Annotated in this window: 54 protein-coding genes (1 of these 54 running past the window's edge); 32 read left to right on the top strand and 22 right to left on the bottom strand. The window is 32.4% G+C overall.

The features are described 5' to 3' along the window. The 5 genes from N5D90_RS12460 to N5D90_RS12440 all read left to right on the top strand — a co-directional run. Positions 1–1,065 carry the 3' portion of a M1 family metallopeptidase gene (locus tag N5D90_RS12460; RefSeq protein ID WP_280062650.1) on the top strand. It extends 786 nt beyond the left edge of the window, so the window shows 1,065 of its 1,851 coding nt (coding positions 787–1,851); its start codon lies beyond the left edge, outside the window; the stop codon is at positions 1,063–1,065. Positions 1,066–1,068: 3 nt separating this feature from the next. Beyond that, positions 1,069–1,542 carry a ribonuclease HI gene (rnhA, locus tag N5D90_RS12455; RefSeq protein WP_038336544.1) on the top strand — a complete coding sequence of 158 codons (474 nt, stop codon included), beginning with the start codon at positions 1,069–1,071 and terminating at the stop codon, positions 1,540–1,542. 29 nt (positions 1,543–1,571) lie between these two features. Then, the gene (locus N5D90_RS12450; protein WP_280062649.1) at positions 1,572–2,486 is read left to right on the top strand and encodes a hypothetical protein; all 915 of its coding nucleotides are present in this window, start codon (positions 1,572–1,574) and stop codon (positions 2,484–2,486) included. A gap of 452 nt (positions 2,487–2,938) precedes the next feature. After that, positions 2,939–3,886 (top strand): radical SAM protein, encoded by a 948-nt coding sequence (locus N5D90_RS12445; protein WP_280062647.1) that lies wholly within the window; start codon positions 2,939–2,941, stop codon positions 3,884–3,886. A gap of 30 nt (positions 3,887–3,916) precedes the next feature. After that, positions 3,917–4,474, top strand: a complete 558-nt coding sequence (locus N5D90_RS12440) for a 5-formyltetrahydrofolate cyclo-ligase (RefSeq protein WP_114998413.1) — start codon at positions 3,917–3,919, stop codon at positions 4,472–4,474. On the opposite strand, the gene N5D90_RS12435 is transcribed toward N5D90_RS12440, so the two are convergent. Then, positions 4,414–5,043, bottom strand: coding sequence for a hypothetical protein (locus tag N5D90_RS12435; protein ID WP_125349181.1), 630 nt, complete (start codon positions 5,041–5,043; stop codon positions 4,414–4,416). The genes N5D90_RS12440 and N5D90_RS12435 overlap by 61 nt on opposite strands. Beyond that, a complete protein-coding gene (locus N5D90_RS12430; RefSeq protein ID WP_114998409.1) occupies positions 5,027–6,109 on the bottom strand; it encodes a hypothetical protein in 1,083 nt (360 codons plus the stop codon). The genes N5D90_RS12435 and N5D90_RS12430 overlap by 17 nt, the downstream gene beginning before the upstream one ends. 306 nt (positions 6,110–6,415) lie before the next feature. Here N5D90_RS12430 and N5D90_RS12425 point away from each other — a divergent pair, with 306 nt between their 5' ends. Both N5D90_RS12425 and N5D90_RS12420 read left to right on the top strand, forming a co-directional pair. Continuing rightward, positions 6,416–6,673 (top strand): hypothetical protein, encoded by a 258-nt coding sequence (locus tag N5D90_RS12425; RefSeq protein WP_280062646.1) that lies wholly within the window; start codon positions 6,416–6,418, stop codon positions 6,671–6,673. Between the two features lie 30 nt (positions 6,674–6,703). Continuing rightward, on the top strand, positions 6,704–6,922 hold the full coding sequence (locus N5D90_RS12420) for a hypothetical protein (protein ID WP_280062644.1): 219 nt from the start codon (positions 6,704–6,706) through the stop codon (positions 6,920–6,922). A gap of 63 nt (positions 6,923–6,985) precedes the next feature. Here N5D90_RS12420 and N5D90_RS12415 read toward each other — a convergent pair whose 3' ends face one another. The 6 genes from N5D90_RS12415 to N5D90_RS12390 form a co-directional block, all read right to left on the bottom strand. Then, positions 6,986–8,035, bottom strand: coding sequence for an NAD(P)-dependent alcohol dehydrogenase (locus N5D90_RS12415; RefSeq protein WP_280062643.1), 1,050 nt, complete (start codon positions 8,033–8,035; stop codon positions 6,986–6,988). Between the two features lie 10 nt (positions 8,036–8,045). Next, a complete protein-coding gene (locus tag N5D90_RS12410) occupies positions 8,046–8,966 on the bottom strand; it encodes a hypothetical protein (RefSeq protein ID WP_280062642.1) in 921 nt (306 codons plus the stop codon). Positions 8,967–9,046: 80 nt separating this feature from the next. Further along, positions 9,047–9,538 carry a hypothetical protein gene (locus N5D90_RS12405; RefSeq protein WP_280062641.1) on the bottom strand — a complete coding sequence of 164 codons (492 nt, stop codon included), beginning with the start codon at positions 9,536–9,538 and terminating at the stop codon, positions 9,047–9,049. A 35-nt stretch (positions 9,539–9,573) separates the two neighbouring features. Beyond that, positions 9,574–10,518, bottom strand: a complete 945-nt coding sequence (locus N5D90_RS12400; protein ID WP_280062640.1) for an alpha/beta hydrolase — start codon at positions 10,516–10,518, stop codon at positions 9,574–9,576. Positions 10,519–10,627: 109 nt separating this feature from the next. After that, positions 10,628–11,041, bottom strand: coding sequence for a hypothetical protein (locus N5D90_RS12395; RefSeq protein ID WP_280062639.1), 414 nt, complete (start codon positions 11,039–11,041; stop codon positions 10,628–10,630). A 1-nt stretch (position 11,042) separates the two neighbouring features. Beyond that, positions 11,043–12,044, bottom strand: a complete 1,002-nt coding sequence (locus N5D90_RS12390; protein WP_280062638.1) for an NAD(P)H-dependent glycerol-3-phosphate dehydrogenase — start codon at positions 12,042–12,044, stop codon at positions 11,043–11,045. A 96-nt stretch (positions 12,045–12,140) separates the two neighbouring features. Between N5D90_RS12390 and N5D90_RS12385 the strand changes: the two genes are divergently transcribed. The 10 genes from N5D90_RS12385 (at position 12,141) to N5D90_RS12340 (ending at position 21,720) form a co-directional block, all read left to right on the top strand. Beyond that, a complete protein-coding gene (locus tag N5D90_RS12385; protein ID WP_280062637.1) occupies positions 12,141–13,559 on the top strand; it encodes a lipopolysaccharide biosynthesis protein in 1,419 nt (472 codons plus the stop codon). A gap of 2 nt (positions 13,560–13,561) precedes the next feature. Beyond that, the gene (gene dut / locus N5D90_RS12380) at positions 13,562–13,996 is read left to right on the top strand and encodes a dUTP diphosphatase (RefSeq protein ID WP_280062636.1); all 435 of its coding nucleotides are present in this window, start codon (positions 13,562–13,564) and stop codon (positions 13,994–13,996) included. A 97-nt stretch (positions 13,997–14,093) separates the two neighbouring features. After that, positions 14,094–15,116 (top strand): sugar phosphate nucleotidyltransferase, encoded by a 1,023-nt coding sequence (locus N5D90_RS12375; RefSeq protein WP_280045870.1) that lies wholly within the window; start codon positions 14,094–14,096, stop codon positions 15,114–15,116. A gap of 6 nt (positions 15,117–15,122) precedes the next feature. Continuing rightward, positions 15,123–15,923, top strand: a complete 801-nt coding sequence (locus tag N5D90_RS12370) for a DUF4292 domain-containing protein (protein ID WP_280062635.1) — start codon at positions 15,123–15,125, stop codon at positions 15,921–15,923. Further along, on the top strand, positions 15,923–17,590 hold the full coding sequence (locus N5D90_RS12365) for a murein hydrolase activator EnvC (protein ID WP_052217921.1): 1,668 nt from the start codon (positions 15,923–15,925) through the stop codon (positions 17,588–17,590). Before N5D90_RS12370 ends, N5D90_RS12365 begins: the two co-directional genes overlap by 1 nt. Before the next feature lie 37 nt (positions 17,591–17,627). After that, complete coding sequence (gene tatA, locus N5D90_RS12360) at positions 17,628–17,810, top strand: twin-arginine translocase TatA/TatE family subunit (RefSeq protein WP_038336575.1); 183 nt, start codon at positions 17,628–17,630, stop codon at positions 17,808–17,810. 81 nt (positions 17,811–17,891) lie between these two features. Continuing rightward, positions 17,892–18,503: a DUF4254 domain-containing protein gene (locus tag N5D90_RS12355; protein WP_038336576.1), complete on the top strand. Its 612-nt coding sequence runs from the start codon at positions 17,892–17,894 to the stop codon at positions 18,501–18,503. A 99-nt stretch (positions 18,504–18,602) separates the two neighbouring features. Continuing rightward, the gene (locus N5D90_RS12350) at positions 18,603–18,983 is read left to right on the top strand and encodes an alpha-N-acetylglucosaminidase N-terminal domain-containing protein (RefSeq protein ID WP_280062634.1); all 381 of its coding nucleotides are present in this window, start codon (positions 18,603–18,605) and stop codon (positions 18,981–18,983) included. 69 nt (positions 18,984–19,052) lie between these two features. Next, the gene (locus N5D90_RS12345; protein WP_280062633.1) at positions 19,053–21,254 is read left to right on the top strand and encodes a M1 family metallopeptidase; all 2,202 of its coding nucleotides are present in this window, start codon (positions 19,053–19,055) and stop codon (positions 21,252–21,254) included. Between the two features lie 7 nt (positions 21,255–21,261). Further along, the gene (locus tag N5D90_RS12340; RefSeq protein WP_280050880.1) at positions 21,262–21,720 is read left to right on the top strand and encodes a hypothetical protein; all 459 of its coding nucleotides are present in this window, start codon (positions 21,262–21,264) and stop codon (positions 21,718–21,720) included. A gap of 42 nt (positions 21,721–21,762) precedes the next feature. On the opposite strand, the gene N5D90_RS12335 is transcribed toward N5D90_RS12340, so the two are convergent. Further along, a complete protein-coding gene (locus N5D90_RS12335; protein ID WP_280062632.1) occupies positions 21,763–23,901 on the bottom strand; it encodes a DPP IV N-terminal domain-containing protein in 2,139 nt (712 codons plus the stop codon). A 9-nt stretch (positions 23,902–23,910) separates the two neighbouring features. Further along, positions 23,911–24,258 (bottom strand): arsenate reductase family protein, encoded by a 348-nt coding sequence (locus N5D90_RS12330; RefSeq protein ID WP_280062631.1) that lies wholly within the window; start codon positions 24,256–24,258, stop codon positions 23,911–23,913. Between the two features lie 110 nt (positions 24,259–24,368). Here N5D90_RS12330 and rluF point away from each other — a divergent pair, with 110 nt between their 5' ends. After that, positions 24,369–25,283 (top strand): 23S rRNA pseudouridine(2604) synthase RluF, encoded by a 915-nt coding sequence (gene rluF / locus N5D90_RS12325; protein WP_280062630.1) that lies wholly within the window; start codon positions 24,369–24,371, stop codon positions 25,281–25,283. A 114-nt stretch (positions 25,284–25,397) separates the two neighbouring features. Continuing rightward, positions 25,398–27,842, top strand: coding sequence for a S9 family peptidase (locus tag N5D90_RS12320; protein WP_280062629.1), 2,445 nt, complete (start codon positions 25,398–25,400; stop codon positions 27,840–27,842). A 59-nt stretch (positions 27,843–27,901) separates the two neighbouring features. Here the strand turns inward: N5D90_RS12320 and N5D90_RS12315 are convergent, their stop codons facing one another. The 3 genes from N5D90_RS12315 to N5D90_RS12305 are packed head-to-tail and all read right to left on the bottom strand — an operon-like array spanning position 27,902 to position 30,724. Then, complete coding sequence (locus tag N5D90_RS12315) at positions 27,902–28,846, bottom strand: pseudouridine synthase (protein ID WP_038334708.1); 945 nt, start codon at positions 28,844–28,846, stop codon at positions 27,902–27,904. Between the two features lie 10 nt (positions 28,847–28,856). Further along, the gene (locus N5D90_RS12310; protein WP_280062628.1) at positions 28,857–29,780 is read right to left on the bottom strand and encodes a UbiA family prenyltransferase; all 924 of its coding nucleotides are present in this window, start codon (positions 29,778–29,780) and stop codon (positions 28,857–28,859) included. Between the two features lie 26 nt (positions 29,781–29,806). Continuing rightward, positions 29,807–30,724 carry a mevalonate kinase gene (locus N5D90_RS12305; RefSeq protein WP_038334712.1) on the bottom strand — a complete coding sequence of 306 codons (918 nt, stop codon included), beginning with the start codon at positions 30,722–30,724 and terminating at the stop codon, positions 29,807–29,809. 243 nt (positions 30,725–30,967) lie between these two features. Here N5D90_RS12305 and N5D90_RS12300 point away from each other — a divergent pair, with 243 nt between their 5' ends. From N5D90_RS12300 to rfbD, 8 genes are all read left to right on the top strand, one after another. Next, a complete protein-coding gene (locus N5D90_RS12300) occupies positions 30,968–31,624 on the top strand; it encodes an HPP family protein (RefSeq protein WP_280062627.1) in 657 nt (218 codons plus the stop codon). Further along, positions 31,624–32,508, top strand: coding sequence for an NAD kinase (locus N5D90_RS12295; protein ID WP_280062626.1), 885 nt, complete (start codon positions 31,624–31,626; stop codon positions 32,506–32,508). The genes N5D90_RS12300 and N5D90_RS12295 overlap by 1 nt, the downstream gene beginning before the upstream one ends. A 118-nt stretch (positions 32,509–32,626) precedes the next feature. Further along, a complete protein-coding gene (locus N5D90_RS12290) occupies positions 32,627–33,400 on the top strand; it encodes a DUF6089 family protein (RefSeq protein ID WP_280062625.1) in 774 nt (257 codons plus the stop codon). A gap of 11 nt (positions 33,401–33,411) precedes the next feature. Then, the gene (locus N5D90_RS12285; RefSeq protein ID WP_115001930.1) at positions 33,412–34,155 is read left to right on the top strand and encodes an isoprenyl transferase; all 744 of its coding nucleotides are present in this window, start codon (positions 33,412–33,414) and stop codon (positions 34,153–34,155) included. A gap of 20 nt (positions 34,156–34,175) precedes the next feature. Next, positions 34,176–36,698, top strand: a complete 2,523-nt coding sequence (gene bamA / locus N5D90_RS12280; protein ID WP_280062624.1) for an outer membrane protein assembly factor BamA — start codon at positions 34,176–34,178, stop codon at positions 36,696–36,698. 61 nt (positions 36,699–36,759) lie between these two features. Then, a complete protein-coding gene (locus N5D90_RS12275) occupies positions 36,760–37,347 on the top strand; it encodes an OmpH family outer membrane protein (protein WP_180905650.1) in 588 nt (195 codons plus the stop codon). Positions 37,348–37,373: 26 nt separating this feature from the next. Then, the gene (locus tag N5D90_RS12270; protein WP_180905651.1) at positions 37,374–37,889 is read left to right on the top strand and encodes an OmpH family outer membrane protein; all 516 of its coding nucleotides are present in this window, start codon (positions 37,374–37,376) and stop codon (positions 37,887–37,889) included. 53 nt (positions 37,890–37,942) lie between these two features. Next, the gene (rfbD, locus tag N5D90_RS12265; RefSeq protein ID WP_280062622.1) at positions 37,943–38,797 is read left to right on the top strand and encodes a dTDP-4-dehydrorhamnose reductase; all 855 of its coding nucleotides are present in this window, start codon (positions 37,943–37,945) and stop codon (positions 38,795–38,797) included. 69 nt (positions 38,798–38,866) lie between these two features. On the opposite strand, the gene serS is transcribed toward rfbD, so the two are convergent. The 5 genes from serS to N5D90_RS12240 form a co-directional block, all read right to left on the bottom strand. Next, entirely contained in the window at positions 38,867–40,135 is a 1,269-nt protein-coding gene (serS, locus tag N5D90_RS12260) for a serine--tRNA ligase (protein ID WP_038334750.1), read from the bottom strand. A gap of 315 nt (positions 40,136–40,450) precedes the next feature. Then, complete coding sequence (locus N5D90_RS12255; RefSeq protein ID WP_180905654.1) at positions 40,451–40,753, bottom strand: hypothetical protein; 303 nt, start codon at positions 40,751–40,753, stop codon at positions 40,451–40,453. Positions 40,754–40,774: 21 nt separating this feature from the next. Beyond that, positions 40,775–41,899 (bottom strand): DNA polymerase III subunit delta', encoded by a 1,125-nt coding sequence (locus N5D90_RS12250; RefSeq protein ID WP_280062621.1) that lies wholly within the window; start codon positions 41,897–41,899, stop codon positions 40,775–40,777. An 18-nt stretch (positions 41,900–41,917) separates the two neighbouring features. Beyond that, positions 41,918–42,595, bottom strand: coding sequence for a copper homeostasis protein CutC (locus N5D90_RS12245; protein WP_114998366.1), 678 nt, complete (start codon positions 42,593–42,595; stop codon positions 41,918–41,920). After that, complete coding sequence (locus tag N5D90_RS12240; protein ID WP_038334778.1) at positions 42,592–43,593, bottom strand: isoaspartyl peptidase/L-asparaginase family protein; 1,002 nt, start codon at positions 43,591–43,593, stop codon at positions 42,592–42,594. The genes N5D90_RS12245 and N5D90_RS12240 overlap by 4 nt, the downstream gene beginning before the upstream one ends. Positions 43,594–43,682: 89 nt before the next feature. Between N5D90_RS12240 and N5D90_RS12235 the strand changes: the two genes are divergently transcribed. The 3 genes from N5D90_RS12235 to N5D90_RS12225 all read left to right on the top strand — a co-directional run bounded on the left by N5D90_RS12235 (position 43,683) and on the right by N5D90_RS12225 (position 48,979). Then, entirely contained in the window at positions 43,683–46,481 is a 2,799-nt protein-coding gene (locus N5D90_RS12235; RefSeq protein WP_280062620.1) for a GH92 family glycosyl hydrolase, read from the top strand. Positions 46,482–46,564: 83 nt separating this feature from the next. After that, a complete protein-coding gene (locus N5D90_RS12230) occupies positions 46,565–46,981 on the top strand; it encodes a Fur family transcriptional regulator (RefSeq protein ID WP_280062619.1) in 417 nt (138 codons plus the stop codon). A 60-nt stretch (positions 46,982–47,041) separates the two neighbouring features. Then, the gene (locus N5D90_RS12225; protein ID WP_280062618.1) at positions 47,042–48,979 is read left to right on the top strand and encodes a heavy metal translocating P-type ATPase; all 1,938 of its coding nucleotides are present in this window, start codon (positions 47,042–47,044) and stop codon (positions 48,977–48,979) included. Between the two features lie 28 nt (positions 48,980–49,007). Here the strand turns inward: N5D90_RS12225 and N5D90_RS12220 are convergent, their stop codons facing one another. Continuing rightward, the gene (locus N5D90_RS12220) at positions 49,008–49,763 is read right to left on the bottom strand and encodes a tyrosine-protein phosphatase (protein ID WP_280062617.1); all 756 of its coding nucleotides are present in this window, start codon (positions 49,761–49,763) and stop codon (positions 49,008–49,010) included. Positions 49,764–49,940: 177 nt separating this feature from the next. Here N5D90_RS12220 and N5D90_RS12215 point away from each other — a divergent pair, with 177 nt between their 5' ends. Beyond that, positions 49,941–50,783: a siderophore-interacting protein gene (locus N5D90_RS12215; protein WP_038334795.1), complete on the top strand. Its 843-nt coding sequence runs from the start codon at positions 49,941–49,943 to the stop codon at positions 50,781–50,783. Positions 50,784–50,896: 113 nt separating this feature from the next. On the opposite strand, the gene N5D90_RS12210 is transcribed toward N5D90_RS12215, so the two are convergent. The 3 genes from N5D90_RS12210 to scpA all read right to left on the bottom strand — a co-directional run bounded on the left by N5D90_RS12210 (position 50,897) and on the right by scpA (position 56,425). Then, on the bottom strand, positions 50,897–53,647 hold the full coding sequence (locus N5D90_RS12210) for an outer membrane beta-barrel protein (RefSeq protein WP_280062616.1): 2,751 nt from the start codon (positions 53,645–53,647) through the stop codon (positions 50,897–50,899). 59 nt (positions 53,648–53,706) lie between these two features. Continuing rightward, entirely contained in the window at positions 53,707–54,216 is a 510-nt protein-coding gene (locus N5D90_RS12205; RefSeq protein WP_038334805.1) for a hypothetical protein, read from the bottom strand. A gap of 76 nt (positions 54,217–54,292) precedes the next feature. Next, entirely contained in the window at positions 54,293–56,425 is a 2,133-nt protein-coding gene (scpA, locus tag N5D90_RS12200) for a methylmalonyl-CoA mutase (protein WP_114998354.1), read from the bottom strand. A gap of 174 nt (positions 56,426–56,599) precedes the next feature. Here scpA and N5D90_RS12195 point away from each other — a divergent pair, with 174 nt between their 5' ends. Continuing rightward, the gene (locus tag N5D90_RS12195) at positions 56,600–57,643 is read left to right on the top strand and encodes a hypothetical protein (protein ID WP_114998352.1); all 1,044 of its coding nucleotides are present in this window, start codon (positions 56,600–56,602) and stop codon (positions 57,641–57,643) included. Positions 57,644–57,671: the final 28 nt, after the last annotated feature.

Raw genomic sequence — 57,671 nt, 5'->3', positions numbered from 1 at the left:
TACGGAAAATATCCTTGGGAACAATTTGATGTCTTGGTTTTACCGCCTTCGTTTCCTTTTGGTGGAATGGAAAATCCACGTTTAACGTTTGCTACGCCAACTGCAATTGTAGGTGATCGTTCGATGACGAATTTGATTGCACACGAATTGGCGCATTCTTGGTCTGGAAATTTAGTAACTAATTCTACGTGGGATGATTTCTGGGTAAACGAAGGATTTACAGTTTATTTTGAGCGTCGAATCATGGAAGAATTAGAAGGAAAAGATTATGCGGATATGATTTCGGTAATCGGTTTTCAAGATTTGGAGACGTCGATGAAAAATATTCCAGAAAAATATACTTCATTAAAAGTGAACATGAAAGGTGCAAATCCTGATGATGCTTTTTCTGATGTTCCATACGATAAAGGTTATTTATTTTTGAAAATGTTAGAAGATAAATATGGTCGTGAAAAGTTTGATAAATTTTTGAATCAATATTTTTCTTCGCATGCATTCCAAACAATGACGACAGAAAAATTTGTGGATTATTTAAAAGCTAATTTGACAAATGGAGATGATTCATTTGTTCAAGAATGGATTTATAACACAGGTTGGCCAAAAGATTTCAAAAAACCAACGTCTAAATTATTTGATTTAGCAGAAGCGCAATTACAGCAAGATATTACAAACAGACGAAATAAAGTTGCACCGAAAAAAGTGGCGATTTCTACGAAATCCACTAACGAATGGGTTCATTTTATTCGTCAAATTGATATAACTAAAAATACGAAAGAAGATTTAGCTTATTTGGATGCTATTTATGATTTTACAAATTCTAAAAATCCAGAAATAGAAACAGCTTGGTACGAAAAAGCATTTTTAATGCATTACGATAAAGTCAACACAAATGCGAAAGAATTCTTGGTAAATGTTGGTCGTCGTAAATTTTTAGAGCCTTTGTATTTAGCATTAAAAGAATCTAATCAATTAGATTTAGCGAAGAATATTTACAAAGATGCTCGTCCAAATTATCATTTTGTTGCGCGTCAAACAATTGACACAATGTTAAACTACAAACCATAAAACATGGCGATTGTAGCATATACAGACGGTTCGTCGTTGGGAAATCCTGGTCCAGGAGGATTTGGTTGTATTTTGTTGGAAACCGAGAAAAAAGTCAAAAAAGAAATTTCTCAAGGTTTTCGACTAACAACCAATAATCGAATGGAATTGCTAGCGGTTATTACGGCTTTGGAAACGCTAAAGTTTACCAACACGGAGATTACTATTGTGACGGATTCTAAATATGTGGTAGATGCTGTGGAAAAACGTTGGGTTTTTGGTTGGGTGCAAAAGAATTTCAAAGGAAAGAAGAATGCTGATTTGTGGAAAAGATTTTTAGAAGTTTATAAAATTCATCGCGTAAAATTTCAATGGATAAAAGGTCATGCTGGACATCATTGGAACGAAGAAGCTGATAAATTGGCGGTTGCGGCAGCAAATAAACCCGAAAATTTTAAGATAGATTCTTACTTCGAAATTCATCAAAACGAAGAATAATTTTCTACTTTTGTGAGGCAGAGAGAAAAATGAAAATGAAGACGTTGTGGAGATTTCTCCCACTAATTTTAATTACAATTTACAGTTGTTCACCCAAAAAAGAAAAAGGTGAACTTGTCTACTTTAGTGGACGAATCGCGAATGCGCAAACAGATAGCATTTACCTATTATTGAATAATCGTGAAAAAGCTTTTGCTTTAGATTTTGATGGAAACTTTTCGGATACAGTTCAATTGGTTGACGAAGGCTACAAGACACTTTCAATCGAACGAGAAGAATTTACTATTTATTTGATTCCAGGTGATAGTTTGATTCTAAATACAGATTTAAAACATTTGGAGAATAATTTCAAATTCTCTGGAATAGGAAAAAATCGAAACAATTATTTGGTTGACAAAAGTTTTAAAACGGATAAATTCTTAACAGACAATACCGAATTGTTTAAACTTGCTCCGCCAGATTTCAAAAATCAAATCAAAAAGTTTCATCAAAAAGTTTTCGAAGATTTAGAGAAATTAGAAGTTAATTCTTCGTTCATCAAAACGGAAAAAACGAATTTAAATTACGATTTTATCAATTTGTTATACATGTACAAGGATTCGTACACATATTACAATCCTGCTTCTCAGCAATTACCTGTTAATTTTTTGACAGAATTAGATGAAATCGATTTAGATAATGACGAGGATTATAGAACGTATCAGAGTTACCGCAATATTGTCTTAACAAATTTACAAGAAAAATTATATCAAGGTCTTTCTGCGGATGCTTTATTGGAAAACATCAAAAGTCAATCGATAAAAAATGGATTTATTAATTCATTAATTTATGAACTTGATCCAAAAGATCCGAATAGCAACGGAATTTATCAAGCAATACAAAAACATTGCAATTATCAACCTTGGTTGGACGAGGCTGCAAAAAGAATGAAAAAGTTTGGTTGATAACTTTAAAAAATGCTTTCAGAATCTGAAAGCATTTTTTAAACATTTTTTATTTAATTGAGACACAGAAGTATACTTGTTAGTTGTGTTTTTTAACTTTTTTACAAGCAACCTTTTTAAGAAATTTGCATCTATATTGTAGAATTAGTAATGAAATTGAAAATGTCTAAACCGAAAAGAATTCACAAAACTTACAGAAAGTCTATATTTAGTAAAATGAAAGTAAAACCAATAAACTTATTGCTTTTTATGGCAATCGTTTGTTTTATTTTTGTCGTATTTTTCTTAAAATAATTACAATTAAGTTCTTTCAAAGAAAAAGAAATAATTCTTCATCGCGTTCGTTTTAAAGTATATTTGTAAGAATCAAATTACACTATTAAGATATGAACGTTTATAAGCTTTTAAAATTAAATTGGTTAATTAAAAATCATCGGATAAAATTTTTAGGAATGTATCTTTTGCATAAAACAAATCAAAGATATATTGCTGTCAATTTTGATCCTGTGATGGCTTGTAATTTACGTTGCAAAATGTGTTATTTTACAGATGAAAATTATGTAAAGAAAACTAAAGGTATTTTTCCAAAAGAAGATTTATCAATTTTAGCTGATAAAATGTTTGGCAGAGCTCTTAAACTGCAAATTGGTTGCAGTACAGAACCTACTTTGTATAAAGATCTAGCGCAAATTGTTTCGTTAGGAAAAGCACATAAGGTTCCTTATATATCGCTTACAACGAATGCAAATTTGTTAACCAAAGAAAAGGTAAAAGAACTTGTGGATAATGGATTGAATGAATTCACTATTTCGTTGCATGGTGTACATCAAGAAGCTTACGAAAACTTTATGGGAAAAGCTTCTTTCGATAAATTTCACGAAGCTTTACAAGCAATTTATGAAGAAAAGAAAAATAATCCGAATCTTATTTTAAGAATCAATTATACGTTCAATAAAGATAATTTCTTGGAATTGATGGATTTCTTTGCGATGTATGGACAATATGAACCAAATATTCTCCAAATTCGTCCAATGAAAAGCATGGGTGATACCGAATATCAAGATACAGATATTTCGAGCCTGAAAGATAGCTATGATTCGGTTTTGAGAGAAATTAAAACTGAATCAAAGAATAGAGAAATGACTTTATTAGCAACTTCAACTTACGATGAATTAGTAAACGCAACAAACGTAGAAAGTTTAGTTTATAATTATACCTATTGTTACATACGACCTGGTTATACGTGGAAAGATGAATTTGATTACAAAAAGGATACTTTTAACGATTTCTCTAAAAAAATAGGTCTATCAAAAGAACTTTTGAAAAATGCTTTTTCGAGTAAAAAACAAATGGATAAACTCAAAACAAAAACTTCTTTAAATTATAATATTATTGAGTAAGATCTTAACTTCGTATTAAACTACGAAGAAATGACTAAATCTGAAGCTAGAAAATATTATCGAACGTTGAGAAAATTATTCACTAAAGAAGAAGTGAATGACTTGAGTGAGCAAATTTTTGAACACATCAAACAGTTAGATTTTTCTACAGATCAGACATTTCATATTTTCTTACCTATCGAAAAAAATAACGAAATCAATACTTATCCAATCATAAATTGGCTATTTCAACAGCAAAAAGATGTGGTTTTGCCTTTGGTTGTTGGCAATGATATGATTAATTGTAAAGTCGAAAAAAGTTTCGAAACGGTATTAAATTCACTTCAAATTCCAGAACCCACTCAGTATTCAGAAATTGATTCTAAAGCTATTGATATTATTTTTATTCCAATGTTTGTTGCCGATAAAAAAGGAAATCGCGTCGGATACGGTGGCGGATATTATGATAAATTTTTGGCAAGATGTAGACCTGATTCAAAAAAAATAGGTCTAACTTATTTTAGACCTATCGAATATATTGAAGACGCTTATTTCGGCGATTTTCCTCTTGATTTTTGTATTACTCCAGATGGAATTGAATCTTTCTGAATCGAGTCTTGTTTCTCATTTAATGTTCTGAAATAGAATTTAAACTCTCGTTGAAATTTGATTGGCTCTTGTTTTAGCACAAATACACCAACATGATTATTGGTTTCGATTAACTTTTTATCTGAATTGAAATAATTAATTGTATACGCAATTCGCTTGATAGAGTCTGGTGTAATCGAATCTTTTGGTAAAATTGCAAATTTAGAAACGGAAGTAAATGTTACTTTTTTCGAACGAAGCTCTCTCAATAACGAAAATATTTCGGTCGTATCTTTTTTAGGAAAATAAGACAACAATTGATCTCTCAACAAGCTATCAACAACCGTATCATTGGTATTAGATGCCAACGCCGAAAGCTCAAAAAACTCACGCAATTTCTGCTTTGCAATAAAATTTACAGCTTCTACAGAATCCATTTTACTACTTACAGTCGATGCCTCGTTTTTGTAACCTTTTATCGCTTCTGGATTGTAATCTCCTTTATATTTATCGTCTTTGCACGAAAATATCATCCAAACACTCATCAGCAATATCATGCTAAACTGAACTATTTTACTTATCGTTCTCATCTTGTTGGATTTTAAATTTTAATTTCACAATTTTTCCATTTTTCCTTTCCGATTCGATCAAAGAAAAATTCTTTAACGACGTCGTAGGCATTGTAACTAAATTGATATATTGTTGTTTAGAAAGAATCTCTACACCAAAAAAATCATTGTCATACACTTGATAAATCAACGCATCATCCGCAATCATTTGATTTAGCTTAGAAATTCGTTGTTTCAAATCTTTTGCTGAATTCGAATAATAATACAGCATAATCTTATAATCATCTGGCTCTAACAAAAGCTTTTCTGGCTGATTATATTGATGCAAATTAACCTTAAATGTATCTTGTTTATAGTAAGGCGAACTCACAAACATCTTGATTGTATCTTTTTGCGATTCGAATTTGATACAACCTGTTTTGGTCGATAAATAAAGTGGCGTAAAACCATCTCTAATAATTGTAACCTCAACAGAATTGGTAATTGCAGCTTGTCTGTCCGAGTCTACAAAACAAAATTCGTACTCGCGCTGACCAAAAATTGAATAATAAATAGTTGCGCCAATTCCGCTAAACAAAACAACTGCAGCTGCTATTATTGAAATCAATTTTAGCTTGGGTTTTGTTTTAACAGGTTCCTCTTTTGCAGGAATTATTTCTTTTTCTGTTGATGGTTTAACTTCTGCTGAAATCTCTATTTCAGATTCTTCTGGAGTTATATGTTCTGATGAAAAACCTTCGTTTTCTCTTGCTTCAATCGTCGATTCTTCAGCTTTATTTGGGCCAAAATGTTCTATTTTTTGAACATTAAGAAAGTGCGCCCAATTTTTAAATCCACAATATTGCGCCAAAAGATTGAGCATATCAATACGCGGAAGCTTCTTAAAATCTGACTTAAAATACGTATAAAACCACTTTTCGCTAACGGTAGATCTGGTTTTATTGAATAAATCGTCTTGGAAAGATGTAATTTCTTGCCCCTTCCAATCGGAGATATTATCGGATTGAGCAGAATTTTCTTCTAAAAATCGATTTGAAATCGTTTTTTTCAGAATTTCGAAAATTTCTATATCTGTAAATTTGCTCAAAAAATAAAATTTATAAATTTGGTTTTCAGTATTTTGTAAAATAATTTCGATTTTACAAATTGTCTTTTAATACAACTACAAATAAAATAATTTTTTTGATATGTTGAGTTGTATTTCTTTATTAATGCGTTGTTAAATGATTTCTTTTGTTGTAAAACATTTGTTGAATATTTGATGATTGGATTACAATCATCTTACAACTATTTTGCTTCGAAAAACTTTGATATCCGCTTAACTTTGGTTCAACAAAATGATTGAAAAATCAACAAAAACAAAAAATCAATTAAACATTAAAAAATTAAAGTTATGAAAAAATTAGCATTAAACGTAATCGTATTAGGAGTAATCGGAACTGCATTTGGTTTAACATCTTGTAATTTATTTGGATCGAAAGAAACAAAAACTGAAACAGAAGTAAAAAATGACACAATTACAACAATCGAAGATTCAGTAAAAATTGATTCTGTAGGAAAAGATTCAGTTGTTATTAAAGATTCGACAGTTTTAAAAGAAACTCCTGTAAAAGTTGAAACAACTACGACTACAACAACAGAGAAAAAATAATTTGTAGAATAGATTAAACAAAAAAATCAAATGAAAAAATTAGTGTTATTCGCTTTCGCAGCGATTTCTTTCACCGCAATTTCTTGTAAACAAGAGGCAAAAGTAGGAGAACCAACAACAGTTGTAGAGGATTCTGTAAGTGTTGAAAAAGCTGAAATTCCTGCGGCAGATTCTGTAGAAGGAGTTACGGTAGATTCTTCGAAAACTGTAAATCCAGCAGAAACAACAAAAGATTCTGTTGCGAAATAGAACTTGAAAACTCAATAAAAAAATCCGCTTAATGAGCGGATTTTTTTGTTTTTATATCTAAGATTAAGATTCTTTCAATGATTTGATATCAATCACAAAACGATATTTCACATCCGATTTCATCATTCGCTCGTATGCTGTATTAATGTTTTGAATATCAATAATTTCTACATCAGACACAATATTGTGTTCTCCACAAAAATCTAACATTTCTTGTGTTTCCTTGATTCCTCCAATTAAAGATCCTGCCAAATTACGACGTTTCATAATCAATAAACCTCCGTGAATAGCATCTAAAGGCTCGATAGCGCCCACCATACACATTGTTTTATCTAATTTTAATAATTGTAAATATGGATTAACATCATGCTTCACAGGAATTGTATTCAATAAAAAATCGAATGAATTTGCATGCGTTTTCATTTGCGTTGCATCTTTCGAAATTAAAACCTCATCAGCTCCAAGTTTTTTTGCATCTTCACCTTTAGACTCAGAAGTTGTAATCATTACCACATGTGCACCCATTGCTTTTGCTAATTTAACGCCCATATGTCCCAAACCTCCAAGACCGATTACACCAACTTTATCTCCCGCTTTTACATTCCAATGACGCAAAGGAGACCAAGTTGTAATTCCCGCACACAACAATGGCGCAGCAGCTTTTACATCGATATTCTCAGGTACGTGAAGCACAAAATCTTCTTCTACTACAATATTTTCTGAATAACCACCGTAAGTGATTCCACCATGTTTCGAGTTTTTCGAATTATATGTTCCTGTAAAACCATTTTCACAATACTGCTCCAAACCTTCGTCGCAAGAATGACAATGTTGACAAGACTCGACCATACAACCTACTCCAACCAAATCTCCAACTTTGAATTTCGTCACTTCAGAACCTATTTCTTTTACTCGACCAATGATTTCGTGTCCAGGAACAACCGGATAATTTGGTTTTCCCCAATCTCCTTTCGCTGTGTGAATATCGCTGTGACAAACCCCACAATACTCGATATCGATAAAAATATCTTTCGCATGTAAATGTCTACGTTCTATTGTGTGCGGCGCTAATGGATCAGTTTCATTGAACGCTGCATATGTTTTTGTACTCATTTTATATTTATTAAAGATTATTTAATATTTCTCTTTGTTTATCTATAGAATAATCTGCCTTACAATCTAAATTAAACTCTGAATTATATTTCGTCACATAACTATTTAAATCAGAACATTTCGACAGTATTTCAAATTCTTTATTTTTTGTATCAAAAATAATTCCTTTATAATCATTTGTATTAAAAGTTATAATTCCTTCTTTCACAAGATTGATATAATTTTCTGAATAACCTTCTGGAGCGTCCTTCGTATCTAAAACAGTCGAAGCAATTGCTCCAGCAATTCCAAACATCATTAAATAGCCATTATTTTGTTGTGATTTTGGCAGTTCCATGTACAAATGATGATCTGATCCGGCTTTTACTCTAACATAAGCAAAGTTTGGAATCTCTTTCGCTAACAAGATTTTTTTATCTTTTGCAATCTTTTTTATCTCTTTTACATTAAAATAAACATCTCCATTTCGTACAATTGCAAAATAATCTCGTTGTTGAAATTCAGGAAATTTTCCTTTTGTATCATAAAAATTAACCAAATCTGCCGATTGTTCAAACAAGTCTGCATAAAGATTTGGTTTCATTTCAAATGCTTTACTTTCTACATTCTTGGAAACAAAATCGTCTTTTGTCACATAAACTCCATCAGGATAACTAAAAGATTCTTTGCTAAACACACCTTTTATTTCAGGAATATTTTTAGACAAATTTTCAGAATCATAAACCAAATCGAAATCTTTTACTCTAACTACCGCGAAAGTATTTTTTGATAAATCTGTTTTGAATTGTAATCCTTTTCCATCATTAATGTATTTTCCATCGCTTATTTCAAAAGAATTATTTGTGCTTTTAGAAGTTATTTTCGCTTTCGATACATATTGCCCAAAAGCAAAAGTAGAACATAAGGCAAGTAGAGTAAATAATTTTTTCATTCGATTATATTTTGGATAAAATTAAAAAATCCACCTGAATAATTATACTCTAAATAAAACCTAAAGAAGAATATTTAGCATTATTGATATTTTTTCTGAGCCTCTTTTAAGTAATTAAAAACTTGCGTTGTTTTCATTTTTTTGGAATTCGTATTAAAGATAAACATGCCAGTTTCGACATTGAAATAATAATCTTTGTCTCCATTTTTTAGTTGAAACCATTCCAACAAACCATTTGTAAGATTAACACCAATCCAATTGATTTGTGAAGTTTTGAGGTCGAAAATAAAATTATCATTCGGATTATTTGTGGTGATATAATGTATTTTGTCGTCCAAAACATATAAAACACCACTTCCTTGAAACGCTTTCATTTTAAAGAATTTTGATTGTTGATTTCCAAAGTTATAACGCAAAACTGTTTTGAACTCTGCATTTGGAGGAACTTGTGCTAACAAAGCATTTTGTTTCTTTTCGCGCGATTTACTTGCCCAAAAAGCAATTCCAAAAATTAAGGCAAATGGTAAAAAACAACAAAGTAATGATGATAGTAATGAAAGAATATTATCCATAGTAGATTGATTTAGGTTGTGTTAAGATAATAATATTATTTCACTTTATCCAAAAATGAGGAAATAGTTTGTTTCCATTCTTGCCCAAATCTATTCAAATAATTTTCATGACCAGCTTGAGGAAACGTTTTAAGAATTTTAGAGTTGGATTGAATATTTTGAAATATTTGTTGTGTTTCTTGATTTGTCACATTTTTATCTTTTTCGCCATATAGCAGCAAAATAGGTTGTTTTATAGATTTTGCATAATCTTCGGGATTGTGATCAAAAGCCCAAAAATTATTAATCGTTCCTCCCCAAAAGGTCAATAAATTAGACATAGGAAATGTTGGAATATTCATGTTTTTGAAACGATTATCAACCGTTTTTTTCATGGTACCAAAAGGACATTCAATAATTATAGAGGAAGGATTTGCGTCTTTTTGAGCAACAGCTCGCATTATTGCGGAAGCGCCCATTGAATTTCCATATAAAATAACGTTCTTATGATTTTTTAATGCAAAATTATAAACTGTTTTCACGTTTTCGGCTTCAAAAAATCCGATGGTTGTTTGATAACCTTCAGAATTTCCACTTCCCATAAAATCAGTCAAAATCGTTGAATATCCCAATTCATTAAAATAATTAGCATTTTCTAAAAGCGATGTTTTTTCTGATGAATATCCATGAAAAAGAAGTACAATTCCTTTTTCGTTTTCAACTTTTTTTATCCAAATTTCAAGCTCAACATTACTTTTTAATCGCTCTACTTTATATTCTTTTGGAACAGCTAAATTGGATGAAGGTTTAGGATTTTCAACACCTAAGAAAACCATTTTAACTTTTTCGAAGGTTGTTAAATCATTTGGAGGTTTTCTTTTGAACGATTGATTTGCTTCAATAAAATGAGTGAATTTATATGCATGAAAAATGGCAATAATATTCATCATCAGAAAAATGAAAACAAATGATGAAATCAATATTTTTTTTAACTTTTTCAATAGAAGGTTTTTATCAAAAATAAAAAAAGCCAACACAACAATCAAATTATTGGTTAGCTTTTAATTATTTTTTAGAGACCTTGTCAAGGTTCAAAACCTTGACAAGGTCTTACAAATTACTCATTTTTTCTTCCACAACTTTTCGTTCTTGTGCAATCAAATTGTCTTCTTCTGTCGGAAATTGAAAAATTCCAGAATTGATGCTTTCAATGCGTTTCAAGACTTCGTAAGATGCTTTTGCTTTTGCAACATCTTCTCGATTTAGATAAATACGAATCGCTTTCATAAACGTCAAAATATTTTTCTTTTTCAATTCATCTGCCAACAAAAACTGATCGCGTTCTTCGTTTGCTTCCAATAAAGTCGACAAATTATTGTCATCAATTTTGTAATACGATTGTAACATTTGATTGAAAATAATCAAAAAACCTTCATCAGCATTTCCAACTTCTAACGAAATAATTCGTGCCAATGTTTTGTTTAATTCTTGAATATATTTTGAAATAAAATCTTGTTTAATCATCTTAATCTAATTTTTTAGACAACTTTTCGAAAGTTTTCTTCGGATTTTTATCTTCATATAAAATCTTATGAACAGCGTTGATAATTGGCGCTTTTATTTGATATTGCTCATTCATAATCGCCACACCTTTTGTCGCATAATAACCTTCGGCAACCATATTCATCTCCAAAATAGCAGATTTTACAGTGTAACCTTTTCCGATCATATTCCCGAACATACGATTTCGTGAAAAGAACGAATATCCAGTCACCAACAAATCGCCTAAATAAGCCGAATCGTTAATTTTACGCTTCATTGGACTTGCTGTTTTCAAGATATGATTCATTTCTCGAATTGCGTTACTCATCAAAACAGCTTGGAAATTATCTCCATAACCCAAACCATGTGCAATACCTGCTGCAATCGCGTAAATATTTTTCAATACCGCTCCAAATTCAGTTCCGTAAATATCGTTTGAAAGTTTTGTTTTGATAAAATCACACGCCAAACAATCAGCAACAACTTGTGCTTTGTTTTCGTCTTGTGCCGCAATTGTCAAATATGAAAGACGCTCCAAAGCAACTTCCTCAGCGTGACAAGGACCACTTACAATTCCTAATTGTTCTTCTTTTACGTCGAATTTATCGAACAAATATTGCCCAACCAATTGATAATAATCTGGAATAATTCCTTTGATTGATGTCACAACAAATTTATCTGTCAACGGAACAGTTAATTTACTCAAACAATCGGCAACGTAAATAGATGGCACAACCAAAAAGATGATATCCGAATTCATGACAACTTCGTTGATATCCGTTGAAATTTTAAGCTTTTCTGACTTAAATTCGACATCAGTTAAATAATTTGGATTGTGTCTATTTCGCTCCAAATATCCTTTTACGTATTCATCTTTTACCCACCAGTTGAAAGTTTCAAGGTTTTTATTCAGCATTTTTGCAATCGCAGTTGCCCAGCTTCCATTCCCTATTAATCCAACTTTACGATTAGATAACTCTATCATAATATATGTATTGAACAGACAAAGTTAATTAATTTGTAGCTTAGGTATTTTGAATTTTACGAAAAGAAACTCAATTTTGTAAAAATTTTAACGACTTTGTATAAAAAGCTTTTTAGTGAGACCATTATCTACGGTATTGGCTCTATATTGCCGAGGGTAATTATTTTAGCATTGAATTTTTTTATTATCAAGCAAGTTGATAATTCAGATTTTGCAATGTTTTCTCAATTATATTCTGCGGTTTCTTTCCTGAATGTCATTTTAACATTTGGTTTCGAAACAGCCTTTTTCCGCTACGCAACCGAAGAAGGAATGTATCAAAAAGTTTTGAATACAGCTTTTTGGTTTATGGTGATGAGTTCTACTGCGATGCTCGTTTTAGTTTTTCTTTTTTTACAACCTTTGGCAGATTTCGCAAATTATAGCGATCATCCCGAATACTTGTTATGGTTTGCGTGGATTGCGTTTTTTGATGCAATTTGTGTAATTCCTTTTGCGGTTCTACGTTTTAAAAATCGACCAATATTATATACAGCAATTCGCGTAATTCAGAATGTTTTTCAAGCAGTTTTGACAATTGGTTTGTTGTATTATGTTTCGAAAGATTTTATGCTAAGTTTAGGTTTCGATAATGCGATTTCCTATCCTTTTATTGCGAATTTATTAGCAAGTATTTTAGGTTTTGTATTGCTAATAGGCGTTGTACGTCATGTTCAATTCAAATTTGATCAACCACTTTTCAAGCAAATGTTTTTGTACGGTTATCCGATTATGATTGCTGGTTTGGGTTATATTTTGAATGAAAATTTCGATAAATTAGTTCAACGACAATTGATAGATCCAGCGGCAGCGGGTTCTTATGGTGCTTGTTACAAATTAGCAACATTGATGACGCTTTTTGTAACAGCTTATCGAATGGGAATAGAACCATTTTTCTTTAAAGTTGCCAAAAAAGGAGATGCAAAACAGACGTATGCGAATATTCTGTTCTTTTTCAGTATCATTTGTAATATTGTGATTCTTGGAATTTTAGCAAATATTGATTGGATTAAGAAAATATTTGTTCCAAATTCAACTTATTGGAATGCTTTAGATATTGTGCCAATTATTTTAATTGCGAATTTATTTTTCGGAATTTATTACAACCTTTCAACGTGGTACAAAGTCACAGATAGAACAAGTATCGGAACTATAATTTCGTTGGTTGGTGGTGCAATCACTATTATTTTGAATGTTTTTTTATTGCCAAAATATGGTTTTATGGTTTCTGCTTGGACAACTTTATTGGCGTATGGTGTAATGATGGTGATTTCGTACATTTGGGGACAGAAAGTTTATCCAATTCCATATAAGGTGAATAAAATTCTACTTTACATGGGAATTGCAATTGCTTTAGCATGTACAAATTATTATATGCTCGATTCTAATTTGATTATTGGTAATCTGATTCTAATCGTGTACATTGCGTTTATTGCGTTTGCGGAAAAAAACACACTTAAAAAACTAAGAAAATAAAGATGAAAGTAAAAGTTATCAACATCTCGAAACATGCTTTACCAGAATATAAAACAGCTTTATCAGCTGGAATGGATTTAACAGCTAACATTGATGCGCCAATCGAATTAAAACCTTTGGAAAGACGATTAATTCCAACAGGATTGAGCATCGAATTACCTGCAGGTTACGAAGCACAAGTTCGCCCTCGTAGTGGGATGGCATTAAAATATGGTTTAACTTGTTTGAATTCTCCTGGTACAATCGATGCAGATTATCGTGGAGAAATCGGTGTTATTTTAGCAAATGTTTCAAATGAAGCAGTTACAATCAACGATGGTGAACGTATTGCACAATTAGTAATCGCAAAACACGAAACGGTTGAATGGGAAGAATCTAATACTTTAAATGAAACTGAACGCGGAGCTGGAGGTTTCGGAAGTACAGGAAAACAATAAATATTTTTTTTGTCATTCTGAGCTTGTCGAAGAATCTAAAAAAGAATTAATCCAATTATAAAATATCAATCTAACAAAAAATATTTTTAGAAATAAAATGAAAATTATTATCCCAATGGCAGGACGTGGTTCACGTTTACGCCCTCATACATTAACAACACCAAAACCATTAATTCCAATTGCTGGAAAACCAATCGTACATCGTTTGGTAGAAGATATTGCAAAAGTTTGTTCAGAAAAAATTGACGAAATTGCTTTTGTAATTGGTGATTTTGGAGCTGAGGTTGAAGCTGATTTAATTGCAATTGCAGAAAAATTAGGAGCAAAAGGAACAATTTGTCATCAATTGGAGCCGCTTGGAACAGCACATTCTATTTGGATGGCAAAAGAAGCTTTGGATGGACCAACGGTTGTGGCGTATGCAGACACATTATTTCGTGCAGATTTCAAATTAGATATGGAGTCGGATGGGGTTGTTTGGGTAAAACAAGTTGAAAATCCATCAGCTTTTGGAGTTGTGAAATTAGACGATAACAGTGTTATCACTGATTTCGTAGAAAAACCAAAAGAATTTGTTTCGGATTTAGCAATTATCGGAATTTACTTTTTCCGTGATGGACAAAAGCTATATAAAGAAATCGAATATTTATTAGAAAATGATATTCAAAAAGGAGGTGAATATCAATTGACGGATGCATTAGAAAATATGCGTGCTGCGGGTGATAAATTTACGCTTGGAAAAGTAGACGAATGGATGGATTGTGGTAACAAAGCCGTTACTGTAGATACAAACACTCGTGTTCTTAACTTAGATAAAGAAGAATTTAAAGGAATTGCTGCATCAGCAACGGTTGACAATTCATTAATCATCGAGCCATGTTTTATTGGAGAAAATGTTGTGATTAAAAATTCGAAAATTGGACCTTTTGTTTCATTAGGAAATGGAACAGTTGTTGAAAACTCGAATATTGATAACAGTTTGATTCAAGAAAATTCAATCATCAGTAATGCAAATCTTACAGATACAATGATCGGAAACAATGCCAAATATTACGGTGTTTCGCGCAGTATCAGTTTAGGAGATTACTCAGAATTGGATTTTAAATCTCACGAAGCTTAAAAAATTATGATCAAAAAATTAACGTATATCTTTTGTTTAGGAGTTCTTGCAACAGCTTGTAACACTCAGAAAGTAGCAAAAGTAGATAAAGATAATACAGAAGTTGTTTCAGCTTCTTCGAAAATTATTCAACAAACCTTGTCAAAAAAATCATCATTCAAAGATTTGACGATTAAGGCTAAAGTAACGGCAGATTTAGAAGAGATTTCTGGAGATGTAAATGCTACAATTGCTGTGAAAAATGGACAAAAGATATGGGTTAATGCTACGAAATTTGGATTTACAGGTGCACGCGCATTGATTACGCCTGATGGTTTTTCGGCTTTCGAAAAGTTAGGTGGAACATATTATGAAGGAGATTTTTCTATTGCAAATAAATTATTGAAAGTTGATTTTATCGATTATCAAAAATTACAAAATTTGATGTTAGGAAAAGTTTTCGTTGATCTAAATCCAACAGATTATACAGCGACTTTTGCGAATAATCAATATACGATCACATATAATAAAAATCAAGCGATTGCAACTTCTCCAAAAGAAGGCGAATACATACAAACATATGTTTTTGATAATGGTTTCCGATTGAAAGAAGCACATCTGAAAGATCCAAAAAGAAAAATGGAAGTTGATTTGGCTTATGACAATTGGGTAAAAGCTGGAGCAGAGGAATTTCCGAAAAATGTTAAAATTATTATAAAAGAGAAAAAAACGCGTCAAATAGACTTGGAATATAATAGTTTTACGTTTCAGGAAACGAACACACCGTTCTCAATTCCAGATGGGTATAAGAAAAAAGAAATAAAATAATGAAGTTTGTTTTATCAACTGTACTTTTAACGTTGTCATTATCAGTGTTTGCGCAGGTTCCGTACAATAAAGCGAACTTACAAAAACAAAATGCTCAGCTTAAAAAAGAGATTATAAACTTAAACAAACAACTCGAGGTTAATAAGCAAAATTCGAAGTTAAATGTTGATTTTGTGCAGAATTTAACGAAAAAAATTCAGGTTCAAACAAAATTGGTTAACAACTTATCGAAAGAAAAACGCTTTATCGAGGACGAAATTTATTTAACTCAATTAGAGATTAATAAACTTTCGCGCGAGTTGGTTGAGCTAAAAAAAGACTACAAACAGGTTTTGGTTCGTGCATACAAGAACAAATCTGTCGAAAATAAATTACTTTTTGTGCTTTCTTCTAAAAGTTTGGGAGAGGCTTATCGTCGTATCAAATATTTAGAAAAATATTCGGCTTTTCAATTAGGACAAGCGAATGAAATTATCGGTAAACAAACTGATATTCAGACGAAAAAAGCGAAAAAAGAAAAAGCGAAAGACGAAAAAGAAAAAGTACTTTCTCAACAAACATTGTTTAGTCAAAATCTTGAAAAAGAACGATTAACAAAAGAGAAAGCTGTCGAAGAATTCCGTAAAAATGAAGGTGTTATTGCTGCAGAAATCAATGCGAAAGAAGCACAACAACGTCAAATTGATGCACAGATTAAAGCAATCATTGAAGAAGAAATTCGTCAAGCTAAGATTCGTGCAGAAAAAGATTTAAAAGATTGGAACGAAGCAAAACGAGGAAACTCTATTGCCTCTTATAACGAATATTTAAGAGATAATCCGAAAGGTGATTACGCGAAATCTGCTCGTACAGCTATTTTAAGAATTGAGAATGATGCCAAAGCATGGAATATTGCACGTTCGGCGCATACAAAACAAGCGTATCAATCTTATTTAACTCATCATCCAACCGGAAGTTTTGTTTCTACAGCGAAAACTGAGATTTCTAAATTTGAGCAATTAGAACGTGAAGCAGAAGCTGAACGTCAACGCATTATTGCACAACGTAAAGCGGAAGAAGATGCTCGTCTAAAAGCTCAAAAAGAAGAAGATGCACGTAAAATTGCAGCAGCTAAAGCTGAAGCTGAGCGTAAAGCGAAGATAGAAGCTGAACAGAAAGTTGTTGTAAAAGTGCCAGAAAAAGAACGTGTTGTAAAAGTAGATGCGGTAAAACCAGCTGAGACTTTTGCAGAACGTCCAGATTCTGAAGGTATTTCGGGAGAGTTCTCATCAAACAGAGGTCGTTTACCTTGGCCTGTTGATAAAGGAACGGTTGTAAGCAGATTTGGTTCTAATTCTCACCCAGTTTTATCTAATATTACAACGCAAAATAGTGGTGTTGATATTTCAACTTATCGTGGTGCACATGCACGTGCCGTTTACGAAGGAACTGTTCAAGCTGTAATGAGTGTATCTGGAAATGGTAAATCTGTATTGGTAAGACATGGTTCATATTATTCAGTCTATACTAACTTGTCAAGTGTAAGTGTTTCGAAAGGTGATGATGTAAAACGTGGTCAGTCTTTAGGAATTATCTATACAAGTGGAGATGGTGAAACAGTCATGAATTTCCAAATTTGGAGTGGAACAACAAAACAAAATCCTGCTTCTTGGGTAGCGGGAATGTAATAAATAAATTATATATTTGCATTAAAATCAATTCAGTATGGGATTAGGAGGTAAAGAATGGATCGTAATCGTACTTGTTGTGTTATTATTATTCGGAGGAAAGAAAATTCCTGAATTAATGAAAGGATTAGGTTCTGGATTAAACGAATTCAAGAAAGCAACAAAAGATGATAACAAATCAGAAGCTACAGAAAGTACTTCTGACAAAAAAGAAAATTAAAATATATTTTTAATTAAATAATAAAGCATTGTAGTTGCGTATACAATTACAATGCTTTTATTTTATAAACTAAAACAAAACATGAAATTCACAGATAAAGCTTGGTCTATTTTTAATCAAAGTATCAATGATTATCACAAATATGATGATGTAAATCGTCAAATAGAAAATCCATATAGCGAAGAAGATTTAATCGCTCATTTATTGTACAAAAAAAATTGGATTGATACAGTTCAGTGGCATTTAGAAGATATTATTCGTGATCCACAAATTGATCCTGTTGAAGCACTTAGTTTAAAACGTTGGATTGATAAATCAAACCAAGAACGTACAGATATGGTAGAATATGTGGATAGCTGGTTTTTACAACAATATGCGAACGCTGACGTAAAAGAAGATGCAACATACAATACAGAATCTCCTGCGTGGGCTGTAGACCGTTTTTCTATTTTATCGCTTAAGGTTTATCACATGAAACAAGAGGTAGAACGTGAAGATGCAACTCCAGAACATAAAGCAGCTTGTCAAGTGAAATTAGATGTTTTGAATCAACAACATCAAGATTTATCAACTGCGATTGAAGAATTATTGGCTGATTTTGAAGCGGGTAAAAAATACATGAAAGTGTATAAACAAATGAAAATGTATAATGACGAGGATTTGAATCCAGTTCTTTATGCAAACAAGAAATAATTTTCAGATAAATTAATAAAATATAGAAAACTCATCTTTTTTGGATGAGTTTTTTTATTGTGTACAAATGTGTTAATTTCATCTAATCAAAACATTAGAATGAAAAAACTGAAATTTATTACTTGCTTTACCTTATTTATTTTGGGTACACAACTGTATGCACAATATGCTGCAGTAAAAGATTTGGCTACGAGGCAATTTCCGTGGTTGAAGAATAAAGTTGTACTCAAAGAGATTCCAAAAGAAAATGACGAAGACGTCTTTGTTATCGAAACGAAAAAAGATAAACTTTATATATCGGCTTCGTCTACAAGTGCGGCTTCGCGCGGATTAGATTTGTATGCAAAGCACGTTGCACATCAAAGTATTTCGCACATGGGCGATAATAAATCGCAGCTTGCCAAACTTCCGCAAATTAATCAACCAAAAAAATCTACGCCAGAAGAATTTAAAAAGATTCAAGCTAAAATTTTAGAATAATTATAAAGTTGAAATTACCTCGTATTGAAAAATATGAGGTATTTTTATAATTACTGTAAAATTTCACACATGAAGAAAAATTATTTCAAACCTTTACTTTTAGGAATAAGTTTATTTTCGATTTCGGTTTTTGGGCAACAAGAAAAACCAAAATACGATTATCAAGAAGCTTTCAAACCATTTTTTTATCAGAATAATGCAACAGAAACTCGTTCGGCGAGTGGAAAACCAGGTCATAATTATTGGCAAAATCGTGCGGATTATAATCTGAATGTTAGTCTAAACGAAGAAAAGAATGAAATTTCTGGTACTTCTGAAATTACTTACACAAATAATAGTTTTGATAATTTAGAATTTCTTTGGTTACAATTAGATCAAAATCTTTTTAATAAAGAATCTCGTGGTAGTTCGTTGTTACCAATGACAGGTAGTCGTTATGGTGATTCTAATTCGCAATTTGAAGGTGGATATAAAATTAAATCAGTCAAAATTGATGGTAAAGAAGCTCATTACTCTATTTCTGATACAAGAATGCAAATTGACTTGGCAAACGAACTAAAAGCAAAAGGAGGTAAAGTCAAAATTAAGATAGAATATTCATTTGTTTCGCCAAATTATGGAGCGGACAGAATGGGAGTGGAACCGACTAAAAATGGTAAAATCTTTACGATGGCGCAATGGTTTCCGAGAATGGCGGTTTATGATGATATTATGGGATGGAATACTTTGCCTTATCTAGGTCCAGGAGAATTTTATCTGGAATATGGAGATGTAACAGCCAGTATTACGGTTCCGTCAACGCATTATGTGGTTGGTTCGGGAGAATTATTGAATGAAAATGAGGTCTACTCAAAAGAAGAAGTAAGCCGTTGGAACAAAGCAAAATCGAGTGATAAAACCGTTATTATTCGTTCTGCTGATGAGGTAAACAAAGCGACAAAAGTTGCTAAAGGAACAAAAACGTGGAAATTTAAAATTCAGAATACACGCGATTTTGCTTGGGCTTCATCATCTTCATTTATCTTAGATGCAGCAAAAATTAATCTTCCAAGTGGTCAAAAATCATTGGCAATTTCGGCTTATCCAGTAGAAAGTGACGGAAATGAAGCTTGGGGAAGATCGACAGAATATACAAAAGCTTCTATTGAACATTACTCGAAACAATGGTTAGAATATCCTTATCCAGCGGCGACAAATGTAGCAGGAAATGAGGGTGGAATGGAATATCCGGGTATTGTTTTTTGTCATTTGACTTCGAAAGGAGAAAGTCTTTGGGGCGTTACAGATCACGAATTTGGACATATTTGGTTCCCGATGATTGTTGGTTCTAATGAGCGTGTTCATGGTTGGATGGACGAAGGTTTTAATACATTTATCAATGATATTTCGACGAAGAATTTCAACAATGGCGAATATTACAAAAAGCAATCTGCACAACGAATGGCGGGTTATTTATTCAGCGATAATCTTGAGCCTGTAACAACGCAACCAGACAATATGCGCGAAAGAAATATCGGTGCATTGTTGTATTATAAGCCGGGAGCGGGAATGAAAGTTTTACGTGAAACAATTTTGGGCGAAGAAAAATTTGATAAAGCATTACGTCAATACATCAAATATTGGGCATATAAACATCCAACGCCAGAAGATTTTTTCCGTACAATGGAAAATGTTTCGGGAGAGGAATTATCGTGGTTTTGGAGAGGTTGGTTCTTGAATAAATGGACAATTGATCAAGGAATTAACAGCGCAAAATATGTAGATGGTGATTATAAAAAAGGCTTGATTTTGAAAGTTGAAAATTTTGGTCAATTACCAATGCCAACTACTGTTCAAGTTAACTTTAAAGATGGAACTTCTCAAGAAGTTAAATTACCGATTGAAGTTTGGAAACGTAATACAGAATGGACTTTCAAAGTGCCTTCAACAAAAGAAGTTTCGACGGTTAAATTAGATCCAAAAGGTGCTTTACCAGATGTAGATTTGAAGAATAATACATTCAATATGGGTGATGCAAAACCTGTTGAAAAGATTAATCCAAAAGAATATGAAGGTACATTTACGAACAAACAAATCAATGCAGAATTTGTGTTGAAAGCTGAAAACGATAAATTGAATTTAGTTTTTGGTGGACAAACTATTCCGTTAGATTATCAAGGTGATGGTAAATTTGTGAATGAACAAGGCGGTTTGGAGTTGACTTTTGCAAAAGATAAAAAGACATTTTCTGTAGAAGAAGCAGGACAAAAATTCGAATTTACGAAGAAGTAAAATAACTATGAACTGGATTTTAGAGAAATCAAATAAATTAGATTTTCATACGAATTTAGCTAAAATACTTGAACCTTTAAAAATCAATTTTAAAAATTATAAATGGGTTTTTAATGATATAGATTTTATGAGTGATGATATTTTGCCCATAAATTTAGACGATGACTATTTTATTCTTAATGATTTAGAATTAAACAAGATATTGGATGTTCATACTCAATTTATTTGGGGTATAATTTCAGCAGTTCCATTAGATGAGGAAGTAATTTTACTGTCTAACGATTTACCATTTATAGAAGGTAATGATTCAATTTGGAATAATAATATATTTCAAATTATAAATTCAGAAATAGAAATTATAGCTTTTGATAGTTCTTATACAATTGTAAAATTTAAAAATAAATTATTATCGGATAAATTTAAAATGTTTTTTGAAGAAGCTATAGAGTTAGAAAAATTTAGTTAAAAACAAAAAACCACTTCTTGCGAAGTGGTTTTTTGTTGACTATTATTTTTGAGATGTACCTTCTGGTTTAAGATATAAATCGAAGTAATCTGTAATTTTTTGCATCAAATGAACACGGTCTTTTCCACGAACATTATGCTCATGTCCAGGATAAACAAAGTAATCCATTTGAACACCATTTTTCACTGCTTCGCGAATAAAATCAATTGAATGTTGCCAAACAACCACATTATCTTGCGCTCCGTGAATCATCAATAATTTACCTTTTAAGTCTTTTACACGGTTAATTAAATTCGTGTTTTTGAAACCTTCAGGATTATCTTGTGGCGATTCCATGTAACGCTCCGTGTACATAATTTCGTATTGCGTCCAATCTAAAACTGGTCCACCAGCAACACCAACTTTGAAAACATCAGGTTTACGCAACATAAAAGAAGTTGTCATAAATCCACCGTAAGACCAACCATGAATTCCCATACGTTCTGCATCTACGAAAGGCAAAGTTTTCAAGAAATCAACACCTTTCATTTGGTCATTCATTTCAGTTGTTGCTACATTTCCATGAATCGCTTGTTCAAATTTAAGACCTCTATTCGCCGATCCTCGTCCGTCCATTGTAAACACAACATAACCTTTTTCAGCTAAATGATCGTACCAAAGATTTCCTGTTGCAGGAAAACGATTCGTGATTAATTGCGCGTGAGGACCATTGTACAAATAAACGATAACTGGATATTTTTTCGATTGATCAAAGTTTGTAGGGTAGATTAATTTTCCATACAAATCTGTTCCATCATCTGCCTTTAACGTTACATTTTCAACTTTCGCTGTATTGTAATTTGCTAAAGGATTTTGTGCAGTTAAGATATTTTGTTTGAATTTTCCATTTGCATCCAACACATCAATTTTACGAGGCGTGTTATCATTGCTCCAATTATCAATCGCATATTCTCCATTCGTTGAAACTGAAACATTGTGCGTTCCTGCATCTGTTGTTATTTTACGCAACTTTCCATTCTCCCAATTCACCGCATATAAATGACGATCTTTCGGAGAATCTTTTGTTGTCATGATTAAGAATTCTTTTTTCTTCGCATTTTCTCCAACAAGATCCGTTACAATCCAATCTCCTTTTGTAATTTGGTTTAATAATTTTCCATCTGTATTGAAACGATACAAATGCATAAAACCATCGCGTTGCGACCACCAAACAAATTCATTATTTTTTCCTGGAATAAAATGTAATTCATTTTGAGGTTCTACATATTTTGCATCATCTTCTTTGAATAATGTTTTAATCAACTTCCCTGAAACTGCATCGTATTGATTCAATTCCATGTGTTTTTGATTACGAGAAAGTAACGCGATATAAATATGTTTTTCGTCTGGCGACCATGTAACCGAAGTTAAATAATGATCAACTTCTGGATGAGTTTCTAAGAAAATCGTTTTTTGAGTGGATGGATTATAAACACCTAACGTAACCGTATGATTTTTTGTTCCAGCAAAAGGATATTTGATGTTCTTATTTACCGCAGGTTGCACAGACCAATCAATAATTGGATAATCTGTAACTACTGTTTGATCCATTCTATAAAATGCAACTAAATTTCCTTTTGGCGAAATAAAAATTCCTTTGTGAATCCCGAATTCATTTTGATGAACCGATTTACCATTCACGATTTCATATTTTCCATCTTTGGTAATTTGATGTGTTTTTCCAGTTTTATCAAGAAAGAATAAATTGTTATCAATCACATATCCTACTTGATTATTCGTTGCATCAAACTCTACATTTTCTGCATTATCAGGTAATTTCAACCAATCATTTTGTTGACCAGCAGTTGTAATTGTTTTGTAACCCGTTTTTGTCGAATAATAGGCTTGCTTATCATTAATCCAATTCAAAGAAGGAATTCTTTTATTCTCAAATTGAGAACTTCTAAAAATTGTATCAGTTTTAAGAGAAGGAACTTCTTTCTTGATTAAAGCTTCTCCATAAGACGTTTTTACATTTTGCGTGTACGCATTCTGATTCGGAATCCATTGAACTTGATTTAGATTTTCGATACGTAAATTCGTCGATAATCCAAGTACAGCATCTTCCATTGTGACATTCTTTTTCTGAGCCATTAAACTAGCGCTCATCAAAAGTGTACTCAATAAAATTGTTTTTTTCATGTGTGATTTCTATTTCAAATATTGCCCAAGGGCTTCTAAGTTTTTCTTTTCGTTCCCAATAAAAATTTTGTCTCCGTCTACCACGACAGGACGTTTTAGGAAAGTATAATCTGATAAAATATAATTTTTGATATCATCTTCAGTAAGCTGTTGATCTTTCAATCCTAATTTTTTGTAATTCTGTGCACGTCTCGAAAATAAAGCTTCGTAACTGCCAGCTAAATTCTTCATTTCTTCTAATTCTTCAGCCGTTATCGCAGTCGATTTTATTTCATGCAAATCAAAACCTGTAAAATCAAACTCTTTCATAATACGTTTGCACGTATCGCAAGTTTTCAAAAAAAATACTTTTTTCATTTCTCAAAATCTTTGGTTTTGTAAAGATAAATAAGTTTCATCGTTTTGCAGAATGATAAAGAATTTTGTCAAAATATATTTCAAATCGATAAAAAACTATCTTTGCAAGTATGGAAGAAACTAATTTTTTGCGTTTAAACAAATATATTAGCGATAGTGGTTTTTGTTCGCGTCGCGAAGCAGATCAATACATCGAAAATCGTTTGGTACAAATTAATGGACGAGTTGCTAAAATTGGGCAATTTGTAGGACCAAATGATGTGGTAACTGTAAAAGGTGTCGAAATAGAACCGCGCGAAAAGGAGCATGCGGTTTATATTATGCTTAATAAACCTGTGGGTGTTACCTGTACAACAGATCCTACAGATCCAGATAATATTGTCGATTTTCTTTCGTTTGGAGAACGAATTTTTCCGATTGGTCGTTTAGATAAAGATTCGCAAGGATTGATTTTATTGACAAGCGATGGCGATATTGTGAATAAGATTTTACGTGCAGGAAATAATCACGAAAAAGAATATATCGTAACTGTTGATAAACCAATTACGGATGAATTTTGCGAACGAATGTCGAAAGGTGTTCCGATTCTTAATCAAGTTACAAAGAAATGTAAGATCGAAAAAATAAGTACAAACGTTTTCAAAATTACATTAATCCAAGGTTTGAATAGACAGATTCGTCGTATGTGCGAATATTTTGGATATGGTGTAAAAAAATTAGAACGTGTTCGAATTATGAACTTAACGTTGAATGTCGGAATTGGTCAACACCGAGATTTAACAGCAGAAGAATTAGCAGAAATCAATCGATTAACGAAAGATTCTGAAAAACACGAAGAAAAGAAACCAGCTTCAAAATCAAAAAAATCATCAGCGAAAAAAACAAAAGAAATTTTTCCAGATTTTAAAGATTCGAAAGGAAAATCAATCAAAAAGCCTGTAAAAAAATCAACAACTCAAGCGAGAGTTGGGAAAAGTAAACCGCCAACAAATACCAAAGGAGGAAAATTTGGTAAAAGAAGATAAAATCAAAAGACGAAAAATATTCGTCTTTTTTTATACATTTTGGTCAAAACTAACTTCTATCATATCATTTTACTAAAGATTCAATATCTTTATAAAGTAAAATCTTAAAAACACATGAAGAAAATTGTTTACTCGTTGCTTTTTATAGCGATGACTTTTGGTGCGTCGGTAAAAGCGCAAGAAAATGTTACTTATCAATTGCCTCCGCAAGAAATTTTACAATTGGCAGATGCAGATATGCCGCCGTCAATTAGTACAGATCGTAAGGCAGAAAATGCATTTTTGTCTTATAGAAGTCGTTATAAAACGATTAATGAATTGTCAGAAAAAGAATTACGTTTAGCAGGATTACGAATTAATCCAGTGACAAATATTAATTCGCGTGAAACATTCAGTGAGAAAATTACTTATTTTGATCTGAAAACTTCAAAAGAAAAAACCATAGCTGGTTTACCTGCAAAAGGTCGTTTTTCTAATCAATCTTGGAACACTTCTCAATCAAAATTTGCCGTTACAAATACAACAAATAAAGGTGTAGAATTGTGGATTGTTGACGTAAAAACGCAAGCTGCAACAAAAGTTTATGAAGATAAATTAAACGCAAACTTAGGTCGTCCTTTCAATTGGATTTCAGATACAGAATTAATTGTGAATGTAATTCCAGCTTCTAAAAAAGCATTGATTGATACGAAAGACGCAATTGCGACTGGACCTACAGTTTCTGTTGCTGACGGAAAAGAAGCGCAAAACAGAACCTATCAAGATTTATTACAAAATAAAAATGATGAGTTTAACTTTGAACAATTAGCAATTTCTGAATTAGTAAAAGTTAATATCGAAACAGGAGCAAAATCGAAATGGAAAGATGCTGCGATGTACACGGATATTTCGACTTCTCCAGATGGACAATATGTTTTGGTGAACGAAATCAAAAAACCTTTTTCATATTTAGTAACCTACAATAGTTTCCCATCAACTGATATTGTGTATGATATCAATGGAAAATTAGTAAAAGAAGTTGATCATAAAGAGTTACAAGAAGTTGTTCCGAAAGGATTTTCTTCGACGATTATGGGAAAAAGAAATTTGTATTGGAGAGCAGATAAACCAAATACATTGTATTGGGTTGAGGCTTTAGATGGTGGTGATGCAAACAAGCCTGCGGAATATCGCGATGCGCTTTATCAAGTTGCGGCGCCTTTTACAGCGAACAAAGAGTTGTTGGTAAAAGTAAAAGATCGTTACAGAGGAGTGACTTGGGGGAATGATGAAGTTGCGATTGTGAGAGATGCTTGGTATAATACACGAAACGAAAGTAGTTATTTGTTCAATCCGTCAAATCCAACTCAAGAACCAACACGTTTTTTTAGTAGAAATTCGCAAGATGCTTACAATAATCCTGGAAATTTCGTAACTGAAATGAATGATTATGGTTACAATGTTTTAGCGATTAACAAAGGAAAATTGATGTTAGTTGGAGAAGGAGTTTCTGCGGAAGGAATTTTACCTTTTGTTGATGATTTTGATATCAAAACGCAAAAAACTTCTCGTTTATGGAGAGCGCAAAAATCAGATAAATTAGAAGCGATTGCTCGTGTTATCGATCCGAAGAAAGGAATCATTTTAGAGCAAATTCAATCGAAATCAGATTATCCAAATTTATATGTTCGTAATATTTTTCAGAAAGGGGGAAAACCAAAACAAGTAACGTTTACAAAAAATCCTTTTGAAGCAATGAACAAAGTTTCGAAAGAGTTAATTACGTACAAACGAGCTGATGGTGTGGAATTATCAGGAACTTTATACTTGCCACCAAATTATGATAAAACGAAAAAGGAAAAGTTACCAATGTTAATGTGGGCTTATCCTCGCGAGTTCAAAGATGCGTCTACGGCAGGTCAGGTTACAACTTCTGAAAATAAATTTACTTCTCCTTCTTACGGAGGTCCTATTTATTGGGCGTTGAGAGGATATGCAGTGTTAGACGATGCGGCTTTCCCAATTATTGGAGAAGGAAAAGAAGAGCCAAATGACACGTTCGTTCCTCAATTGGTTGCCAATGCAAAAGCAGCGATTGATGCGGTAGATAAATTAGGTTATATCGATCGTGAAAGAGTTGCGGTTGGTGGACATTCTTATGGCGCATTTATGACAGCAAATTTGTTAACGCATTCTAATTTATTTGCGGCGGGTATTGCGCGTTCAGGCGCTTATAACCGTACGTTAACGCCGTTTGGATTCCAGTCAGAACAACGTAATTATTGGGAAGCTCCAGATGTTTACAACACAATGGCGCCTTTCCAAAATGCAGATAAAATGAAAACACCATTGTTGTTAATTCATGGTGAAGCTGATAATAATACAGGAACTTTCCCGATGCAATCTGAGCGTTATTTCAATGCATTGAAAGGTTTGGGAGCAACAACACGTTTGGTTTTATTACCACAAGAATCTCACGGATATGCAGCAAGAGAAAACATTCTTCACATGTTGTGGGAACAAGACCAATGGTTAGAGAAATATGTGAAAAACAAAGGAAAAAATTCTGAAAAGAAATAATTCTCAATACAAGAAAACCACTTCGAAAGAAGTGGTTTTTAAATTTTATAGCTGAGGTATTATAACATTTTCAAGAAGTTAACTTCTAATTCTGTTAATCTTCTAAAATCACCTCTTTGTAAAGTTTTCTTTGTAAGTCCTGCAAAAGAAACGCGGTCTAATGCTTCTACTTCGTATCCTTTTGTTTCGAAAATACGACGTACAACGCGGTTCCAACCAATGTGTAATTCTACACCAACTTCATTTTTCGGTCTACCTTCGATAAAAGAAATTTCGTCAACAACTGCAATTCCTTCAGGAATTAAACGAACACCTTTTTTGATATCAGCCAAATCATTTGCTGTTAACTTTTTATCTAAAGTTACATGATATATTTTTTTGATATCATGACTTGGATGCGTTAATTTCTTAGTTAAATAACCATCATTTGTAAACAATAAAACGCCTGTTGTTTGTCTGTCTAAGCGACCTACTGGGAAAATTCTCGCTGTAGTTGCAGTAGACATTAAGTCCATTACAGTTTTACGTCCTTTTTCATCATTTGATGTTGAAATAAACCCTTTTGGCTTGTTCAACACAAAATATACATTTTTCTCTGAAGAGATTTTACGACCATCGAAACGCACTTCATCATCGGGTTGTACTTTATAACCCATTTCAGTAATCACTTGACCATTCACTGTAACGATTCCAGTTTTGATCAACTCGTCGGCCTCTCTTCTGGATGCAATCCCTGCATTCGCTACATATTTATTTAAACGAATAGTCCCGTCATCAACTGGTGCTTTTTTCAGTCTTTTAACAAATGGTTTTTCACCTGGTTTGTTAAACGGTTTCTTTGGTCCAAAACTTTTCTTTCCTTCTTCTGATGGTTTTCCACCAAAAGTTGGTTTTCCTTTCCCTGAAGATGGTTTAGAAGAAGAATTTCCTCTTGCTCCACCTTTTCCACGATTGTTCCCGCCTTGGGAATTTCTGTCGTTGGATTGATTTCGTCTGTTATTCATCTGAATTTGATTAATTTATGCGCTGATTAAAATTTTGCGCAATAGTTTGCAAAGTTAAGGGATTTATTTCGATTAATACGATACTAAATACACCCGCAACAATCATTCCCTTAAAAAAATAATGTAAAATCTTATATGCTTGTGTCGATTTTATTCTCCAAATGATAAATAAAATCACTGTGAAAGCGATATTTGCAGCAATAAAAAAGTATTTCATTGCGCCAACATCATTTTTCATAATGATAATAATTCCAATGATTAATTCTATAATAATTAAACATGAAATCAAAACTTTTGTAAAATCGATTCCATATTTAATTGGAATTGAATCATAATTATAAATCAAATCTGCTTTTTGAGAACTCAAATCTTTTACAATATCAGTAATCAATAATAAAATGGTCAAGAAAGTAGCATGCAAGGCCAAATTGAATGTGAAATGATCAAAATAAACCAATAAGGCGAAAAATGGCATCACACGAATGACAACCAAGTAAAAGTTTTTGATCAATGCAAATCGATTGATTTTGTGACTATAAAACCAAACCAAAAATTGATAAACCAAAAAGAAAATGAAAACTTTCCACGAAATTAAAGCTGCAATAATCAACGCTAAAGCATTTAGAACAATGTAAACGGTTAGTTTGAAACCTTGCGAAACTTGTTTCTGAAGATAAACTTGTAAAGGACGTTTGAGTTCGTCTTTTTCTAAATCGTAAAAATTATTGATGATATATCCTGCGGCCACACAAAGTATCGAACAAAGAATAAGTCCGTCCAACTTTGGATTTGTCAACAATTGACGATGACCAACTTCTGGCGCAAAAATAAAAAGCGCAGCAAGATATTGTGCCAATATTAGCACAATTAAATTATAGCCACGAACAACAGAAAATAATGCAAAAACCTTTAAGATTATTTTCTGAATGTTCATTGATTATATTTTTATAAATTATTTTTTTAGAATTTGTAAATAACTTCGGTCTGAAAGTCTTTTAGGTAGCTTTTCGCCTTGTCATAATCTTGTGTAAAACCAAGAACATAACCGCCTCCGCCAGAACCACAAAGTTTTAGGTAATAGGTATCTGTATCAATTCCAGTTTTCCATGCATTCACCAATTTTTGAGGAATCATAGGTCTGAAATGCTCATAACCCCAAGCTGACAATTTTTGGAGATTTGCAAAAAGTGGATTGTATTCACCTTTCACAAAGTTTTCTATACATGCATTGTTGTATTTAATAAACTCTTCTTTCAATGTTTTACGGAAACCTTCTTTTTTCATTTTTTCGAAGAAAATATGAATCATTGGCGCCGTTTCTCCTGGTGTACCAGAATTGATTAAGAAAACAGCTCCTTTTCCGTCAGCATTTGCAGAAGGTAAACCAATTGTCGAGATATCATCTTTTGATTGAATTAATAAAGGAATATTCATGTAACAAATCAAAGGATCAATTCCAGAACTTTTTCCATGAAAATGAGATTCTAAATTACCGAAAAGTGCTTTTAATTCGCTGATTTTTTCTTTGTTCAGATTTTGATTGATATCAATTTTATTCAACGCATATTTGTCATAAATAGCAGCAACCAAAGCGCCAGAACTACCTACGCCATATCCTTGAGGAATGTTAGAATCGAAGTACATTCCGTTTGCAACATCTTCCGAAAAAGATTTTGTATCAAAAGTATCAGCAAAATTTTCTTCCAAAAATTTTGCATAATTTTTCAAGTGAGCATTTGATGATTCTGCAATTTCAGAAGGCTCAAATTTTAATGCACCTTGGTAAAAATTATAAGGAATTGTTAATCCTTTCGAGTTCTCAATAATTCCATATTCGCCAAAAAGTAAGATTTTGGCATAAAATAATGGGTTCTTCATTCAATGCTAAAATTGGTACTGCAAATGTACAAAATTTAAGCCATTCTTTTTTGAATTTGAGGAAGAGTTTTGCTTTAAAAAATTGTAAATCACATTATTTTTTGATTATTAGTAGATTTTGGAATATATTTTGACTAAATAATTTAGAATAAATTGGTTAAATTTCAATTAATAATCAATGATTTTAACCGAATTAGCATTAAAAATAGAGAATTAATGTATTAAAATATATAAATTTGTGCCATGTATATCACCGAATATCTATCGCATGAGATAAAACCAGGGAAAGTTAATTCTTCTCCAAGTCAGCTTTTAGAAGTTGTGCAAGAGAATAAATTGACGCATCTGCCTTTGTTTAAAGGGTTGGATTTTGTTGGAAATATCTCGGAAGAAGATTTGATTGAATTATCAATTGATGATGAAAAAGTAGATTATACCTCGTATTTGGAGAGTTTTTATCTTTCTGAATCGAGTACGCTTTTAGATGCAATTCAGATGATGTACACGAATCAGGCGAATATCTTACCGATTATTAACGAACAATCGCGCTATGTTGGTTTTATTACGGAAACGGATATTATTAACACATTTGCAAATTTCCCTTTTGTTGCTGCGCAAGGCGTTTCGATGCTAGTTTCGATTGCGGAAAAAGATTTATCGATGACGGCGATTTCTAATATTATCGAAGTGAATAACGGAAAAATATTGGGAATGATGATTGTTGGAAATAAGGAGGATAGCGTTTATGTTTTGCTAAAATTTAGTTCATCGAACTTGTTGACAATTGGTGAGACATTTGAACGTTATGGATATCAAGTGATTCAAAAATTTTATAACGACGAAAAACAAGAACTTCTGCAAAGTCGTTATGCACAATTGTTAAAATACATGAATACCTAATGATAAAAGTTGCACTTTTTGGACAAAAAACAAGTACGTCTTTAACGGATATTATTCCACCATTTATTAATTATTTAGTTCAGAACGAAATTGCTTTTTGTGTTGAGCAAAATTTTCTTCAAATCTTAAAAGAAACAACTGATTTTGATACTGATAATGTAGAAACCTATACTTCTCATGATGATTTAGACAAATCGGTCAAATTCTTATTCAGTTTTGGTGGAGACGGAACAATCTTATCAGCAACTACAATTGTTAAGGATTCTAATATTCCAATTATTGGCGTAAATACGGGACGTTTAGGCTTTTTAGCAACAATTAATAAAAGTGTGTTGTTGGAGCAAATGGATAGTTTTTTCAATGATGATTACAACATTATTCCACGAACTTTATTAACAGTGAAAAGAAGTGATGGTGTAGAAATTGAAAATAATTTTGCAATTAACGAAGTAACTGTAGTTCGCCGTGAAACAACGAGTATGATTACGGTTGATGCTTATTTGAACAATGAATTTCTAAATTCTTTTTGGTCTGATGGATTAATTATTTCTACGCCAACTGGTTCTACAGGGTATTCGTTGAGTTGTGGTGGACCAATAGTTCATCCGTCCAATCAAAATTTTGTCATTACACCTGTTGCGCCACATAATCTAAATGTACGTCCATTAATTGTGTCAGAAAACGAAAAAATTGACTTAAAAATACGTAGTAGAGCTAATGAATACTTCCTTTCGTTGGATTCTCGTAACTTTCCTTTAACAACTGACGTCGAATTGACGATACAAAAAGCTGACTTCAAAATCTTAATCGTTGAAGCTATTGATGCGACTTATTTCACAACTTTGAGAGAAAAAATGCTTTGGGGTTCAGATAAAAGGAATTAAAATTTACAATAAATCTTCTTAATTTTTGTTAAATCAGTTACGTTGAATTGACTTTTGTTTATATTTGTTCGAATTTAAAAGAAGATAAAAAGCAAAAGCCGAAAAAATAACACAACTTATGAGGAGATTTTTTTTGTTTGTTTTTATACTATGTTTTTCGCAATTAACTTTTGCGCAAAGACATGAACTCGGAATTTTTGCTGGTGGAGCAAATGTGATTGGAGATATTGGTAAAGCCAATTACATCAATCCGTTTCCTACGAAAACAGAACCAGGTGGGAAAATTTATTTACCAATTTCCATAGGAGGATTGTATCGTTTTAATATAAATCCGCAAATGGGTTTTAGAGCAAATGTCTCTTATTCAAAAGTTGGAGCAAGTGACCACCGCTCGAAAGAGTATTACAAATTAGAAAGAAATAAAAATTTTCGAAATAATATTGTAGAAGGATCATTGATGTTTGAGTATAATTTCTTTAATATCAATGATGATCAAGAAAAAGCGCAATCGCCTTATATTTTTGTAGGAGTTGGAGCTTTTTCGGCAAAAGGAAAAGAATATGATTACGATGGAACAAACAACGTAATTATCGAAAAAACAAAATATAATACCGATTTAACGATTCCTTTTGGGGTTGGATATAAAGTAAGATTCAATTACAATTGGATTTTATCTTTTGAGACAGGTGTTCGTTATACAAATGTTGATTATATAGATTACAACAAAGGAAAATTTACTCAAAATTTTATCGATGCTGTAGCTGATGGTGTTGTACCTTCAGATGAATATAGTAAAAGAGTATACGGAAACACATCAAACAAAGATTGGTACGTATTATCAGGAATTACCTTAACGTACAGTTTTGGTCGACCTGCTTGTTATTGTGATTAAAAAGAATGGAAATTAGTTTAGTAGAACAAATAGATAAAAATAATATACCTAATCACGTTGCAATCATTATGGATGGTAACGGAAGATGGGCTAAGAAGAACGGCAAAGAAAGAACTTTTGGACACAAAAGTGCTTTGGGAGCTGTACGATCTTCAATCGAGACTTGTCGAAAATTAGGTATAAAACATCTTACACTTTACGCATTTTCTACTGAAAATTGGAACCGTCCAAAATTAGAAGTCAATGTTTTAATGACTTTATTAAGTTCTGCAATTAAGGACGAAATAAATGAATTACACAAAAATGGAGTTCGCTTGAATGTGATTGGAGATTTATCAAAATTACCAAAAAAAGCATTCAAAGATTTGACTCAAGCAATGGAAAAAACAAAAGACAACACAGATTGTGTTTTGACATTAGCATTAAGTTATGGTTCGAAAGAAGAACTATTACACGCGATGAAATCTATTGCCAAAAAATACAAAGACGGAGAAATATCCGACAATGATTTTAATGAAGAATTAGTTCATCAAAACTTATATACACACGATTTACCTATGGTAGATCTTATGATTAGAACAAGTGGCGAAACCAGAATTAGTAATTTCTTGTTGTGGCAAATTGCTTACGCAGAATTATATTTTACAGAGGTTTTGTGGCCTGATTTTAACGAGGAAGAATTTTATAAAGCAATTTTAAATTACCAAAATCGAGAACGTAGATTTGGTAAGATAAGCGAGCAACTAACGAACTAATCGAACTGAAATAGAGGATTATGAAGAAAATTTTTTGGACAATGTGTATGCTTGGTGCTTACATGGCACAGGCGCAAGTCGTAGACTCTACGAAAACCATTGATTCAACACAACAAGATAATTTTGTCTTAGATTATACCAATGCACGAACTTTCAAACTGAAAGATATCGTTGTAACAGGTGACTCTAAATATTCTAAGAATCAAATTATCCGTTATGCAGGTTTTGCTATCGGTGAAGAGATAGAATTACCAGGTACGAAGGTAAATAATGCTGTAAAAAAATTATGGAGATCTAATATTTTCTCTGACATCGATTTGTATGTAGATAAAATAGAAGGTAACGAAGTAACATTAGAGCTTGCCTTGGTTTCAGTTCCTAGTTTAGGAGAAATTAAGATTAACGGTGTGAAAAAATCGCAACGCGAAGATTTAATCAAACAAAATAAATTAAATCCAGGTGTTAAGATTACACAAAGTTTAATCAATACGACAAATAATAAAATCAAAGATTATTATACTGGAAAAGGTTATCCTAATACAACAATTAATGTAGAACGTCAGCCAATTGCTGGTAAAGAAGACGAAGAAAACATTACATTGAATGTGAATCGTGGAGAGCGTGTAAAGATTAAGAAAATCATTTTCGAAGGAAATGAAAACTTAACCGCTGCTCGTTTACGTAAAAAGGGGATGAAAAATACCAAACAGAAATCGATTAATATCTTCAAATCATCTAAAATGATTCCTGAAAAATTCCAGGAAGATTTAAAAACTTTGGTTGATGAGTACAAATCTGTTGGTTTTAGAGATGCTAAAGTTGAGTCATACAACATCGAAAAAGTTGATGATAAAAACTTATTAGTTAAAATTAAAGTTAACGAAGGGAAACCATATTTCTTAGGAGATGTAACGTTTTCTGGAAACTCAATTTATACTTCTGAACAATTACAACGAATTTTTGGTTACAAAACAGGAGATCGTTACGATGCAGTAGGTATCAACAAAAAGATTTCTGGATCAGAAAAAGACGATGATATTTCTACACTATATATGGATAGAGGGTATTTGTTTGCTCGTGCTATTCCTGTAGAAAAAAGTGTGAAAAATGATACAATCGATCTTGAAATTAAAGTTTTCGAAGGTACTCAAGCTACACTTAACAAAGTAACGATTAACGGTAATACAGAAGCTCACGATCATATTTTATACCGTGAGTTAAGAACTAAACCAGGAGATTTATTCTCTAAATCGGACATTAAACGTACGATGATGGAGTTAGCTTCTTTGGGATATTTAGAGCCAACGCAAATTGTTCCAGATATTCAACCAAATCAAGATAATAATACAGTTGATGTAGAATGGAAAGTTGCGCCAAAATCATCTTCTCAAGTAGAATTACAAGGAGGATATGGTGCTGGAACTTTCATTGGTACATTAGGATTAACTTTCGGGAATTTCTCATTGAAGAATTTTTTCAATAAAAAAGCTTGGAAACCAATTCCAATGGGAGATGGACAACAATTATCGTTAAGAGCGCAAGCAGGTAACGGATATAAAAATTATAGTTTATCATTTGTTGAGCCTTGGATTGGAGGAAAACGCCCTACAGCTTTATCTACGTCTTTTTATTATTCACAATATGATTACCGCGATAATTATGGAGAAAAAGCGAAATTGGATATCTTAGGAGCTTCAGTTGGTTTAACTAAGTTATTAACTTGGCCAGATGATTATTTCCGTTTATCAAACTCAATTTCTTATCAGTTATATAACTTCGATAATTATGCGATGTCTGTTGGTAATATGCAATATGAAAATGGTTCGTCAAACAACTTAAACTATACATTAGGTTTAACACGTAATTCAGCTGGACCAGACCCTATTTTCCCTCAATCAGGATCAGAAATTAGTTTATCGTTTACGACAACATTTCCTTATTCAGTTTTTAATAACAAAGACTATACAAACATGTCTGACGTAGAAAAATTCAAATGGTTAGAATATTATAAATTCAAAGCTAAAGCATATTTCTACAAAGAATTAACAGGTAAATTAGTTTTAAAAGCTGGTGGAGAATTTGGAGTTTTAGGAACATATAACCGTAAAATTGGAACAATTCCTTTCGAGCGTTTCTACTTAGGAGGAACAGGTCTTACACAAAATCGTTTCGATGGACGTGAGATCATTTCATTAAGAGGTTACGAAGATGCAACAAACTCTGGTGGACAAACAGGAGATATTACGCCAGAAGGAGGTGGAACAATCTATAATAAATATTCGTTAGAATTGCGTTATCCAATCACAATGAGCCAAACAGCCAAAATTTATGCATTAACTTTTGCAGAAGGAGGTAACGTTTGGAACAATACAAGTGAATTTAAACCGTTTGAATTAAAACGTTCTGCAGGAGCAGGTGTTCGTATTTATATGCCAGCATTTGGTTTGTTAGGATTTGATTTTGGATACGGATTTGATAAAGGATTTGGACAAACAGAACGCTCTGGATGGCAAACTCACTTTATTATTGGACAACAATTCTAATAAATTGATTAAATTTGCTTAGAACGTTTTGGCATAATTTTAGAATTAACACATCACAAATATGAAAAAATGGATTAGCTTTATAGCGTTGTTCTTTGGATTAGCAAGTTTCTCTTTTGCGCAAAGATTTTGTTACGTAGACAGCCAGTATATTTTAGAAAATTTACCTGAATATACTTCGTCTCAAAGCAAATTAAAATCTCAAACAGAATCTTGGCAAAAAGAAATTGAGCAAAAACAAGAAAATTTAGCTAAATTACAAGCCGAATTCGAAGCCGAAAAGATTTTATTAACGGCAGAACAGGTGAAAGAGCAAGAGAAAAAGCTAGCGGATGAAGTGGCAGCTGTAAGAATTTTGCAAGACAAGCGTTATGGACCAAATGGTGATTTAGTGAATCTGAGAAGATCAATGGTAAAACCTTTACAAGATCAAATTTATAATGCGACAAAAGAAGTTGCTGATAAAAGAGGTTATGGTTTCGTATTTGATAAAGGAAGTGATTTAATCATGATTTACACAGATCCAAAGTTTGACATAAGTAGAGAAGTATTAATGACTTTAAGACCAGAATTGAAACCAAATAATTCAAAAACATCAACTTCTGGAAATAATAAAACTAGTAATAGTAGCAATAAAACAAGAAAATAAATTTTAAAAAACAAATTAGACTAGAAATGAAACAAATTAGATTGATAGCAGTATTTACAATGATGGTTTTCGGAAGCGTTTTATCTTTCGCTCAAGAAATTGCACATATTGATACGCAAGCAGTAATTGAATCAATGCCAGCATACAAAAAAGCTGAAGCAGACTTAGAAGCATTAGGAAAAGGTCACCAAACTAAAATTGAAGCTTTACAAGCAGAATATAAGGCTTTTATGGAAAAAGCACAAAAAGATTTAGCTGGTAAATCTCAAGAAGAAGCTCAAAAATTAATTGCAGCGAACAAATACCAAGAAAAAGAGCAAGAAATGCAAAAGAAATATGAAAATTATGCAAAAGCTGCTCAAGATGAAATGCAAGCAAAAGAGAAAGCTTTAATGGATCCAATCGAGAAAAGAGTAATGGATGCAATTAATGCTGCTGCTGCAAAAAAAGGAGTTAAATATGTTTTACCTGCAGGTGTTTTAGTTTATAAAGCTGGAGGATACGACTTATTAAACGATGTTAAAAAAGAATTAGGTTTATAATTTTAAGTATTATTAATATCTTCAAGCCACTATTTTAGTGGCTTTTTTTATATATGAAAAGAATTTTAGTTACCGGAGCGAATGGTCAGTTAGGTCAATCAATCTTAGAGCAATCAAAAAACTACAAGGAAATTGAATGTTTTTTTGTCACTCGAAACGAATTAGATATTACGAACGAAGAATTAATTAATCATTATTTCGAAGATAAATCATTCGATTTTGTTATCAATTGTGCAGCTTATACAGCGGTTGATAAAGCAGAAGATGATCAAGAGAATGCTTATTTAGTAAACGCAAAAGCAACAGAATTTTTAGCAAAAATTACGAATGAGAAAGGAATTCCATTTATTCATGTTTCGACAGATTATGTGTTTGATGGAACTGAAGCTCAACCTCGTTTAGAAACTGATCAAACAAATCCGCTTGGTGTCTATGGTCAAACAAAGTTAGACGGAGAAAATTTAGCATTAGAAAACAATCCTAAAACGATTATTTTACGCACAGCTTGGGTTTATTCTCGATTTGGAAATAACTTCGTTAAAACGATGCTTAGATTGTTTAATGACAAAGATTCAATCTCTGTTGTGGCAGATCAAATTGGTTCTCCAACAAATGCGATTGATTTGGCTGATGCAATCTTGACGATTATTTCGAAAAATGATTTAACGTATGGAATTTTTAATTATTCGAATGAAGGAGAATGTTCTTGGTTTGAATTTGCTCAAAAAATTAAAGAATTTTCTAATTCAACAATCGAAATTAATCCTGTTCCAACTTCAGCTTATCCAACAAAAGCGAAGCGTCCTGCGTACAGTTTATTGGATAAATCAAAAATAAAAGAAGTGTATCAACTTGATATTCCGACTTGGGAAGATAGTTTGAAAGAAGAATTGAAGTATTTGATTTAGTTTCAATTTTAATAACATAAAAAAGCTCGAGAATTTCTCGAGCTTTTTATTTATCTGAAAGGTTATTAATTAATCTAAAATCTCAAAACGAGTATAAGGTTGCAATGCTTTCGGAATTTTTACTGTTCCATCAGCCTGTTGGTGATTCTCTAGAATTGACGCTAAAATACGTGGTAAAGCTAAAGCAGAACCATTTAAACTATGCGCTAATTGAGTTCCATTTTCATCTTTGTAACGTAATTTCAAACGATTTGCTTGGAAAGTCTCAAAATTAGAAACAGAAGAAACTTCTAACCATTTTTCTTGCGCTTCAGAGAAAACTTCGAAATCGTATGTAATTGCAGATGTAAAACCTGTATCACCACCACATAGTCTTAAAATACGGTATGGTAATTCTAAATCTTCTAAAATTCCTTTTACGTGCTCAATCATTCCGTCTAAAGCAGCATAAGAATTTTCTGGTTTTTCAATACGCACAATCTCAACTTTCTCAAATTGGTGCAAACGATTCAAACCTCTTACATCTTTTCCATAAGAACCCGCTTCACGACGGAAACAAGGTGAATATGCAGTCAACGTAATTGGTAAATCCTCTGCTTTTACAATCGTATCACGATAAATATTTGTCACAGGAACTTCCGCAGTCGGAATCAAGTACAAATCATCTTCTCCAATATAATACATTTGCCCTTCTTTGTCTGGTAATTGCCCAGTTCCATAACCAGAAGCCTCATTCACAACGAAAGGAGGAACAATTTCTGTATAGCCAGCATCAGAATTTTTATCTAAGAAAAATTGCGTTAAAGCACGTTGCAAACGAGCACCTTTTCCTTTGTAAACAGGGAAACCAGCTCCGGTAATTTTAACACCTAATTCAAAATCAATGATGTTAAATTTCTTAGCAACTTCCCAGTGTGGCAAATTGTTTGGTTTTGCAGTTGCATCTCCGTGTTCAAAAACGATTTCATTATCATCAGCATCTTTTCCTGCTTTTACGATTTCGTTCGGAATATTCGGGATTTGATACAAAATATCTTTAACGGATGTTTCGTAAGACGATAATAAATCTTGTAACTCTTTTGATTGAGTTTTTAAATCAACCGTTTTGTTTTTTAATTCATTAGCCTCTTCCGATCTTCCATCTTTAAACAAATTACCAATTTCTTTTGCTAATTTGTTGGATTCAGCTAATACATTATCTAATTCAAATTGTGTTTTACGACGAAGTTCATCCACATTTAAAACTTCATCAACAAGATCTAATTGTTTGAAGTTACGTTTTTTTAGTCCTTCAATTACACGATCTTTGTTTTCTTGAATGTAAGAAACTACTAGCATACTTTTATTAAATTTATACAAATGTATAAATAATTAATTTTTTAGAATAAAGATTAAATGATTTAGTATCAAAAATTAATCAAAATCTACTTATTTTTAGATTTTACTGTCTTTATTAGATAAATAATTAATATAATGTTTTTTACAAATAATATTCAAAAATTGTAAAATATTTTATAATTAATTGATAATTAATGTGTTAAACTTTATTTATTGAGAATTTATTAATACAACTATATTACATTGATTTTACATGCTGTTGTTTGCATTTCGAAATACATTTGTCAAAGAAAATTAATCGAAAATTATTAATAATTAAAACAATAAAACAATGAAAAAATTTTTCGCAGTAGTTGCAGTAGCAGCTTTATCTTTAGGAGCAGTATCTTGTGGTGAGAAAAAAGCAGAAGAAGCACCAGCTAACGTTGATTCAGCAGCAGTAACAGTTGATTCAGCAGCAGCAGTAGTTGATTCAGCAGCAGCAGTAGTTGACTCAGCAGCAGCTAAAGTTGATTCAGCAGCAACTAAAGTTGAAGGTGCAGCTAAAGAAGTAGCTCCAGCTACTGAAGCTCCAGCAAAATAATTTGAAATAACATTCAGATCATATAAAGAAACCACTTATTAGATAAGTGGTTTTTTTTATGCTGTTTTGCGATGTAAATATCTCGTTAGCTTGATTGATAAATCTAAAAGTATAATTTTAGAATTACCATTTCGTTCGATATGATACGACGCTTCATTAATTTCATTTAAAATATCTTCGATATTTGCTCCATGTATAAAAGGCGCAAAACCTTGCCATTTAAAACCTTCTGCATTGATTTGTAGAAAAACTAAATCATCAGATTGATACGTTTTTAATAAAGCTTGACGAAAAATCTCTGAACAATAATTCAAAAAATCTTTTTGCTCACTTCTCGACCAACTTGCAATTTGATTTGACCAATCAATCAAATCTTTTAAGACAGTTGGAGTTTTGGCTGCCATAAACGCTTTTCGAACCCAAGTCACAAAATATTTATCGAATAAATGCTCGTCATCATTCAATTGATGCAAGGCTTCTCGTACATTTCCTTGCGATAGAAAAGCAATATGTTGCGCTTTTTCTGGATTAATATTTTTCTTCTCAACCAAATAGTTCTTTACATCCGATTGCGATAAACGTGGGATTTTGACTAATTGACAACGAGAAGTAATGGTTTGTAAAATTAAATCCTCGCGCTCTGTTACCAATAAAAACAGTGTTTTTTGAGGTGGTTCTTCAATTATTTTCAACAATTTATTGGCTGCAGCAGTTGTCATTTCCTCTGCTTGCCAAATAATCATGATTTTGTAACCGCCTTCGTAACTTTTTAGCGCTAATGTTTTAACAATTTCATCTGCTTCATCAACAGGGATAACGCCTTGTTTTTTTTCAATTCCGAGATGGGACATCCAATCGGTTAGATTTCCATAGACATTTTCGTCTACAAAAGTTCGCCAATCGTTTAATAAATACTTAGCAAGTGGCTTTTTTACACTTTCTGTTGCTGAATAAGGAAAAGAAAAATGTAAATCGGGATGTTGTAATTTAGCAACTTTTAGATTGCATTGTTCGTTATTCAAACCACACAAAACCTCGCGTGCATAAGCAATAGCCAAAGCCAAAGCTCCCGAACCTTCTGGACCAGAAAATAGCTGCGCGTGACTTATACGACCATCTTTTATAGATTGTTGAAGTTTGTTTTTAATCTCCTGTTGTCCAATTACATTTTCCCAAAGCATAGTCCAAAGTTACTATTTTTATTTTTCAGAATTTATCAAACTTTTTAATCGATTGATTTCTTCTAAATTAGCAATTCCAGAATCGTCAATCATTGCTGAAGAATGAAAATAAGTTGCGTTTGTGAATGAATTAATTTCTTCAATATTTGTTGAGCGCAAACCACCTCCAGGCATAATTGTAATTTGTTTTTCTGCTTTTTTAACCAGATTTTTTAATTCACGTTTTCCATAATCAACATTACTATCCAAGCCAGAAGTTAAAATTGTTTTGAATCCTAAATTAATCACTGTTTGAAGTGAATCTTCGGCATCAGAAGTTCTGTCAAAAGCACGATGAAACGTACATGGAAAAGGTTTTGAAAGTTCAACTAATTCTTGATTTCGTTCAAAATCGATTTCGTTATCTTCATTCAATATTCCAAAAACAAAACCATCAATTCTAAAATTTTTAATCATGATAATTTCAGATTTCATTTTTTCAAATTCTTCATCAGAATAACAAAAATCTCCACCACGAGGGCGAATCATCACCATAATATTTTTGTCTGTTTCTTTTCGCAATGTTTTGATATCTTCAAAATTTGGCGTAATTCCGCCTGTTGAAGCATCGGCGCATAACTCGATTCGATCTGCATTTGATTTTGCTGCAACTAAAGCTGATTCTAAGTTGAAACAAGCGATTTCTAATTTTTTCATTTTGTAATAGATTTTCCGTCAATCAAACGATTTCCAGTTTCGTCATAAACCGCAAAGTTAAAACCTGGATGGATACAATACGAACCATATTCGCCTTGTTTATTAATCGCAATAAAACCAACTTGAATTGCCGATAAATCTTTTTTGCGCGATTTTGTTAATTTAATGATTCGATGAACAGCCTCCTTACACGCATTTTCTGGCGAATATCCTTGACGCATCAATTCCACAACCAAATGACTTCCCGCAATACGAATCACTTCTTCGCCGTGTCCAGTCGCCGTTGCCGCACCAATTTCGTTGTCAACATACAAACCTGCGCCGATAATTGGTGAATCGCCAACACGACCATGCATTTTGTATGCCATTCCGCTCGTAGTACAAGCTCCAGAAAGATTTCCGTGGGCATCTAAGGCAATCATTCCAATTGTATCATGATTTTCGATGTTGATAGGCATCTGATAATTGGTATCTTTCAACCATTCTTTCCACTCTTTTTCGGAAACATCAGTCAATAAATTCTCTTTCTTGAAACCTTTTTCTAACGCAAATTGAAGTGCACCATTTCCAACTAACATAACATGTGGCGTATCTTCCATCACTTTTCGAGCAACAGAAATCGGATGTTTGATATATTCTAAAGCTGCAACAGAACCGATATTCGCTTGATCGTCCATAATACAGGCATCCAATGTTACTTTTCCATCACGATCAGGACGTCCGCCGTAACCAACACTTCGTTCATTAGGATCTGCTTCAACTAATTTTACCCCTTGTTCTACTGCGTCTAAAGCAGTACCATTTTTTCCTAAAACCTTCCAAGCTTCGGCGTTGGCTTCAAGTCCAAAACGCCAAGTAGAAAGAACAATCGGTTTATTGATTTTTGTTGAAGTAGTTGATCTTGTAGATTTAGTTTGTGCACTAAGATCAAGTTTCGTTGTACCTAAAAGCAAGCCTAATGCACCTAAATTTTTTATAAAATTTCTTCTATTATTCATGTGTTAATCGATTTCAAATTATGAATCTAACAAATATAATTCATATAATTGTATAACAGTTTATCTGATACTCAAAACACTAAAAACTTATGAGAACAATTTTACTATCTGTTTTTTGGATAATGATTTCCAGTATTTCATTTGCTCAAAAAAATGATTATACACAATATGTAAACCCTTTTATTGGAACCGGTGGTCATGGGCATACCTTTCCTGGCGCGACTTTGCCATATGGAATGGTTCAGCTTTCGCCAGATACGCGTGTTGATGGAAGTTGGGACGGCTGTAGCGGATATCATTATTCAGATGATTTTATTTATGGTTTTTCGCATACACATCTTAATGGAACAGGAGTTTCTGATTATGGCGATATTATGTTGATGCCAACACTTAATCAGAAAAGTTTTAATCAAGCGGATTATGGATCTAAATTTTCGCATAAAAATGAAAAAGCTACTGCAGGATATTATCAAGTTTTGTTGGATAAATACAATATCAATGTTCGATTAACAACGACAACTCGTGTTGGTTTGCATGAATATATTTTTAATAAAGCTGGTGATGCAAACATTATTTTAGACCTTAATCATCGTGATAAATTAGTTGGCGGTGAAGTGAAAATTGTAGACGCTAAAACACTTTATGTCTACAGAAATTCGGAAGAATGGGCGAAAAATCAGAAGATTTTTGCTAAAATAGAATTTAATGTTCCGTTGAAATTAACATCTTCAAAAGACGGAAATATTACATCTAAAACATTTAAAGGAAATGAAATTGCCTTGGCTTTTGGTAAAAAAGTAAAGAAAGGTGAGAAAATTTTGGTAAAAGTAACCTTGTCTACAACTGGATATAATGGAACGGATGTTAATAGCAAAGAATTAACAACTTTTGATTTTGTTAAAACTAAAGTTGCTGCTGAAAAAGCTTGGAACAAAGAATTGTCGAAGATTGAAGTAAAATCTTCAGACAAAAATAAGCTAACAATTTTTTATACAGCCATGTATCACACGATGATGCAACCAAATATTTCGCAAGATCTGAATGGAAATTATCGTGGAATGGACGATCAAATTCATTTGGCAAATAATTTCGATTATTATTCAGTTTTCTCGCTTTGGGATACTTTTCGTGCTGCGCATCCTTTGTATACGTTGATTGAGAAGAGAAGAACGATCGATTTTATTAACACATTTATCAAGCATTACGAACAAGGCGGACGTTTGCCAGTTTGGGAATTAGCGAGCAATGAAACCGATTGTATGATCGGTTATCACTCGGTTTCTGTGATTGCAGATGCGATGGTAAAAGGTTTCAAAGGCTTTGATTATGAAAAAGCTTACGAAGCTGCAAAACATTCGGCAATGTTAGATCATTTGGGATTGAAAGCCTACAAACAAAATGGATTTATTTCGATTGATGATGAACACGAATCAGTTTCGAAAACGTTAGAATATGCATACGATGATTGGTGTATTGCGCAAATGGCGTTGATTTTAAATAAACAAGACGATTATAATTACTTTATTGAGCGTTCTCAATATTGGAAAAATTTATTTAATCATGAGACAAAATTTATTCAGCCAAAGAAAAATGGAGGTTGGTTAAAGCCTTTTGATCCGCGAGAAGTTAATAACAATTATACAGAAGCGAATGGTTGGCAATACACATTTTTTGCTCCGCAAGATATTAATGGAATGATTGATATTTATGGTGGAAAAGATGGTTTTGAGGCAAAATTAGATGAATTATTTAATGCACCATCAGAAACAACAGGTCGTGAACAAGTGGATGTTACGGGACTTATTGGACAATATGCGCAAGGAAATGAGCCGAGTCATCACGTAGCGTTTTTGTACAATTACATTGATAAACCTGAGAAAACGAAGGAATTGGTTCATAAAATTTTGAATGAACATTATAAAAATTCGCCAGATGGATTAATTGGTAATGAAGATTGTGGGCAGATGAGTGCGTGGTATGTTTTGGCTTCGATGGGAATTTACAGTGTTACGCCAGGTTCTGGAATGTGGACGACTGTTGAGCCGTATTTTGATGAAATCACGATTAATTTAGAAGATGGAACGAAGCGTGTAATCACGAAAAATAATTATAAAGAAAATCAATTTTTAGGATTTGAATTCTTGAAAGATAGAGAGATTAAGACTATTTCTGAAAGTGAAAAAATTGTAACGGTTCCAGTTTTGGTTGCTGAAGATAGATCATTTCAAAATAAAATGAATGTCGAAGTAAAATCTTCTGAACCTAATGCAAAAATTTATGTTTCGGTGAATGGTAAAAAAGCTGAAATCTATAAAAAGCCAATTTTAATAAAAGAAACGACTACAATTTCTTCTTTCATAGAAATGAATGGAAAGAAAAGTAAAACGATTTCTGGAACGTTTACAAAGAAACCAAATGATTATACAATTCAGTTGAATTCTACGTATACACCACAATATCATGCAGGTGGACCACAAGGTTTATTGGATGGAATACTTGGAGATAGCAATTGGAAAAAAGGTGATTGGCAAGGCTATTATGACCAAGATTTTGTAGCAATTGTTGACATGAAAAAAACGAAATCCGTTTCTTCTGTTGTCATGAATTTCTTGCAAGATTCTCGTTCTTGGATTGTGTTACCGACAAAATTAGAAGTGTATACTTCACAAGATAATCAAAACTTTAAATTGGTTGGAATGTTAGAAAAACAAGTTGATGCATTTGATAATAATATTTTTTCTGATCAATGGAAAGTTCAGTTCAAAGCAGAAAAAGCACGTTACATTAAAGTAAAAGCAACAAATTATGGAGCATTTCCAAAAGGTCATTTAGCAGAGCCTTTTCAAGGAAAATCCTATATTTTCGTTGATGAAATAACTATCAAATAAGATAATATTCAAAATTTATAAAAAGAGGTAAATCAATACGATTTGCCTCTTTTTTCGTAACTTTATATTCGAAATCGAAGAAAATGCAAACAGAAATTTTAAACAAAACATTACAAAATCGTTCTATCAATCCGACTGCGATGAGATTGTTGGTCTTGGATAAATTGATGAATGCAGAAGTTGCGCTGAGCTTGGCTGATTTAGAAATTGAAATGGATCAGGCAGATCGAGTAACAATTTATAGAACCTTAAAAACTTTCGAAGAAAATAAATTAATTCATTCAATCGAGGACGGAACGGGTTCTAAAAAATATGCGCTTTGCGAGTCGAGTTGCAAATGTACGCCCGAGTTTACGCATGCTCATTTTCATTGCAACAATTGTAATCAAACGTTTTGTTTGCGAAATATTCATGTGCCAGAAATAAAACTTCCTAAAAATTTCGAAGCCGAACAATCTTCATTTATTCTGAAAGGAATTTGCGATCAATGTAAGCAATAATCACTTTGCAACCCGATTGCACAACATTCGTTTTAACTTTGTTCGTATAAAAGTTAAATTATGGCGAATTGTAAAAATTGTTGTTCAACAGATGAACATCAAAATCATTCTCACGAAGGTCATTCACATGAGCACGATCACGAACATAACAATAGCAAAGTCTTATTAGGAGCGAGTTTGCTTATTTTCTTTGCAGGAATTTTTGTTCAATATGTTTTGAAACCAACTTGGTTTGTTGATAACCAAACTATTCGTTTGATTTGGTTCGCTATTTCTTACATTTTAGTTGCGTTTCCGGTTTGGGGAGAAGCGTTTAAATTAGCCAAAAAGTTCGATTTTTTCAATGAGTTTTCGTTGATGGGAATTGCAACTTTAGGAGCTTTTATCATTGGCGAATATCCAGAAGGTGTAGCGGTCATGTTGTTTTATACGATTGGCGAAATGTTTCAGGATGCGGCTGTAGATAAGGCAAAAGGAAATATCAAAGCCTTGTTAGATGTTCGTCCAGATACAGCGCATGTTTTACGAAATGGTAATTTCGAAACGATAAAACCACAAGATGTGGCAATTGGTGAAACAATTCAGGTAAAAGTTGGGGAAAAAGTTCCGTTAGATGGAATTATGATTTCGGATAAAGGAAGCTTTAATACTGCGGCTTTAACTGGAGAAAGTAAACCTTCAACTTATAAAACAGGAGAAACTGTTTTGGCTGGAATGTTAAATCTTGAGAATGTAATCGAAATTCAAACGACTAAAAAATTTGAAGATAGTTCGATTGCAAAAATCTTACAAATGGTTCAAGATGCAGCTTCTCGCAAAGCACCAACTGAATTATTTATCCGAAAATTTGCAAAAATATATACACCAATCGTTTTCTTTTTGGCAGCAGCTTTGGTGATTATTCCATACTTTTTTGTTGACAATTATGATTTCAATGATTGGTTGTACAGAGGTTTAGTTTTCTTGGTTGTTTCTTGTCCTTGTGCGTTGGTTATTTCGGTTCCGTTGGGTTATTTCGGTGGAATTGGAGCGGCTTCACGTAACGGAATTTTAGTAAAAGGTTCTAACTTTTTAGATTTAATGGCGAAAGTAAACACGGTTGTAATGGATAAAACTGGAACAATGACGGAAGGTGTTTTCGAAGTGCAAAAAATTGAAACTAATCTCCCTGAAAATGATTTTTTAAATCTTGTTTCGGCTTTAGAAAAGCAATCTACACATCCTATTGCGAAAGCGATTGTGGCAAGTCATCCATCAGAATTGAAAGCGATAGAAGTGGAAGAAATTTCTGGAAAAGGTTTGAAAGGAAAAGTTGATGGAAAAACAGTTTTAGCTGGAAATACTAAATTATTAGATCATTTTACGATTCAGTATCCGAAAGAAATTCACGATATTGTAGAAAGCATTGTGGTGGTTGCGGTTGATGATAAATATGCTGGATATATTACGATTGCTGATAAAATCAAGGAAGATGCGCAACAAGCGATTCAGAAAATGAAGGCTTTGGGTGTTTCGAAAACGATTATGTTGAGTGGTGATAAAAATACCATTACGCAGAAAGTTGCGAAAGAAGTTGGTGTTGATGAAGCTTTTGGTGGATTGTTACCAGAAGGAAAAGTAGAGAAAGTTGAAGCATTGAAAAAAGATCAAAATCAAGTGGTGGCTTTTGTTGGAGATGGAATCAATGATGCACCTGTTTTAGCTCTTTCTGATGTTGGAATTGCGATGGGTGGACTTGGTAGTGATGCTGCGATAGAAACTGCGGATGTGGTGATTCAAACCGATCAACCTTCTAAAATAGCAACGGCGATAAAAATTGGTCGAGCAACAAAAAAGATTGTGATACAGAATATCATTTTAGCAATGGGTGTTAAAATCATCGTGCTTTTCCTTGGTGCAGAAGGAATCGCCAATATGTGGGAAGCTGTTTTTGCTGATGTTGGGGTTGCTTTATTAGCAATTTTGAATGCGGTACGAATTCAACGAATGAAATTTTAGATAAAAAATAAAGCGATCAATTGATCGCTTATTTTTTTATGTATAAATCTTTCATCAAATCTAAATCAACTTTCAAAATATCAGTTAAATAATTTTCGACTGACCCAAAATTCTTATTAATCGCTTCATAAGAACTTTCTAAATATTCAGGTAAAACATCAATTAGATATTTATAATTTGGATCGATTTTTAAGATGTGAGCATATTTTTGTTCCAAAAAGATATTAGAAGCCAAATAATCATCCATAATTGTATCTAAATCGACTTTCAAAGCAGATAAAATCATTGCTGTTGCAAATCCAGTTCGATCTTTTCCAGCTGTACAATGAAATAAAATTGGCGTTCTATTTTTGTGTTGAATAATATCAAAAAAGCTTTTGTATTGCGTTTGACACGTCTTATCTAAAACAAAATCCTCGTAAATTTTGCACATAAATTCTTTCGGATTTGAAATTCCAGCTTTGAATTGTTTCACTAAATTTTCGAAATGTCCAGAAGAAATATCCAAATGAACTTCGTGATTACAACTATTTGGAATGTGATCTTGATTTTTTAAACGTTCGTAAGTCGTGCGTAAATCAATAATTGTTCGAATTGGAAAATCGTTTAAAATCTCCAAGTCATCATCTGTCAAATTTGCTAAATCATCAGATCGAATTAACAATCCTTTTCTAATGACTTCATTTTTTGTGTTAATTATTCCACCTAAATCTCTGCAATTAAATCTGCCTTCAAGTGGAAGAGTTCTTTGTTCGAGCGAGATTTCGCAAAAAGTATTTTCCATTTTCTGTTCGTTTTTTAGGTTATTTTTTGATATGTAAAAGTTAAGGCTAATTATTTAGTTATCATATTAAAATGATATTAAAAAAAGTATAACTTTTTACTTTAACATTTTATTATTTTTATTCAATCTAAATTTATTTTATATTCGCATAGAATTAGAATAAATCTAAATAATCTGATGGGAGATAAAGTGAAAATTGCGAAGGAGAAGTTCATCTTAAAAAAGAAAGAATTTGTGACACCACATCTTATTCGCGTTCATTTGGAGAATGATGATGTTTCTTTTTTTAAGGATACAACGTTGGGCGGAACATGTAAATTACTTTTTCCACCGCTTGGAATCCGTGATATTCACTACGCTGAGTATGATGAAGAAAATCAAAAATGGATTTCGCCATCAGAAAAATTTAAACCAGTTTCTCGTACCTATACGTTGCGTGATATTGATGCAAAAAACAATGTGATTGTGATTGATATTGCAAATCATGGATTGAACGGTCCAGGATCGCGTTGGGCAAATGAGGCGAAAGTTGGAGATATGATTGGGGTTTCGATGAAGTCGAAAAAGAAAGACTTGGCTCCAAAAACAGATTTCATTTTCTTAGCTGCAGATTTAACAGGTTTGCCTGTAATTTCGGCAATTATAGAGTCTCTTCCTGCTAAAACAAACGGAATTGTTTGTGTGGAAGTGCCAACAGAAGATGATATTCACCAAATTGAAACAAAAGCAAATTTAGAATTTAAATGGATTGTGAATCAAAATGTAGGAAGTGGAACAGCTTTATATAGTTTGACGAAAAATCAGCAATTTCCGAAACGCAAAGATGGAAAACGTTTTGCTTATGTTGCGGGAGAATCTAAATCTGTAAAGGAAATAAAATCATTTTTTAAAGATGATTTAGAATGGAAAAAAGACGAATTTTATTGTACATCGCATTGGAAAGCTGGAAAAGCAGAGAGAAATGCATTAGAAAATTGTCACGATAAAATAGAACAAGAATTGTTGGTAAGAGTTTTCTAAAAACAAGAGGGATATTTAATCAAAAGCTTCATCAGAAATGGTGAAGCTTTTTTTGATTATATAAGAATTGAAAAAACGGCTCAATTTTGAGCCGTTTTTTTGTTGTTATTTTACTATTGCATTTCCATTCTTCGCATTCCACCACCTTCTCTTGGTCGGTTTCCGTCTCCATTTTTTGTTGATTTTCCACCAAACTGATTTAAGTTGAATGTTAACGAGAACATTACAAAACGAGTCAGAATATTATTGCGTTGATCGATTGTTGATTCTGCTGTAATTGTACGCGTATAACTGTTATTTTGATTCAATAAATCATAAACTTTAACACCCGCTTCCAACTTATCATCGAAGAAACGATACATCAAACTTATATTCCACAAAAAGAAATCACGCTTGAAACCTGCTGCCATTCTCGAGTTATAATTGTAAGAGAAATCGTTTGTCCAAGTCAAATTTTTAGGAAAAGTAGAAATCGTTTTAATTCCAAAATTGTGCGTAATATTATTTTGATTGTCAATTGAGTAATTTACATATTTAGAATTTGTGAAGTTCAAACGATAAGAAGGTGAAATTGTTAAATAATCACCATAATCCCAATTTAATCTCAATGTAGGTGATAAAGTTGTATTGTATTGCTCATATTTCACCGCATCTCTAAAACCTTGCGTTAAAGCATAACTCGCAGACATTCCTACATTTACTCTAAATTTATTGATCCCTTTTTGATATTGTTTATTAAAGAAAAAGTTACCATTCAGACGATAATTTCCTTTTACATTTTCATACGTTGTAGTTCGTTTATAAATCGAATAATCCATTTCTGTATAATTCACAATATTCGATTCGTTGTACGTATAACCTAAGTTAGCGTTAAATCCTTGACGCGTTTTACGATCAAAATTGCTGAACATCAAATTGATTTGATGCGCTTTATTTGGATCAAGATCTGGGTTACCTTTGAAAACATCTAACGGATCAGTTTCATCTAAAATCGGTAAAACTTGTGATGTCGAAGCCAAACTTGTCTGATAATTATACATTAAAGACAGCGAGTTGTTTCCGCTTTGATAACGAATATTTCCCGAAATATCTGGCAAGGTTTTGTTTTGAGTTGAGCTGTAATCATCTGCTTTAAACGTTCCAAAATTTTGTTGATTATAGATATTTGCACCAAAACGTACAGTTGCCGAAATTTTATTTTTGTTCAGTAATAATTGTGCATATGGATTAAATTCATTCAATTTAGTTGAATAAAAACGCGTCAAATCATTGTTCAAATTGTCATATTCTCCCGTTACATCATTATAATTCCACGTTCTATTATTGGTTTCAGAATCGGTTAAATTATAAGCAGAACCAACAGCAATTTTCAAAGAATCTGTAATAGGATACGTATATTTTACATCAAAATTGTATTGATTATTCTTCGAAATATTTTTCTCATTGATGTTTCGATAAACATCCGCTATCGTATCATTTGTATATAATGTTGTTGAATTGATGAACGAATTTCGATCTGTTTTACCAATCGATATACTTGAATTAAAATCTAGATATGATTTATTTTTGAATTTCTGATTAAGTGATAATAATGTTTTAAATGTATTCGAATTTGATTTTCCATTCGATGTTTGATTCATTTGGTTTCTCAAGTCACCCAAATCTGAATATGTTTTACTATCCGAAATCGATGAATTTGTAGATGATGAATTACTAAATGATGGATAAAAATAAATTTTTGTGTTGTTTTTCGTCCATTCTAAATTTGTTCCAAAATTATGTCCATACGTTTCGTTTTTTGTTTTAGAATTTGCATCAGAAGTATAAATATTTTTAGGCGCAAAATTTTCGATGTGTTTGTATTGATCATTTTTTGAAAACGAATGATTCAAACGATAATCAGCTCCAATTTTCAAATTATCATTTAATTGATCGCTATAATTCAATCCAATCGAAGTATTTGTCGTTACTCCATCAGAACCTCTTCGTCCCATTCCGCCACGACCACGCGAACCTTCACCGCTTGTCATTCCAGAAGCCGCAATATCCGTTGAAGAACCAATTAAACTAATTTTCTTTTTACCTTTAAAATAATTTGCCATCAAATTGCCTTCGTAATGATTATCCGTTCCGTAACCCGCCGTGGCTTTGAGCATATAACCTTTCTTTTTATCTTCTTTCAAGGTAATGTTTAGCGAAGATTTATCCGATTTCGAACGTTCTCCAGAGAATTTTTCGTTCTTTGTTTTATAATCCGAAACCTGAATTTTTTTGATAATATCCGCAGGTAAATTTTCTAACGCAACTTTTCCATCTGTTCCAAAAAATGGTTCACCATCAATCAAAATCTCATTAACATCTTTTCCATTTACCGTAATATTTCCGCTATCATCCATTTCAAAACCTGGTAATTCTCTCAATAAAGCTTCCAAATTTGCATTCGGTTTTACTTTGTAAGAATCAGCATTATATTCGATTGTATCTTGTTTTACAACCATAGGTTCCACATTTGTCACCACAACTTCATCCAAATCATAAATCATCGGATTAATGATAATTGTTCCAAGATCAATATTGTTTTTGATCGATTCGAAACTTTGTTTGAAAACGCCTTCTAAAGGATCATCAATAATTAAATAAACAGGTTTATCTTGTAGATTAATTTCAATTTTGAACGTACCATCATCATTTGTAGATGTAGTAGAAATTTGTGTAGAATCGGCTTTATTGCCTAAAATAACTTCAGAATCAGTTAAAGGAAAATTAAGTACATCCGTTACTTTTCCAGTGACGGTAATCTTTTCTTGTCCAAAAGAAAAAATCGTAATCAAACTAAAAAGAAATGATAGAATATATTTTGTCATGAGATGAATTGGTTACTTCATCTGTTAGACATCAAATTTTGGGCAAAGTTTAATTTTGATTAAAGTTTTTTCCAACTTTTATCCGAAATTTTATTTAGATCAATTTCAGAAGTTGTTATAAAAAGTGGTGTAATCTCTACAATTCGCTTTACTTGAGTTGTTTTTAGGTTAGATTCTGGACAAAATGTTTCGATTAAAACAATTTTTTCTGAATCAGAAGAATTGGATTTATAAAGCGTTTTTTGAATTTTTTTATCAATTTTCCAATTTGTACAACTTCCAATACTATAATATTCGAAGGTTAAAAGTGGAAGAAATCCGAAGATAATTCCAAAGATAAATTTCATCACATTCATAAAACTCCATCCGTCTTTCTTTTTGATCGAAAGTAGAAAAAGCACATAAATACTAACTGCCGCAGCAAAAGTTAAAAGCTTTGGAAATAGTTTTGCAAAGTCATGATTCGCGAATTCTAAACTGATAAAATCTCCAATCAGAAAGTATCCAATAAACCATATAATAAAAATTGTACAGATGATTAAGATAATATTTCGAAGAGTTTTATTCATTTCGCTTTAAGGTTTGTGTGGTATAAATATAAAAATATTCCTGTCAATAGACAGGAATACTCATACTAAAATAGATTTATTTATAAGATTTCAATAAATTCTCTAAAATTTCGCAGGCACATTCAGCTAAGTTTGTACCTGGGCCAAAGATTGCATCTGCACCATTTTGATAAAGATAATCATAATCTTGACGCGGAATAACACCTCCGACTACGATATAAACATCATCTCTACCTAATTCTTTCAATTGCTTTACAACTTCCGGAACCAATGTTTTGTGACCTGCAGCCAAAGAAGAAATTCCTAAAATATGAACATCATTCTCTACAGCTTGCTTTGCAACTTCTGCTGGCGTTTGGAACAATGGGGAAATATCCACATCAAATCCCATATCCGCAAAAGAGGTTGCAACGACTTTTGCACCACGATCGTGACCGTCTTGTCCCATTTTTGCTACCATAATACGAGGGCGACGTCCGTCTTCTTCTGCAAACTCGTCAGCTAAATTACGAGCTTCCTCAAATTTATTCATTTTACCTGCTTCCATAGCATAAACTCCTTGAATTCCTCTTGTAATTGCTTTATGACGTCCAAAAACAGCTTCTAATGCATCAGAAATTTCACCTAACGTAACACGACGACGAGCCGCTTCGATAGATAATTCTAATAAATTTCCTTCGCCTGTTTCAGCAGCTTTTGTTAATTGCGCTAAAATATCTTGAACAGCTTCGCTATTACGCTCGGCCTTAATTTGATTTAATCGATCAATTTGTTTTTGACGAACTGCTGTGTTGTCAACTTCTAAAATTTCGAACTCTTGTTGTTCTAATTTCGAGCGATAAGCATTAACACCAACAATCGCAACTTCACCAGAATCAATTTTGGCTTGTTTTTTTGCAGCAGCTTCTTCAATACGCATTTTTGGAATTCCAGCTTCTATGGCTTGCGTCATTCCACCTAATTCACGAACTTCTTGAATATATTCCCAGGCTTGATTTGCCATTTCATTTGTCAAAGATTCAATCATAAAACTTCCTCCAAAAGGATCAGCTGTTCTACAAATTTGAGTTTCTTCTTGTAAAATGATTTGTGTATTACGTGCAATACGCGCCGAGAAATCTGTTGGTAAAGCAATTGCTTCGTCCAATGCATTGGTATGCAAAGATTGTGTTCCACCTAATGCAGCAGCTAAGGCTTCGATTGCTGTACGACCAATATTGTTATAAGGTTCTTGCTCTGTTAAACTCCAACCAGAAGTCTGACAGTGTGTTCTCAACATTAATGATTTTTTATTTTGAGGCTCAAATTCTTGCATCAATTTTGCCCATAACATACGAGCAGCTCTCATTTTTGCAATTTCTTGAGGAAAATTCATTCCAATCGCCCAGAAAAATGATAAACGAGGAGCGAAGTCATCAACTTTCAATCCTGCTTCCAAACCAGTTTTTACATATTCGTAACCATCTGCAAGCGTATAAGCCATTTCCAAAACAGGTGTAGCTCCAGCTTCTTGCATGTGATAACCCGAAATAGAAATCGAATTGAAACGAGGTATTTTTTGAGAAGTATATTCGAAAATATCTGCAATAATTTTCATCGAAGGAGTTGGCGGATAAATGTATGTATTACGCACCATAAACTCTTTCAAAATATCATTCTGAATGGTCCCAGAAAGTTGATCTTGCGAAACGCCTTGTTCTTCAGCCGCTACAATGTAGAAAGCTAAAATAGGAAGAACAGCTCCGTTCATTGTCATCGAAACCGAAATTTTATCCAAAGGAATTTCATTGAACAAAATCTTCATATCTTCTACAGAATCTATTGCAACGCCAGCTTTACCTACATCTCCTACAACGCGCTCGTGATCTGAGTCGTATCCTCGGTGAGTAGCCAAATCAAAAGCAACTGAAAGTCCTTTTTGACCAGCAGCTAAATTTCTTTTGTAAAAAGCATTTGATTCTTCAGCAGTAGAAAAACCTGCATATTGGCGAATTGTCCAAGGTTGACGAACATACATAGTCGTATAAGGACCACGTAAATATGGTGCAACTCCGGGTAGAAAGTTAATCTGTTTCAGATCTTTTACATCATCGTAATTGTAATCACTTTTGACTTGTAAACTATCTAATTCAAATGACTCTATATGTGATGGATTAGAATTTAGATTTCGTTTAAATCTTAAATTCGAAAAATCTGTTTTGTGATTCATCTTGCTAAGATAAATAATTATCCATTAGATTTTATAAAATCACCAATTTTTGAAACTGCTTTTTTCAACTTTTTGTCAACAAAAGTTGAAAAAACATTTTAATCGAGTTTTTTGGTAAAATTATTGATTGAATTTGATTATCAATAAATTAAAAACGCACAAAAAATAATTATTATGAAGTTAGATTTTAACAATAAAAGCATTCCAGAAATTTTAAGTGAATTTCAGGATAAAAATACCTTTCAATGGCAAAATGATATTTTTGATTTGATGAAAAAGATCGATTCAAAAGAAGAAAAAGTTAATTTCCATTATTCGAGAGAAGATAATGTTTATATATCAAATTTTGATCCTCGATTTGTGAATGAAACATTTCATTCGTTAAATAATTTTTTAGGATTGAAAAAAGGAGATTCTACACTTTTAAGTTCATCGGTTTTAGAAAATGAAGGAGAAATTTTATTGGTTCAAGCCATAGAAGGAGGTTTTGATTTGTATTGTCATGAAGATTCGGATAAAGTGAAGATTCCATTAACAGACGAAAGTCAAGACGAAATAGGATACGCATTAAATTATGCTTATTTGACAAAGAAACAGATTGAAAACTCTTTTGAAGATTTAGCAAGAATCGAAAAAATTGCAATCGAAAGTGATGATTTGTCAGATGATTTGAAAAGTAAATTGAATGATCAAACGAAAACAACTTTTTATCAAGTTTTTACCGCGAATGGGTTTCCGATTGCAGTAAAAAAAATAGATGAAACAGATTATACTGTTTTAGATAAAATAGAACTTTCGGAAGATGAAAAAGGTAATTTAGTCTTGAATTCGCCTTACGAAAAAGAATCACTAAATTTATATAGACAGGCTGTTGTTTCGGATGATCAGAAAAAGTTTAGATGGATTTCTAGAAATGAGTGTAAGTTGAATGGGAAAGATGTGGTGAATTTAGAATTGATCGAAGAGAAATTAAAACCATATATAGATTATAATTTTATTGTGATTGCTTTTCCGAAAAAAGGATCTACAGAAGATGTAATTTCTTTGGTAATAGAAAGTCGATTTGCAGAACATGTTGATATTCCAAAAAGTGAATTAGAATCTTATGAAGTTCCGCAACAAACATTTTTTATCGGAGATTTCCCGAAAAGTAATGATAAAGCAGCTATTAGAGCAGAATTAATTAGATTGTTGAAAGAATCTAACGAAAATAATTAATTAAAAAAGGGATACGATGTCATCGTAT

Source organism: Empedobacter sp. GD03797 (assembly GCF_029842105.1).
GTDB lineage: Bacteria > Bacteroidota > Bacteroidia > Flavobacteriales > Weeksellaceae > Empedobacter > Empedobacter falsenii_C.
Note: the sequence above shows the minus strand (reverse complement) of the source record. Positions and strands in the feature narration are given on the sequence as shown.

What these genes read in the sequence shown, in the direction of transcription:
- rnhA (WP_038336544.1), top strand. Translation starts at nt 1,069, where the DNA reads ATGGCGATTGTAGCATATACAGACGGTTCGTCGTTGGGAAATCCTGGT.
- N5D90_RS12450 (WP_280062649.1), top strand. Translation starts at nt 1,572, where the DNA reads ATGAAAATGAAGACGTTGTGGAGATTTCTCCCACTAATTTTAATTACA.
- N5D90_RS12445 (WP_280062647.1), top strand. Translation starts at nt 2,939, where the DNA reads ATGTATCTTTTGCATAAAACAAATCAAAGATATATTGCTGTCAATTTT.
- N5D90_RS12440 (WP_114998413.1), top strand. Translation starts at nt 3,917, where the DNA reads ATGACTAAATCTGAAGCTAGAAAATATTATCGAACGTTGAGAAAATTA.
- N5D90_RS12435 (WP_125349181.1), bottom strand. Translation starts at nt 5,043, where the DNA reads ATGAGAACGATAAGTAAAATAGTTCAGTTTAGCATGATATTGCTGATG.
- N5D90_RS12425 (WP_280062646.1), top strand. Translation starts at nt 6,416, where the DNA reads ATGAAAAAATTAGCATTAAACGTAATCGTATTAGGAGTAATCGGAACT.
- N5D90_RS12420 (WP_280062644.1), top strand. Translation starts at nt 6,704, where the DNA reads ATGAAAAAATTAGTGTTATTCGCTTTCGCAGCGATTTCTTTCACCGCA.
- N5D90_RS12415 (WP_280062643.1), bottom strand. Translation starts at nt 8,035, where the DNA reads ATGAGTACAAAAACATATGCAGCGTTCAATGAAACTGATCCATTAGCG.
- N5D90_RS12410 (WP_280062642.1), bottom strand. Translation starts at nt 8,966, where the DNA reads ATGAAAAAATTATTTACTCTACTTGCCTTATGTTCTACTTTTGCTTTT.
- N5D90_RS12405 (WP_280062641.1), bottom strand. Translation starts at nt 9,538, where the DNA reads ATGGATAATATTCTTTCATTACTATCATCATTACTTTGTTGTTTTTTA.
- N5D90_RS12395 (WP_280062639.1), bottom strand. Translation starts at nt 11,041, where the DNA reads ATGATTAAACAAGATTTTATTTCAAAATATATTCAAGAATTAAACAAA.
- N5D90_RS12390 (WP_280062638.1), bottom strand. Translation starts at nt 12,044, where the DNA reads ATGATAGAGTTATCTAATCGTAAAGTTGGATTAATAGGGAATGGAAGC.
- dut (WP_280062636.1), top strand. Translation starts at nt 13,562, where the DNA reads ATGAAAGTAAAAGTTATCAACATCTCGAAACATGCTTTACCAGAATAT.
- N5D90_RS12375 (WP_280045870.1), top strand. Translation starts at nt 14,094, where the DNA reads ATGAAAATTATTATCCCAATGGCAGGACGTGGTTCACGTTTACGCCCT.
- N5D90_RS12370 (WP_280062635.1), top strand. Translation starts at nt 15,123, where the DNA reads ATGATCAAAAAATTAACGTATATCTTTTGTTTAGGAGTTCTTGCAACA.
- N5D90_RS12365 (WP_052217921.1), top strand. Translation starts at nt 15,923, where the DNA reads ATGAAGTTTGTTTTATCAACTGTACTTTTAACGTTGTCATTATCAGTG.
- tatA (WP_038336575.1), top strand. Translation starts at nt 17,628, where the DNA reads ATGGGATTAGGAGGTAAAGAATGGATCGTAATCGTACTTGTTGTGTTA.
- N5D90_RS12355 (WP_038336576.1), top strand. Translation starts at nt 17,892, where the DNA reads ATGAAATTCACAGATAAAGCTTGGTCTATTTTTAATCAAAGTATCAAT.
- N5D90_RS12350 (WP_280062634.1), top strand. Translation starts at nt 18,603, where the DNA reads ATGAAAAAACTGAAATTTATTACTTGCTTTACCTTATTTATTTTGGGT.
- N5D90_RS12345 (WP_280062633.1), top strand. Translation starts at nt 19,053, where the DNA reads ATGAAGAAAAATTATTTCAAACCTTTACTTTTAGGAATAAGTTTATTT.
- N5D90_RS12340 (WP_280050880.1), top strand. Translation starts at nt 21,262, where the DNA reads ATGAACTGGATTTTAGAGAAATCAAATAAATTAGATTTTCATACGAAT.
- N5D90_RS12335 (WP_280062632.1), bottom strand. Translation starts at nt 23,901, where the DNA reads ATGAAAAAAACAATTTTATTGAGTACACTTTTGATGAGCGCTAGTTTA.
- N5D90_RS12330 (WP_280062631.1), bottom strand. Translation starts at nt 24,258, where the DNA reads ATGAAAAAAGTATTTTTTTTGAAAACTTGCGATACGTGCAAACGTATT.
- rluF (WP_280062630.1), top strand. Translation starts at nt 24,369, where the DNA reads ATGGAAGAAACTAATTTTTTGCGTTTAAACAAATATATTAGCGATAGT.
- N5D90_RS12320 (WP_280062629.1), top strand. Translation starts at nt 25,398, where the DNA reads ATGAAGAAAATTGTTTACTCGTTGCTTTTTATAGCGATGACTTTTGGT.
- N5D90_RS12315 (WP_038334708.1), bottom strand. Translation starts at nt 28,846, where the DNA reads ATGAATAACAGACGAAATCAATCCAACGACAGAAATTCCCAAGGCGGG.
- N5D90_RS12310 (WP_280062628.1), bottom strand. Translation starts at nt 29,780, where the DNA reads ATGAACATTCAGAAAATAATCTTAAAGGTTTTTGCATTATTTTCTGTT.
- N5D90_RS12305 (WP_038334712.1), bottom strand. Translation starts at nt 30,724, where the DNA reads ATGAAGAACCCATTATTTTATGCCAAAATCTTACTTTTTGGCGAATAT.
- N5D90_RS12300 (WP_280062627.1), top strand. Translation starts at nt 30,968, where the DNA reads ATGTATATCACCGAATATCTATCGCATGAGATAAAACCAGGGAAAGTT.
- N5D90_RS12295 (WP_280062626.1), top strand. Translation starts at nt 31,624, where the DNA reads ATGATAAAAGTTGCACTTTTTGGACAAAAAACAAGTACGTCTTTAACG.
- N5D90_RS12290 (WP_280062625.1), top strand. Translation starts at nt 32,627, where the DNA reads ATGAGGAGATTTTTTTTGTTTGTTTTTATACTATGTTTTTCGCAATTA.
- bamA (WP_280062624.1), top strand. Translation starts at nt 34,176, where the DNA reads ATGAAGAAAATTTTTTGGACAATGTGTATGCTTGGTGCTTACATGGCA.
- N5D90_RS12275 (WP_180905650.1), top strand. Translation starts at nt 36,760, where the DNA reads ATGAAAAAATGGATTAGCTTTATAGCGTTGTTCTTTGGATTAGCAAGT.
- N5D90_RS12270 (WP_180905651.1), top strand. Translation starts at nt 37,374, where the DNA reads ATGAAACAAATTAGATTGATAGCAGTATTTACAATGATGGTTTTCGGA.
- rfbD (WP_280062622.1), top strand. Translation starts at nt 37,943, where the DNA reads ATGAAAAGAATTTTAGTTACCGGAGCGAATGGTCAGTTAGGTCAATCA.
- serS (WP_038334750.1), bottom strand. Translation starts at nt 40,135, where the DNA reads ATGCTAGTAGTTTCTTACATTCAAGAAAACAAAGATCGTGTAATTGAA.
- N5D90_RS12250 (WP_280062621.1), bottom strand. Translation starts at nt 41,899, where the DNA reads ATGCTTTGGGAAAATGTAATTGGACAACAGGAGATTAAAAACAAACTT.
- N5D90_RS12245 (WP_114998366.1), bottom strand. Translation starts at nt 42,595, where the DNA reads ATGAAAAAATTAGAAATCGCTTGTTTCAACTTAGAATCAGCTTTAGTT.
- N5D90_RS12240 (WP_038334778.1), bottom strand. Translation starts at nt 43,593, where the DNA reads ATGAATAATAGAAGAAATTTTATAAAAAATTTAGGTGCATTAGGCTTG.
- N5D90_RS12235 (WP_280062620.1), top strand. Translation starts at nt 43,683, where the DNA reads ATGAGAACAATTTTACTATCTGTTTTTTGGATAATGATTTCCAGTATT.
- N5D90_RS12230 (WP_280062619.1), top strand. Translation starts at nt 46,565, where the DNA reads ATGCAAACAGAAATTTTAAACAAAACATTACAAAATCGTTCTATCAAT.
- N5D90_RS12225 (WP_280062618.1), top strand. Translation starts at nt 47,042, where the DNA reads ATGGCGAATTGTAAAAATTGTTGTTCAACAGATGAACATCAAAATCAT.
- N5D90_RS12220 (WP_280062617.1), bottom strand. Translation starts at nt 49,763, where the DNA reads ATGGAAAATACTTTTTGCGAAATCTCGCTCGAACAAAGAACTCTTCCA.
- N5D90_RS12215 (WP_038334795.1), top strand. Translation starts at nt 49,941, where the DNA reads ATGGGAGATAAAGTGAAAATTGCGAAGGAGAAGTTCATCTTAAAAAAG.
- N5D90_RS12210 (WP_280062616.1), bottom strand. Translation starts at nt 53,647, where the DNA reads ATGACAAAATATATTCTATCATTTCTTTTTAGTTTGATTACGATTTTT.
- N5D90_RS12205 (WP_038334805.1), bottom strand. Translation starts at nt 54,216, where the DNA reads ATGAATAAAACTCTTCGAAATATTATCTTAATCATCTGTACAATTTTT.
- scpA (WP_114998354.1), bottom strand. Translation starts at nt 56,425, where the DNA reads ATGAATCACAAAACAGATTTTTCGAATTTAAGATTTAAACGAAATCTA.
- N5D90_RS12195 (WP_114998352.1), top strand. Translation starts at nt 56,600, where the DNA reads ATGAAGTTAGATTTTAACAATAAAAGCATTCCAGAAATTTTAAGTGAA.